Annotated in this window: 63 protein-coding genes; 33 read left to right on the top strand and 30 right to left on the bottom strand. The window is 64.4% G+C overall.

Annotated features, from left to right (window positions below; all coding sequences use genetic code 11):
• Positions 1 to 126 precede the first annotated feature (126 nt).
• A complete protein-coding gene (locus CT676_RS32470) occupies positions 127 to 477 on the top strand; it encodes a zinc ribbon domain-containing protein YjdM (RefSeq protein ID WP_135216146.1) in 351 nt (116 codons plus the stop codon).
• Between the two features lie 20 nt (positions 478 to 497).
• On the opposite strand, the gene CT676_RS32465 is transcribed toward CT676_RS32470, so the two are convergent.
• The 3 genes from CT676_RS32465 to CT676_RS32455 all read right to left on the bottom strand — a co-directional run bounded on the left by CT676_RS32465 (position 498) and on the right by CT676_RS32455 (position 2386).
• The gene (locus CT676_RS32465; protein ID WP_028161191.1) at positions 498 to 899 is read right to left on the bottom strand and encodes a VOC family protein; all 402 of its coding nucleotides are present in this window, start codon (positions 897 to 899) and stop codon (positions 498 to 500) included.
• 73 nt (positions 900 to 972) lie between these two features.
• On the bottom strand, positions 973 to 1893 hold the full coding sequence (locus CT676_RS32460; RefSeq protein WP_135216145.1) for a DMT family transporter: 921 nt from the start codon (positions 1891 to 1893) through the stop codon (positions 973 to 975).
• Between the two features lie 76 nt (positions 1894 to 1969).
• Positions 1970 to 2386 carry a nuclear transport factor 2 family protein gene (locus tag CT676_RS32455; protein WP_244623324.1) on the bottom strand — a complete coding sequence of 139 codons (417 nt, stop codon included), beginning with the start codon at positions 2384 to 2386 and terminating at the stop codon, positions 1970 to 1972.
• Between the two features lie 122 nt (positions 2387 to 2508).
• Here CT676_RS32455 and CT676_RS32450 point away from each other — a divergent pair, with 122 nt between their 5' ends.
• A complete protein-coding gene (locus CT676_RS32450) occupies positions 2509 to 3090 on the top strand; it encodes an Ada metal-binding domain-containing protein (RefSeq protein ID WP_028151760.1) in 582 nt (193 codons plus the stop codon).
• A 25-nt stretch (positions 3091 to 3115) separates the two neighbouring features.
• Here CT676_RS32450 and CT676_RS44415 read toward each other — a convergent pair whose 3' ends face one another.
• The 3 genes from CT676_RS44415 to CT676_RS32440 all read right to left on the bottom strand — a co-directional run bounded on the left by CT676_RS44415 (position 3116) and on the right by CT676_RS32440 (position 4172).
• Positions 3116 to 3262, bottom strand: coding sequence for a hypothetical protein (locus CT676_RS44415; RefSeq protein ID WP_166096368.1), 147 nt, complete (start codon positions 3260 to 3262; stop codon positions 3116 to 3118).
• A gap of 283 nt (positions 3263 to 3545) precedes the next feature.
• Positions 3546 to 3800, bottom strand: coding sequence for a hypothetical protein (locus CT676_RS32445; protein WP_028161188.1), 255 nt, complete (start codon positions 3798 to 3800; stop codon positions 3546 to 3548).
• A 207-nt stretch (positions 3801 to 4007) separates the two neighbouring features.
• The gene (locus tag CT676_RS32440; RefSeq protein ID WP_166105775.1) at positions 4008 to 4172 is read right to left on the bottom strand and encodes a Flp family type IVb pilin; all 165 of its coding nucleotides are present in this window, start codon (positions 4170 to 4172) and stop codon (positions 4008 to 4010) included.
• A gap of 307 nt (positions 4173 to 4479) precedes the next feature.
• Here CT676_RS32440 and CT676_RS32435 point away from each other — a divergent pair, with 307 nt between their 5' ends.
• Positions 4480 to 5802, top strand: coding sequence for a hypothetical protein (locus tag CT676_RS32435; RefSeq protein ID WP_135216143.1), 1323 nt, complete (start codon positions 4480 to 4482; stop codon positions 5800 to 5802).
• A 5-nt stretch (positions 5803 to 5807) separates the two neighbouring features.
• Here CT676_RS32435 and pdxY read toward each other — a convergent pair whose 3' ends face one another.
• From pdxY to CT676_RS32420, 3 genes are all read right to left on the bottom strand, one after another.
• Complete coding sequence (gene pdxY / locus CT676_RS32430; RefSeq protein ID WP_135216142.1) at positions 5808 to 6626, bottom strand: pyridoxal kinase; 819 nt, start codon at positions 6624 to 6626, stop codon at positions 5808 to 5810.
• A gap of 153 nt (positions 6627 to 6779) precedes the next feature.
• Positions 6780 to 7424, bottom strand: a complete 645-nt coding sequence (locus CT676_RS32425) for an FMN-binding negative transcriptional regulator (RefSeq protein ID WP_135216141.1) — start codon at positions 7422 to 7424, stop codon at positions 6780 to 6782.
• A 107-nt stretch (positions 7425 to 7531) separates the two neighbouring features.
• A complete protein-coding gene (locus CT676_RS32420) occupies positions 7532 to 8164 on the bottom strand; it encodes a TetR family transcriptional regulator (protein WP_135216173.1) in 633 nt (210 codons plus the stop codon).
• A 97-nt stretch (positions 8165 to 8261) separates the two neighbouring features.
• Between CT676_RS32420 and CT676_RS32415 the strand changes: the two genes are divergently transcribed.
• The 3 genes from CT676_RS32415 to CT676_RS32405 all read left to right on the top strand — a co-directional run bounded on the left by CT676_RS32415 (position 8262) and on the right by CT676_RS32405 (position 10063).
• Complete coding sequence (locus CT676_RS32415; protein ID WP_135216140.1) at positions 8262 to 8927, top strand: O-methyltransferase; 666 nt, start codon at positions 8262 to 8264, stop codon at positions 8925 to 8927.
• Between the two features lie 222 nt (positions 8928 to 9149).
• Positions 9150 to 9494: a multidrug efflux SMR transporter gene (locus CT676_RS32410; RefSeq protein WP_014495640.1), complete on the top strand. Its 345-nt coding sequence runs from the start codon at positions 9150 to 9152 to the stop codon at positions 9492 to 9494.
• Positions 9494 to 10063, top strand: coding sequence for a TetR family transcriptional regulator (locus CT676_RS32405; protein ID WP_135216139.1), 570 nt, complete (start codon positions 9494 to 9496; stop codon positions 10061 to 10063). Before CT676_RS32410 ends, CT676_RS32405 begins: the two co-directional genes overlap by 1 nt.
• 12 nt (positions 10064 to 10075) lie before the next feature.
• On the opposite strand, the gene CT676_RS32400 is transcribed toward CT676_RS32405, so the two are convergent.
• Both CT676_RS32400 and CT676_RS32395 read right to left on the bottom strand, forming a co-directional pair.
• Positions 10076 to 10408 (bottom strand): hypothetical protein, encoded by a 333-nt coding sequence (locus CT676_RS32400; protein WP_244623323.1) that lies wholly within the window; start codon positions 10406 to 10408, stop codon positions 10076 to 10078.
• A 118-nt stretch (positions 10409 to 10526) separates the two neighbouring features.
• Complete coding sequence (locus CT676_RS32395) at positions 10527 to 10808, bottom strand: hypothetical protein (protein WP_244623322.1); 282 nt, start codon at positions 10806 to 10808, stop codon at positions 10527 to 10529.
• A 36-nt stretch (positions 10809 to 10844) separates the two neighbouring features.
• Here CT676_RS32395 and CT676_RS32390 point away from each other — a divergent pair, with 36 nt between their 5' ends.
• Positions 10845 to 11123: a DUF3551 domain-containing protein gene (locus tag CT676_RS32390; protein ID WP_193560920.1), complete on the top strand. Its 279-nt coding sequence runs from the start codon at positions 10845 to 10847 to the stop codon at positions 11121 to 11123.
• A gap of 15 nt (positions 11124 to 11138) precedes the next feature.
• Here the strand turns inward: CT676_RS32390 and CT676_RS32385 are convergent, their stop codons facing one another.
• Positions 11139 to 11366: a hypothetical protein gene (locus CT676_RS32385; RefSeq protein WP_224580733.1), complete on the bottom strand. Its 228-nt coding sequence runs from the start codon at positions 11364 to 11366 to the stop codon at positions 11139 to 11141.
• Positions 11367 to 11605: 239 nt separating this feature from the next.
• Positions 11606 to 13528, bottom strand: a complete 1923-nt coding sequence (locus CT676_RS32380; protein WP_167768226.1) for an FAD-binding monooxygenase — start codon at positions 13526 to 13528, stop codon at positions 11606 to 11608.
• Between the two features lie 102 nt (positions 13529 to 13630).
• Here CT676_RS32380 and CT676_RS32375 point away from each other — a divergent pair, with 102 nt between their 5' ends.
• Together CT676_RS32375 and CT676_RS32370 are read left to right on the top strand one after the other, a co-directional pair.
• Positions 13631 to 14095, top strand: a complete 465-nt coding sequence (locus tag CT676_RS32375) for a MarR family winged helix-turn-helix transcriptional regulator (RefSeq protein ID WP_135216137.1) — start codon at positions 13631 to 13633, stop codon at positions 14093 to 14095.
• Positions 14096 to 14216: 121 nt separating this feature from the next.
• Positions 14217 to 14648, top strand: coding sequence for a hypothetical protein (locus tag CT676_RS32370; protein WP_085399034.1), 432 nt, complete (start codon positions 14217 to 14219; stop codon positions 14646 to 14648).
• 67 nt (positions 14649 to 14715) lie between these two features.
• On the opposite strand, the gene CT676_RS32365 is transcribed toward CT676_RS32370, so the two are convergent.
• Complete coding sequence (locus tag CT676_RS32365; RefSeq protein ID WP_166105773.1) at positions 14716 to 15333, bottom strand: L,D-transpeptidase; 618 nt, start codon at positions 15331 to 15333, stop codon at positions 14716 to 14718.
• A gap of 335 nt (positions 15334 to 15668) precedes the next feature.
• Between CT676_RS32365 and CT676_RS32360 the strand changes: the two genes are divergently transcribed.
• The gene (locus tag CT676_RS32360) at positions 15669 to 16694 is read left to right on the top strand and encodes a hypothetical protein (RefSeq protein ID WP_135216136.1); all 1026 of its coding nucleotides are present in this window, start codon (positions 15669 to 15671) and stop codon (positions 16692 to 16694) included.
• Positions 16695 to 17054: 360 nt separating this feature from the next.
• The gene (locus tag CT676_RS32355) at positions 17055 to 17285 is read left to right on the top strand and encodes a hypothetical protein (protein ID WP_027530842.1); all 231 of its coding nucleotides are present in this window, start codon (positions 17055 to 17057) and stop codon (positions 17283 to 17285) included.
• A gap of 96 nt (positions 17286 to 17381) precedes the next feature.
• On the opposite strand, the gene CT676_RS32350 is transcribed toward CT676_RS32355, so the two are convergent.
• Positions 17382 to 18164, bottom strand: a complete 783-nt coding sequence (locus CT676_RS32350) for an SDR family oxidoreductase (RefSeq protein WP_135216135.1) — start codon at positions 18162 to 18164, stop codon at positions 17382 to 17384.
• A 127-nt stretch (positions 18165 to 18291) separates the two neighbouring features.
• Between CT676_RS32350 and CT676_RS32345 the strand changes: the two genes are divergently transcribed.
• Positions 18292 to 18681 carry a hypothetical protein gene (locus tag CT676_RS32345; protein ID WP_135216134.1) on the top strand — a complete coding sequence of 130 codons (390 nt, stop codon included), beginning with the start codon at positions 18292 to 18294 and terminating at the stop codon, positions 18679 to 18681.
• Between the two features lie 111 nt (positions 18682 to 18792).
• Entirely contained in the window at positions 18793 to 19041 is a 249-nt protein-coding gene (locus CT676_RS32340; protein WP_071914451.1) for a hypothetical protein, read from the top strand.
• 16 nt (positions 19042 to 19057) lie between these two features.
• Here CT676_RS32340 and CT676_RS32335 read toward each other — a convergent pair whose 3' ends face one another.
• From CT676_RS32335 to minC, 4 genes are all read right to left on the bottom strand, one after another.
• Positions 19058 to 19243, bottom strand: coding sequence for a hypothetical protein (locus CT676_RS32335; RefSeq protein ID WP_014495656.1), 186 nt, complete (start codon positions 19241 to 19243; stop codon positions 19058 to 19060).
• A 212-nt stretch (positions 19244 to 19455) separates the two neighbouring features.
• A complete protein-coding gene (minE, locus tag CT676_RS32330; protein ID WP_071914453.1) occupies positions 19456 to 19737 on the bottom strand; it encodes a cell division topological specificity factor MinE in 282 nt (93 codons plus the stop codon).
• Complete coding sequence (minD, locus tag CT676_RS32325) at positions 19734 to 20549, bottom strand: septum site-determining protein MinD (RefSeq protein ID WP_063983591.1); 816 nt, start codon at positions 20547 to 20549, stop codon at positions 19734 to 19736. Before minD ends, minE begins: the two co-directional genes overlap by 4 nt.
• A 21-nt stretch (positions 20550 to 20570) precedes the next feature.
• Positions 20571 to 21269 carry a septum site-determining protein MinC gene (gene minC / locus CT676_RS32320; RefSeq protein WP_063983592.1) on the bottom strand — a complete coding sequence of 233 codons (699 nt, stop codon included), beginning with the start codon at positions 21267 to 21269 and terminating at the stop codon, positions 20571 to 20573.
• A 371-nt stretch (positions 21270 to 21640) separates the two neighbouring features.
• On the opposite strand from minC, the gene panB reads away from it, so the two are divergent.
• On the top strand, positions 21641 to 22462 hold the full coding sequence (gene panB, locus CT676_RS32315) for a 3-methyl-2-oxobutanoate hydroxymethyltransferase (protein ID WP_135216169.1): 822 nt from the start codon (positions 21641 to 21643) through the stop codon (positions 22460 to 22462).
• Between the two features lie 119 nt (positions 22463 to 22581).
• Here panB and CT676_RS32310 read toward each other — a convergent pair whose 3' ends face one another.
• Positions 22582 to 23598, bottom strand: a complete 1017-nt coding sequence (locus CT676_RS32310; RefSeq protein WP_167768225.1) for an ABC transporter substrate-binding protein — start codon at positions 23596 to 23598, stop codon at positions 22582 to 22584.
• 99 nt (positions 23599 to 23697) lie between these two features.
• Here CT676_RS32310 and CT676_RS32305 point away from each other — a divergent pair, with 99 nt between their 5' ends.
• The 6 genes from CT676_RS32305 (at position 23698) to CT676_RS32280 (ending at position 28908) form a co-directional block, all read left to right on the top strand.
• On the top strand, positions 23698 to 24345 hold the full coding sequence (locus tag CT676_RS32305) for a TetR/AcrR family transcriptional regulator (RefSeq protein ID WP_063983595.1): 648 nt from the start codon (positions 23698 to 23700) through the stop codon (positions 24343 to 24345).
• An 84-nt stretch (positions 24346 to 24429) separates the two neighbouring features.
• A complete protein-coding gene (locus tag CT676_RS32300) occupies positions 24430 to 25200 on the top strand; it encodes an ABC transporter permease (RefSeq protein ID WP_135216132.1) in 771 nt (256 codons plus the stop codon).
• A gap of 30 nt (positions 25201 to 25230) precedes the next feature.
• Positions 25231 to 26268, top strand: a complete 1038-nt coding sequence (locus CT676_RS32295) for an NAD(P)-dependent oxidoreductase (RefSeq protein WP_135216131.1) — start codon at positions 25231 to 25233, stop codon at positions 26266 to 26268.
• Positions 26255 to 27076, top strand: a complete 822-nt coding sequence (locus CT676_RS32290; protein WP_135216130.1) for a GNAT family N-acetyltransferase — start codon at positions 26255 to 26257, stop codon at positions 27074 to 27076. The genes CT676_RS32295 and CT676_RS32290 overlap by 14 nt, the downstream gene beginning before the upstream one ends.
• 6 nt (positions 27077 to 27082) lie before the next feature.
• Positions 27083 to 28138 (top strand): dihydrodipicolinate synthase family protein, encoded by a 1056-nt coding sequence (locus CT676_RS32285; RefSeq protein WP_135216129.1) that lies wholly within the window; start codon positions 27083 to 27085, stop codon positions 28136 to 28138.
• Entirely contained in the window at positions 28126 to 28908 is a 783-nt protein-coding gene (locus CT676_RS32280) for an ABC transporter ATP-binding protein (protein ID WP_135216128.1), read from the top strand. Before CT676_RS32285 ends, CT676_RS32280 begins: the two co-directional genes overlap by 13 nt.
• Positions 28909 to 29037: 129 nt before the next feature.
• Here the strand turns inward: CT676_RS32280 and CT676_RS32275 are convergent, their stop codons facing one another.
• From CT676_RS32275 to CT676_RS32265, 3 genes are all read right to left on the bottom strand, one after another.
• A complete protein-coding gene (locus tag CT676_RS32275; protein ID WP_135216127.1) occupies positions 29038 to 30129 on the bottom strand; it encodes a substrate-binding domain-containing protein in 1092 nt (363 codons plus the stop codon).
• Positions 30130 to 30306: 177 nt separating this feature from the next.
• A complete protein-coding gene (locus CT676_RS32270) occupies positions 30307 to 30564 on the bottom strand; it encodes a hypothetical protein (RefSeq protein WP_135216126.1) in 258 nt (85 codons plus the stop codon).
• 64 nt (positions 30565 to 30628) lie between these two features.
• The gene (locus CT676_RS32265) at positions 30629 to 31612 is read right to left on the bottom strand and encodes a DUF2778 domain-containing protein (RefSeq protein WP_135216168.1); all 984 of its coding nucleotides are present in this window, start codon (positions 31610 to 31612) and stop codon (positions 30629 to 30631) included.
• Between the two features lie 191 nt (positions 31613 to 31803).
• Here CT676_RS32265 and CT676_RS32260 point away from each other — a divergent pair, with 191 nt between their 5' ends.
• Positions 31804 to 32244 (top strand): DUF1810 domain-containing protein, encoded by a 441-nt coding sequence (locus CT676_RS32260; RefSeq protein ID WP_135216125.1) that lies wholly within the window; start codon positions 31804 to 31806, stop codon positions 32242 to 32244.
• 134 nt (positions 32245 to 32378) lie between these two features.
• Positions 32379 to 34460, top strand: a complete 2082-nt coding sequence (locus CT676_RS32255; protein ID WP_135216124.1) for a methyl-accepting chemotaxis protein — start codon at positions 32379 to 32381, stop codon at positions 34458 to 34460.
• A 15-nt stretch (positions 34461 to 34475) separates the two neighbouring features.
• Here CT676_RS32255 and CT676_RS32250 read toward each other — a convergent pair whose 3' ends face one another.
• From CT676_RS32250 to CT676_RS32240, 3 genes are read right to left on the bottom strand one after another with little or no spacing between them, the layout of a single operon-like run.
• Positions 34476 to 35606, bottom strand: a complete 1131-nt coding sequence (locus CT676_RS32250; protein WP_135216123.1) for an acyltransferase — start codon at positions 35604 to 35606, stop codon at positions 34476 to 34478.
• Positions 35555 to 36145, bottom strand: coding sequence for an NAD(P)H-dependent oxidoreductase (locus CT676_RS32245; RefSeq protein WP_135216122.1), 591 nt, complete (start codon positions 36143 to 36145; stop codon positions 35555 to 35557). Before CT676_RS32245 ends, CT676_RS32250 begins: the two co-directional genes overlap by 52 nt.
• Positions 36146 to 36196: 51 nt before the next feature.
• A complete protein-coding gene (locus CT676_RS32240; RefSeq protein WP_135216121.1) occupies positions 36197 to 37126 on the bottom strand; it encodes an AraC family transcriptional regulator in 930 nt (309 codons plus the stop codon).
• 296 nt (positions 37127 to 37422) lie between these two features.
• Here CT676_RS32240 and CT676_RS32235 point away from each other — a divergent pair, with 296 nt between their 5' ends.
• The 3 genes from CT676_RS32235 to CT676_RS32225 are packed head-to-tail and all read left to right on the top strand — an operon-like array spanning position 37423 to position 40029.
• A complete protein-coding gene (locus CT676_RS32235; protein WP_135216120.1) occupies positions 37423 to 38529 on the top strand; it encodes a DUF2336 domain-containing protein in 1107 nt (368 codons plus the stop codon).
• Entirely contained in the window at positions 38526 to 38858 is a 333-nt protein-coding gene (locus CT676_RS32230) for a PilZ domain-containing protein (protein WP_028152715.1), read from the top strand. Before CT676_RS32235 ends, CT676_RS32230 begins: the two co-directional genes overlap by 4 nt.
• 49 nt (positions 38859 to 38907) lie before the next feature.
• A complete protein-coding gene (locus CT676_RS32225) occupies positions 38908 to 40029 on the top strand; it encodes an HD domain-containing phosphohydrolase (protein WP_135216119.1) in 1122 nt (373 codons plus the stop codon).
• A 452-nt stretch (positions 40030 to 40481) separates the two neighbouring features.
• Here the strand turns inward: CT676_RS32225 and CT676_RS32215 are convergent, their stop codons facing one another.
• Positions 40482 to 41159, bottom strand: coding sequence for a nitroreductase (locus tag CT676_RS32215; protein WP_135216118.1), 678 nt, complete (start codon positions 41157 to 41159; stop codon positions 40482 to 40484).
• Between the two features lie 125 nt (positions 41160 to 41284).
• Here CT676_RS32215 and CT676_RS32210 point away from each other — a divergent pair, with 125 nt between their 5' ends.
• The 4 genes from CT676_RS32210 to CT676_RS32195 all read left to right on the top strand — a co-directional run bounded on the left by CT676_RS32210 (position 41285) and on the right by CT676_RS32195 (position 44320).
• Positions 41285 to 42247, top strand: coding sequence for an alpha/beta hydrolase (locus CT676_RS32210; protein WP_135216117.1), 963 nt, complete (start codon positions 41285 to 41287; stop codon positions 42245 to 42247).
• Between the two features lie 116 nt (positions 42248 to 42363).
• Positions 42364 to 42612, top strand: a complete 249-nt coding sequence (locus CT676_RS32205; protein WP_135216116.1) for a hypothetical protein — start codon at positions 42364 to 42366, stop codon at positions 42610 to 42612.
• Positions 42613 to 42934: 322 nt separating this feature from the next.
• Complete coding sequence (locus CT676_RS32200) at positions 42935 to 43291, top strand: PilZ domain-containing protein (RefSeq protein WP_135216115.1); 357 nt, start codon at positions 42935 to 42937, stop codon at positions 43289 to 43291.
• Positions 43292 to 43345: 54 nt separating this feature from the next.
• Positions 43346 to 44320, top strand: a complete 975-nt coding sequence (locus CT676_RS32195) for an ABC transporter substrate-binding protein (RefSeq protein ID WP_135216114.1) — start codon at positions 43346 to 43348, stop codon at positions 44318 to 44320.
• A gap of 53 nt (positions 44321 to 44373) precedes the next feature.
• On the opposite strand, the gene CT676_RS32190 is transcribed toward CT676_RS32195, so the two are convergent.
• Positions 44374 to 44637, bottom strand: coding sequence for a DUF3551 domain-containing protein (locus CT676_RS32190; RefSeq protein WP_343287553.1), 264 nt, complete (start codon positions 44635 to 44637; stop codon positions 44374 to 44376).
• Positions 44638 to 45517: 880 nt separating this feature from the next.
• Here CT676_RS32190 and CT676_RS32185 point away from each other — a divergent pair.
• The 3 genes from CT676_RS32185 to CT676_RS45445 all read left to right on the top strand — a co-directional run bounded on the left by CT676_RS32185 (position 45518) and on the right by CT676_RS45445 (position 48099).
• A complete protein-coding gene (locus CT676_RS32185) occupies positions 45518 to 46627 on the top strand; it encodes a DUF937 domain-containing protein (RefSeq protein WP_135216113.1) in 1110 nt (369 codons plus the stop codon).
• 94 nt (positions 46628 to 46721) lie between these two features.
• The gene (locus tag CT676_RS32180; protein WP_063983612.1) at positions 46722 to 47216 is read left to right on the top strand and encodes a hypothetical protein; all 495 of its coding nucleotides are present in this window, start codon (positions 46722 to 46724) and stop codon (positions 47214 to 47216) included.
• Between the two features lie 259 nt (positions 47217 to 47475).
• Positions 47476 to 48099: a septal ring lytic transglycosylase RlpA family protein gene (locus CT676_RS45445; RefSeq protein ID WP_244623321.1), complete on the top strand. Its 624-nt coding sequence runs from the start codon at positions 47476 to 47478 to the stop codon at positions 48097 to 48099.
• 78 nt (positions 48100 to 48177) lie between these two features.
• Here CT676_RS45445 and CT676_RS32170 read toward each other — a convergent pair whose 3' ends face one another.
• Positions 48178 to 49053, bottom strand: a complete 876-nt coding sequence (locus CT676_RS32170) for an MBL fold metallo-hydrolase (protein ID WP_135216112.1) — start codon at positions 49051 to 49053, stop codon at positions 48178 to 48180.
• A gap of 146 nt (positions 49054 to 49199) precedes the next feature.
• On the opposite strand from CT676_RS32170, the gene CT676_RS32165 reads away from it, so the two are divergent.
• Positions 49200 to 50183, top strand: a complete 984-nt coding sequence (locus CT676_RS32165) for a glycerophosphodiester phosphodiesterase family protein (RefSeq protein WP_135216111.1) — start codon at positions 49200 to 49202, stop codon at positions 50181 to 50183.
• Here the strand turns inward: CT676_RS32165 and CT676_RS32160 are convergent.
• Positions 50180 to 51802: an ABC-F family ATP-binding cassette domain-containing protein gene (locus tag CT676_RS32160; RefSeq protein ID WP_063983614.1), complete on the bottom strand. Its 1623-nt coding sequence runs from the start codon at positions 51800 to 51802 to the stop codon at positions 50180 to 50182. The two genes, CT676_RS32165 and CT676_RS32160, sit on opposite strands and share 4 nt — an antisense overlap.
• Positions 51803 to 52158 lie beyond the last annotated feature (356 nt).

Here is a 52158-nt window from a genome sequence, read left to right as displayed (position 1 = left end):
AGAGCGTTTTCGAGCGAAGTGGATACCGGTTCGCGTAAAGAAAACGCGCCAAAACAAAAACCTGGAGCCTTTCCCGTTCCGATTCCATCGGAACGGGAAAGGCTCTAGGGGGTGACGAGGCAAGCAATGACCGAATCGATGAAATGCCCGAACTGTAAGTCGGAGCACGCCTATCAGGACCGCGATCTCTGGGTCTGTCCGGAATGCGCCCATGAATGGCGCGCTGGGGGCGATGCGGCCGCGCCGGCTCCGCAGGAGGCCGGGGTGCGCGATGCGCATGGCAATGCGCTCGCCGATGGCGACAGCGTCATCGTGATGAAGGACCTCAAGGTCAAGGGGTCGTCGTCGGTCGTCAAGGGCGGCACGAAGGTCAGGAACATCCGCCTCCAGGACGCCACCGACGGCCACAACATCGCCTGCAAGATCGACGGCATCGGCGCGATGAATTTGAAATCGGAGTTCGTGAAGAAGGCCTGAGCCGCCCGCGTCCGCTCGCGCTATTCCTCCAGCAGCGCGTCATACCCCTTCGCGCTGAACGCCAGAAGACAAAACCCGTGCCCGAACGGATCGGCCAGCATGGCGATCCGGCCATAGGGCGCATCGCACGCGGGCGCCTCGAGGATCGCACCGGCGGCAAGTGCGCGCGCGACGGCGGCATCGACGTCGTCAACGACGACGTCGATATGCAGCGGCGTCCAGTGCCGCTCGTAGCGGCGGCGGTCGCTGCCCGCGCCCGGTGTGCCGGCCTGCTTGGTCAGAAGATACAGCGGCGCGGGCCAGCCCAGCAGCTCGACGAAGTCGGTGCCGAAGCGGCGGCCGACCGTGAGGCCGAAGGCGGCGGTGTAGAAGGTGGTCGCTTGCGCTGCGTCGGGAACGTCGATGTTGAGCAGGATGGTCATGACGGGCAGCGTAACCCGGACGGAGCGGACGCATAATCCGGAATCTTGCCGCACCTCCGGTCGCGCTATGCGATCACCGCTGCCGCTGCGCCAGATAGAACCCGCACAGCACCGTGACCAGACCCGCCACCTGCAACATCGTCGGCGGCTCGCCGAGCAGCAGCCAACCGACCAGGAGCGTCAGCGCCGGCACGCAGGCCGGGATCACGGCGGCGCGGGCGACGCCGAGGCGCTGGACCGAGACGGCGAACAGATAAAGCGCGGCGGGGCCGGCGAGCACGCCCTGCGCCAGCGCCTGAATGGCATTCTCGGTCACACCGATCGCCGCGACATGGGCGAGACCGACGGTGGCGAGATAGATCGGCAACAGCAGCAGCGACAGCACGTTGATGACGAGCGCGGCCGACACGGCGGAGACGCGCCAGTGCCGCAGCAGCGCGCCAAAACCGGCGAACATGAATCCGGTGAGCACGAAGGTCAGATCGCCGAGCACACCATCAGACCCGATATGGCCGATCGATTCCGCGCCGATCACGCAGAGGCCGCCGACGATGACCAGGGCGCCGGCAAGGCGCGACGCGGAGATGTGCTCCTTCAGCACGACTGCCGCGAGCAGGAGGCCGCCGAGCGTCGCGCAGGAGGGCTGGATCACGCTGCCGTGGCCGAGCGGCACGAACAGGAATCCAGTGTAGGAGATCAGCGACATCACGGGACCGCCGAGCACCATCAGCACAAGGCCCCTGCCCCAGCCGATGCCGCAGAGATCACCGATGCCGGCGCGCGCGACCAGCGGCAGGAACGCGATGCCCGACCAGACATAGCGATGCACGAGCAGATCGACCGGGGTGAAACCGACCTTGAGGCCGTGCCGCGTGCCGGCAAAGCCCAGCGCCCAGAACAGCGCAGCCGACAGGCCGCAGATGACGCCGAGTAACGCCGGCGCCGCATCGTTCTTCTGAATGAGAGCGTCAGCGCCGCTCGTTCGCTGATCCATCGACAAGCCTTATGTCAGCGCGTGAGCCGCCTCAACCCACGCCGTTGCAGGTCTGGCACGCAGCGTCGCCCAACCATCATGCCTCCTCGCCGAACACCATCTGCCATCCGTTGCGCGTGTCCATGTATTCCCGCACTTCGCGAATACGGTCCCCGGCCACCGTGAACACGAAGCAATAGTCGTTCTCGTAGGGCTTGCCGCCCGCAAGCGTGGCACGCATCCGCTCCTCCACGATCACGACATCGCCGTCGGCGTAGACGCCGCGGAAGGCGATATCGATCTCGGAAAACATCCTGTGCATCTCCTGCGCGATGAAGCGCGCGATCGCTTTCGCGCCCACCATGTGATCGGTGTGATCGAGCGCGACGGCGGTGGCGTTGCCCTTCGGCGCGATCCATTCGGCATCGTCGGTGAACAGTGCGGCGATGCGGCCGGCATCGCGCGACGAGAAGGTCTTCCAGGCGTTGAGAACGATGTCTTTCGGGCTGGTCACGGCGCGCTCCAGAACTGGCATTGAGGGGGCTTGCATCGAGGGCCGCCTTCTAGGCCACCATGCGCGTTGCGGCTCGCCACAATCGGACTCGGTCATCCCGCGGCCCTTCCGCCCGCGCGGGCATGCGCTATCATCCGGCCATGCTGAGTTTTGACGACTGCAACGCCGCGCGCCTGCGCAGGGATCCCCGCTATGACGGCCGCTTCTTCACCGCAGTGAAGACCACGGGCATCTATTGCCGCCCGGTCTGTCCGGCCAAGCAGCCGCTGACGCGCAACGTCGTCTATTACCCCACGGCGGCCGCGGCCGAAGCCTCGGGATTCCGGCCCTGCCTGCGCTGCCGTCCCGAAACCGCGCCGTTCTGCCCGGCCTGGAACGGCACGCGTTCGACGGTCGCGCGCGCGGTGAAGCTGATCAACGAGGGCGCGCTCGATGAAGATTCGGTGGTGACGCTCGCGATGCGGCTCGGCATCTCCTCGCGTCACCTGGCGCGCTTGTTCGAGCGCCATGTCGGCGCGACGCCGCAGCAGCTTGCCAAGACGCTGCGCGTCCAGCGCGCAAAACGCCTGCTCGATGCTGGTGAACACACCATGACCGACATCGCGTTTCAGGCCGGCTTCGGCAGCTTGCGCAGATTCAACGCCGCGTTCGCCGAGCTCTATGGAAGATCGCCGTCCAGCCTGCGCTCATCGAAGCATGCGTAGCCCGCATCGAGCTGCGCAAGTTCGCTCAGAAAAATCCGGGGCTGAGATCGAGCCCATAGGTCAGGCTCAGCACGAACACGAACAGCGCGGCGGCTGCGAACAATGCAATATGTCTGAGAATAAACGCGCGCGGCGAGGTGGTGGCAATAACTGCTTTTTGCGCAACGGGCATGACGGCTCCATTATGAAAACGGTTTTTGGCCGCCACTAAGCGGCGCCCGCATCAGGCGCCGCGATCTGCAAAGCAACTATTAAAGAGATCACACTCGTCTTGAACGGCCGTCCACAATCGGCGCGCGACGGCGGTTTTTCTTGCCGCGACTTTCTCAACCCGCGCACGGCCGCGCCAGAACGTGGCTCGCTTCTCAAAAAAAAGACCGCGCTCCTGAAAGGGAACGCGGTCCATGCAGGCTCGGGAGGAGACGAGCCTGTTTCATGTCTTCAAGCGATTGAGATCAGCGGGCCGTGCCCGTCGTGACGTCCGCGGTCTTGACCTTGCGCGGCGTCAGCACGCGGGCCTGGTGGACCGAAGCGACCGTGGTCGGCACGGTTGCCTGCTGCTCGACATGCGCGGCACCAAGCACGCGCACCTGCAGGGGGGAGACCGGGAAACCGTTGGCCTCATAGGTCGGCAGCTCGGCGGCGAAGGCCGCAGTGCTGCCCGCGATCGTCAGGATGGCGGCGGCGATCGACAGAGTCTTCTTGTTCATTGGTGATGCTCCTGAGTGGAAGGTTCGGAGCACATTTAAGCGCGTTTTGCTGCATTGCGACATGCTCTGTTGCATTGCAACAGCGCGCCCTCTGCATGGCAATATGTTTAATGCGCACAAGCGCTTGGTCGAATCCCCGCCGGACGCGACATGACGCTTTTATGGGCGGCGGTCAGGCACCGAGCACATGCCCCGCGTCCACGCGGCTTATTTCAACGCCGTCGCCAGCGATTGCAGCTTTGCGACGAGATTGGTGCCGAGCGCATAGATGATCTCGATGATCGCCAGCGCGATACCGGCTGCAATCAGACCGTATTCGATCGCGGTGGCGCCGGATTCATCGGCGGCAAATTCGATCAACAGGCATTTCAATTTCACAACTCGCATCCTTCCAACTCTACCGCACGTTGCCGGTACGGGAGAGATACCAAGTCGCAATCCAAGATTGAGTAAATTCAATCCCTTCAATTTGATGACAATGAATGGCTGCCGCTTTTCAGCCACTTGCCGCCCCTGAAACCGCAGGGAATTCGCGTTGCGCCTCTGCAACACCCGCCCGAAAAGACCCATTTCGCCCATTTGCGCCATTGCGCCGCCACACCATCCTCCGAACAATTGACGCGTCGCGTGCCTGGCTGTGCAAGATTGGTTCGAACAGAACCGTTTGGAGGCAGGGATCATGAATGATCGGCGGTCTCTTCTGGTGGCGGTCTCGTGCCCCTCGGCCGTTCTCGCCGGCTGGCTGGTGCTCTCCCTGTCCGCCTGCGCTCCGGCCCTCATCGAGAAAAGCAGCGCCAATGCTGCCGCCGTGTCGCGCGCGAAAGATCTTGGCCGGCTCGAGCTCGCCGACGTCCCGCATGCCGCGGCCATCGAGGATGGCATCGCCCTGACCGCCGATATCGCGGCCGCTGTCGCTGCGACGCCGAATCCGGATCCGGCCCCCGAGGCCGCAACAGCCGAGACGCCCGCCGCCGTCATCAAGCTCGCCTCGGCCGATCCGGCCCTGATCTTGCCGGCGGAAGCGCCGCCGGCGCTACAGATTTCGCCTGGACCGGCGCCCGTCCTCAGCGAGGCTGCACCAGCAGAGGCCGCACCGGCGCCGGAGCCCGTGGTCAAACTCGCCTCCGCCGATCCCACCGAGATCGTGACGACAGATGAGCTGTCGCCCGCGGCGATCGCGACCGGCCCAGCGCCTGCCGCGAGCAAGCCGTCGCCGCCGGCCGACACCGTCGCCGTGCTCGATGAGTGCTTTGTAATGGACGCCTGCATCGACCGCTATCTGTGGACGCTCTATCAGCGCACCGCGAAGGAGGATTCGATCAAGGTCGAGGACCGCCGCCCCGTCACCATCAAGCGCAGGGGCAAGATGGTCACGGTGATGCGCAGCTTCACAAAGCTGGTCGATCAGGATTTTGGCTGGAAGGATCCGAAAGCGGCCGATCGCGCCAGCATGCCGATGATGGATTACGTCATCGGCGGCATGGACAAGAGCTTCAAGCGAAAGCTGTTTCGCATGCTGCTCGCAGCCGAGGCCGCCGGCCTGTCGCCGGGCATCACCAGCGCGTTCCGCGACGACTACCGCCAGTCGATCGCGAGCGGCCTGAAGGCCGCCTCCGACCGCTCCTATCATGGCGGCAGCACGCGCGGTGGCTACGGCCATGGCATGGCGGCCGACATCGTCAGCACCCAGGGCAACAACCGCGCGCAGCGCTGGGTCTCGACCGAAATCCTGTGGAAGTGGGTTGACGCCAACGGCAAGGCATTCGGCATTGGCCGGCCCTATCTCGGCCGCGATCCGCCGCATGTCGGCCCGGTCGACGGCCAGGAATACATCTCGAAGCGTGGCACGGGAGATCGCAAGGAAGCGACCAACGTGAGGTCCAAGAAGGTGATGCGGGCCGCGGCCCACGCAAAGCTGCGAAAGACACACGCCGCGCGCGAGCAGAAGAGTTTGGCCAAGCCGCAGAAGTCGGCGCAATCGGCCGGCAAGCGCGCGACCTGACCCTGTTACGGCTTCCGCCCGGGGATCGGCAGCGGTACGAGGCGCATCTCGGCGGTGCCTGCGTCTTGCGTGCGCACCAGCACCGCAAAGATGGTTTCGACCGCAAGCCGCACCGCCGCCTGCATCGCCTTGCCCTTGGCCAGATGCGCCGCAATCAGGCCGGTAAGGAGATCGCCGGTGCCTGAGGGGCGGATCGGCAACCGCGGCGTCGCAAAGCGCGACAGCTGGCCGTCGGCGCACAGGATCGTCTCCACCTGCCCTTCTGCCGTGTCGGCGAGCGTGCAGCCAGTAGCGACGACATCGATGCGACGTTGCCCCGCCAGCGCCGCGCAGGCCGTGCGCAGGCTCTGAGTGTCCGCGATCGTGACGCCCGACAGCAGCTCGAGCTCGAACTGGTTCGGCGTGGTCAGGTTGGCGGCCGGCAGCAGCCGGTGCTGCACCACGTCCAGAATGCCGTCGGCAACATAGACGCGGCCGTCATCGCCGATCACGGGATCGCAGAGATAGACCAGCTTCGAATTCCGCGTCAGCGCCCGCTCGACGAAGTCGGCGGTCACAGCCGCGTTGCCAGGCGAGCCGAGATAGCCGGTGACGAGCACCGCGGCCTCATCGACGAGGTCGCGCTCCTCGACGCCTTTGAGGAGATCGGCGACGAGCTCGGTCTCCAGCACCCGCCCGCGCAACGTCGGATAACGCGGATGGTTCGACAGCAGCGTCGTCGGCACCGCCGCGACGTTCACGCCCTCCGCCTGCATGGCAAAGGCCGCCGCGCTGTTGCCGACATGGCCGTGAACCACCTGGCTTTGAATGGAGATGACGAGCATTGAGAGGTCCGTAGGGTCAAATACTGGATGACGCAAGGTAGCCCGGATCGAGCGAAGCGTAAGCCGGGGTCTGAGATTCCAGCATGATTCCCGGATTGCGCGGAGCCTGTCATCGGGCGGCCGCTTCGCGCCGACCCGTTGGCTCCATCCGGGCTACGGGACAACGCCATACCCCAGCCCCGGCCGCAGCGCCTGCATCTTCCGCGCCAGCCGCCGGTGCCCCGTCTCCTCCGACCGCGCCAGCCGGTCGGCGACCGCGATATGGTCCGCATCGCTCTTGTGCTGATTGAGCTTGGCCTGCCCCTCGACGGTGTCGACCACGAGATCGACGACCCGGATCGCAGCCAGCATGCTCTCGCGCTTGCCCGGCTCCATTTGCGCGAGGTCCCAGGGCTGCTTCGGCAACCGTGCCTCGGACACCGCAAGCAGCGCATCGCCATGCCCGCGGTTCTCGTCCAGTTCGCGCAGATGCGCCACGCCCGACAGGTGCACGGCCTCGTAGAGCCAGGTCGAGACATTGTCGCGCGAAGAGTACCAGTCGTTGGAGATGTAGGCGTCGTCGCCGGCAACGATCAGCAGGAAGCGCCGCGTGCCGTCTGCGAGCGACACGAGCGGATTCTTGGCGGTGAAATGGATCTGCACGATCACCTGCCCGTTGCGCTCGACCAGCACGAACGGCACATGCGAGGCCCGCGGACCGTGCTCGTCCGCCGCGACGATCATGCCGAAGCCGCGTTGCCCGGCAAATTCCAGCGCACGCTGCTCCTCGATGCGAAACTGGGGGCGAAGCACATGCATGGCACGGGTCTCAATGGCTCGAATAGGGAATGGCGAGCGAAGGCTAACCCACCAGCCGGCAAGATCTGAAGAATAATCGGCCCGCAAACGCCGATGTCAGCAATGCCTCAGCGCCGCGCCAGCGTCGCAAGATAGGCGCAGAACATGTCGGCCATGGCATCGGCATAGGCTGCGATCTCCGTCTCGCTCCGCGTCTCTTCCGAAAAACTCTTGCCGACCTCGCTCAGCGTCGCCGTGATCAGCTCGCCGGCAAGGATACGCGTCGTATCCGAGGCTTTCGGCAGCGCCTCCCGCATGAACGCGGCGACGATCCCCTCGCCGGCTGCCCGGGCGTCCTGCGCCTCGGGCGCGTCGCGATACAGCAGTGCAGCGTCACTGAGCGCGACGCGAATGGCGGCCTCCTCGCACTCGGAACGAATAAAGGCATGGACCAGCGCGCGCAGCCGCGTCGGCGGCGGCTTCGTCGGGTCCGCCAAAATGCCGCGCAGAAGCTCGCTTGTGCTCCGCCACTCATCGCTCTGGAGACGGAACAGAATCGCCGCCTTGTTCGGAAAGTATTGGTAGAGCGATCCGACGCTCACACCGGCCCGCTCGGCCACCCGTGCCGTGGTGAAACGCTGCGCCCCTTCCTTTGCCAGGACCTGAACAGCGGCATCCAGAATGGCGGCCACCAGCCCGCTCGATCGGGCCTGTTGCGGCTGTTTTCGTGAGGAAATTGAACGGCTTCGGCGATCGGCCATGGCGTGCTCGGGCAATGCGAATAGGAAATGCGACGAATTAGTCGTATCTCAATCCCTGCGCAAGCACGCGCTTCTTCGCGAACTCCGGAGACATCAAATGACCACCCCGACCATCACAACGCTTGCGCCGCTGCTGGATCGCCTGTTTGACGAAGCTGAAGCGGCCAGGGGCGCAACACATGCCGCCGTCGCCGATTTGTCCGACGCAGACCGGGCGCGGATGATGCGGAGCAAGACCGATTACCGCGACCTCTACGGACGCTTGAAGGACGCACCGCTCGCGGTCTCGCGCGAGACAGGTCACCTGCTCTACATGCTGGCGCGCAGTTCGCGCGCCAAGGCGATCGTCGAGTTCGGGACCTCGTTCGGCATCTCGACCCTGCACCTTGCCGCAGGCTTGCGCGACAATGGCGGCGGCCGCCTCATCACCAGCGAGTTCGAGCCGTCCAAGGCGGCGCGGGCGCGGGACAATCTTTCGGCTGGTGGGCTGATCGATCTCGTCGAAATCCGCGAGGGCGATGCGCTGAAGACGCTCAGCGCCGATCTGCCCGACACGATCGACCTCGTGCTGCTCGACGGCGCCAAGGCGCTCTACCCGGAGATCCTCGATCTGGTCGAAGGCCATCTCAAGCCGGGCGCGATCATCGTCGCCGACAATGCCGACGACAGCCCTGACTACCTCGCGCGCGTACGCGGGCCCGCAAGCGGCTACATGTCCACGCCCTTCGCCGAAGACGTCGAGCTCTCCGTGCGGATCAGCTGACGTTGCATAAAATCGACACTCTGAGCCGTCGTGCGATCTGTCGCGCGGCGACTTCGTCTTCTCGGCGAAACAGCCAAAACTCCGGCAAACCGCCGCCAACAGGCTCCGCCCTGTCGCAGGCTCGTCACTCACACGTGATACCTCCACCCGCCAAAAGCCATGTTTCGCGTGCTAAACATACCTACCGCGCGGTATCTTTCGCGTCCCCATCCCGAGCCGGCCATGACCTCCGCCTTCAATGCCTACGCAGCGCTTGCCCTCGCCATCGTCTTCGAGGTGACCGCGTCCGCCTTCCTGCAGCAGTCCGCGCAGTTCACGCGGCCATGGCCGACGCTGGCCATGGTGCTGTTCTACGTCGCCTCGTTCTACGCGCTGTCGGTGGCGATCCGGGTCATTCCGCTCAGCATCGCCTATGCGATCTGGGGCGGCGTCGGCATCATCCTGACCGCCACCGTCTCCTTCGTGCTGTTCCGCCAGATGCTGGACGCCGCGGCCTTCGTCGGCATCGGGCTGATCGTGTCAGGGGTCGTGGTCATCAACCTGTTCTCGCAAACGACGGCGCATTGATGCCGGCCAGCGCCTACTCCCGCGCCAAGCAGCCCGAGCAGGTCCGGCGCGCCCTGCTCGACCATGCCGCGGCGATCGCCATGGATCACGGCGTATCGGGGATCACGGTGCAGGCGGTGGCGGCGGCGGCCGGCGTCACCAAGGGCGGGCTGTTTCATCATTTCGGCAGCAAGCAGGCGCTGATCGAGGGCCTGTTCGCCGATCTCCTCGGCCGCGTCGATGCCGAGATCGACGCCGCTATCGAAGCCGACCCGAAGCCGCGCGGCAGCTTTACGCGGGCCTATGTCAATGCGGTCTTCACCGGCAAGGCCTTCGGCTTTGCGACGCCCTGGGCGGCGCTGAGCATGGTCGTGGTCACAGATCCGTCCCTGCGCCGGCTCTGGAACGACTGGATGAAGGCGCGCCTGAAGCGTCACGGTACGACCGACACAGCGCCCGAACTCCACGTCGTACGCCTCGCCGCCGACGGCGCCTGGCTGTCCTACATCACGACGGGACAGACGCGCATGGGCGCGGACTTGCGTGCCGTGCACGACCGCCTGATCGCACAGACCTATCGGCGCGGATAACCGGAACGACGGCTATTGGCTCTGCACTGCCTTGGGCGGACGCGGCGCGGATTTGGCCGGCTTTGCACCGGACTTGGCCGCCGCGCGCGGCGGCGGTTCGTCGACGGACACCAGATAGGCGGCGAGCGCCTTGGCGGAGTCGGCGCTGGTTACGTAATGGTCCTTCAGGAACCAGGCGAGCGTCAGGCTAAAGCGCCCTTTCGCCAGTCCCCGCGGGCTGCGATGGCAGGTCGCGCAGCCGTCCGCGAAGAGCTTTGCGGCCGGCTTGCCGGCATCGAGGTTTTGCGCGGACGCGACCGTCACCGTCAGCGCCGCGGCTGCGAGAGTCACCAAAGGCGCGATCACGTCGCGCCCCGGTCGAAACAGCGAAATCAATGTCGTCCCCTAGAGCGTTTTCGAGCGAAGTGGATTCCGGTTCGCGTAAAGAAAACGCGTCAAAAGAAGAATCGGCCCCGTCGCGCGCTCACGCCGCCAACAGCTGATCGAATTCGGGCGGAGTGTAGGCCTTGCCGTCCGGGTCGGTGATGACGACCTTCCATCCCTCGCTCGCCCATACTTTTGCCTTCGCCACGATGAGCAACCGGCTCTCGCGGGCGAAACTGCACTTCTCATTGTCGCGTTCTGCGACCATCTTATAGGCCAATGCGCATCCCCTTGCGTCGTCCTGCACCCGCTCCCTCGTGGCAGCGGGCTTTGGCGGCAATTCGCCGGGAGCGTGGCAATTTGGTGCCATCGACGGCAGCATTGTGCCCTGGTTCCAACTGAGCGACGGAGATTGATCGTGCGCAGCATCAGAAATGCGATTCTGCTTGTCGCGGGCTTGCCTGGCGTGGCGCTGCTTGCCACCGCACCTGCGCGGGCGCAGACCTACGATCCGCGCTATCCCGTCTGCATCGAGATCTACACCATCGACGGCAGCAGCATCGATTGCAGCTTCACGTCGATCACGCAGTGCGCCGCGACTGCTTCCGGGCAGTCCGCCCAGTGCTACGCCAACCCTTATGCCCTGCGGAGCCGGCCACCGGGCCCGGGTCCATCGCCGCCGCGACGGAACCGTTAAGGTATCGCGATCCGCTTAGTGGACGCGAATGATATGGGGACGGCCGAGATCGATCAGCCCCTGCACCGCCGAGAGACGGTCGTCCAGCGCTGCGATGGTCAGCAGCAGGTTGTTGCGGCGCTCGTCGAGCATGCCCATCTCGGCACCGGTGAGCTTCGTGCTCGTCCGCTCCTTGTGAATCCCGTCGAGGGATTTGCGCAGCCCGGCGATCAGGCTGGACAGCTGTTTGGCCTCCTTGGTCATCGACCGCTTCGCGACATTTTGGCGGCGCGTCTCCGCCTGGCTCTGTCTCATCGTCATCCTCCCGTTGCCCCGCTGCCCCGAGTGGATGCTTACAGCTTTGAGTACACATATTACGATCGATGAAATCTGCCCGCGAAGAACTTTCTTAAATTGGACAAGCCGGGAACCTGACTCGAACCAAACGGAAAGCCCGGCGCGAGGACCGGGCTTTCGTTGGCAACGCCAGGGCTGTTTGAGCGTCAGCTCGCTTGCAGCATGAACGCGTCGAAGTACGCCGCGAGCGCAGAAAAAGCGTCGATCGGAAGAACCTGCGCGACATATTGGTCGGGGCGCACCACGACGATGCAGCCAGCCCTCCGATCGATACCGCGCATGGTGAAAACGTCCTGGCCGCTCTTGAGGTCCGGACAGAACATCTTCTCGTAGTCGATCAAGCCGTGTCGCCCCTTGCGCGGCAGCAGCAGCGCCGGCATCGCCTCCACGGCGAGCGCGCGATGATCCTGCTGGAAGACGGCACGCAGGTCGATCACGCTGTCGATGTCGGCTCCAGCGGGCGTATGGCGACGGACCGGCGATTCACGGGCCTCTGCGAGAAAATCACACAGCGCGCGGATCGCCGATCCCGCGGCGGCGGGATCCTCCGCGGGCGAGAACGCGTAGATGCGGAAGCGGCCATCAGCCTGCGATGCGTGGCCGAGATGGACAGGCTTGGCATCCCCGAGCCGGATCACCGGCGCGGAATGAAAGCGTGTGCCGATGACGAGGCCCTGCGCGAGTTGCTGATGGGATGATGCACCGGTGAGGAGCGACGGCCGGTAATGCGTCGCGGTGCCCGCGGTGTAGCGCCCGTGCCTGACGAAATAGTCCTGCGTCCTGGCGGCATCGGCACCACCGGCCTTGGCGGCGGAGGCGAGAATTCCTGCCCATTCGCGATCGAAATCGATCAACTCCTTCGCCACCGCCTGGCGCTCGGCCGAATAGGAATGCAAGAGGCTCGGCGCACTCTGCCTCCGGAGGACGGCCGCGAGCTTCCAGCCGAGATTGAAAGCGTCCTGCATCGAGACGTTCATGCCCTGCCCCGCCTTCGGGCTGTGGGTATGGCAGGCATCGCCGGCGATGAAGATGCGCGGCAGGCGCGAGGCGATCTCGGCCTCCGGCACGTCGTCGAACTTGTCGGTCAGGCGCTGGCCGATCTCGTAGACCGACCACCACGCGATCTCCTTCACGTCAAGCGTGTGCGGCTTCAGGATCCGCTGCGCTTTCGCAATCACGTCATCGGCCGTGATGTTGCGATTGGCGACGCGCTCGCCGACATCGAGTTTTGCGAGCTCGACATAGAGGCGGACCATGTAGCCGCCTTCGCGCGGAATGATCAGCAGGCTGCCATCCTTCGCCGACTGGATCAGGGCCTTGAAGCGGATGTCGGGAAAATCGGTCACCGCCAGCACGTCCATCACGCCCCAGGCGTGGTTGGCGGAATCGCCATGCAGTTCGCGGCCGATCGATTTGCGCACCGTGCTGCGCGCGCCGTCGCAGCCGACGACGTAGCGCGCCCTGATCGTCTCCACCTTCCCCTCATTGCCGGCATCGGCACGTTCGAGGCGCACCGTCACGGCATGGTTGGCGGGACCTGCCGCCGGATCGACCTCGAGGTCGAGCAGGCGCCGGTTGTAATGCGGTTCGAGCTTGGCCGGCGATTTGCGCATGAGATCGAGAAAGCCGTCATGGATGCGCGCCTGGTTGAGGATGACATGCGGGAATTCAGACAGCCCGTCCTCGACATCCTGCACACGCCCGCTGCGGACGATCGTCTCGGGCTTCCGTTCGTCCGGCTTCCAGAACGTGGTCTCGTTAACCCAATAGGCTTCCTTCAGCACGCGCTCGCTAAACCCATAGGCGTGGAACATCTCCATGGTGCGGCAGGCGATGCCGTCGGCCTGCCCGACCAGCAAACGGCCCGGCTTCTGCTCGACGATGCAGGTCTTGATGTCGCCGAATTGCGCAAGCTGGGCCGCGAGCGTCAGGCCCGCAGGGCCGCAGCCGACGATGAGGACATCGACCTCTTCAGGCACGGCCCCGGCTGCGCCCGAAGCCTGAATACGTTCGGCGGGATCGGCGATTTCAGGATCGCCCGGCTGAAATCCATTGAGATGGAATTGCATGAGCACCTCTCCCGTCAACGTCTTCTTCGATATTGCTCAGTATGCTGACTATCAGTATACTTGTCAACGATCCGCGCATTCCCTGCCGCAACGGAGAATTCGGTGAAAGACAACAACGACATACCCGGGCACCTGGCGCGCCGGTTCCAGCAGATCGCGGTGGCGGTGTTTCTGGCCGAAGTCGGCGAAGCCGGCTTCGACCTCACGCCGGTGCAATACGCGGCCCTTGCGACCATCAAGGCCAATCCGGGGCTCGACCAGGTGACGCTCGCAGGATTGATCGCCTACGACCGCACCACCATCACCGGGGTCATCGACCGCCTCGTCCAGAAAGGCCTTGCCGAGCGCCGCGCCTCCAGCCGCGACCGCCGCGCCCGCGAGCTCGAAATCACCGACGAGGGCCGACGCACGCTGCGCAAGATCACTCCGGCGGTGGAGTCCGCCCAGCGCGTCATGCTGCGCGGCCTCAGCGCGAAGGAAGGTGAAGAGCTGATGCGGCTGCTGCGCAAGGCCATTGCCGCCGGCAATGAGCTCAGTCGCGCCCCGCTGCGCGAGCTGGAGGCATGAACCCCGTATTTCCATCCGTAATTGTCGCAGTGCCGCGAAACCTGGAACTAACCTTCGGCTGCTAGGGTCGGCAACATTCGGCGTTTAACGCGCGATTTACTTTGCCGCTCGGGAGTTTCGGATGTTCAGGTTCCTCATTGCGGCGACGGCCATCGCGCTCTCGGCCGGCCCAGCGCTTGCTAACGGCCATGGCGGCGGCGACCCTGCTCCGCCGAAGCCCGAGGCCACGACCGCACCGGCAAAGGTGGTCCTGACCAAGCAGGGCCCCACGCTCGTCGACCTCAAGGGCATGACGCTCTACACTTACGAGCGCGACACCACCGGCAAGACGTCGAACTGCAACGGCAAGTGTACCGAAAGCTGGGTCCCGCTATCCGCTACGGTCGACGCCAAGGCCATCGGCGACTTCACCGTGATCAGCCGCAACGACGGCAGCAAGATGTGGGCGTACCGCTATCGTCCGCTCTACACCTCGCCGGCCGACAAGGCGCCAGGCGATGCCAACGGCAATGCTACGACGCTGCAATGGCGCGTCGCCCGGCCTGAGAACTAGGTCTCAACCGGCAGCCCTGCCCACGACGAAAGCCTCGTGAGCAGTGGAATAACCGATCGCACCGCGCTTAGCCGCGCCAGCTAGACCCCGCGTCGACCCGTGCATTCTGCCCGGGCGGCAGCACCACCACCGTGGCATTCAGCTTCACCCGGTCGAACAGATCGATCACGTCCTCGTTGCGCATCCGGATGCAGCCGGACGAGATCGCCTGCCCGATATATTCCGGCTGGTTGGTGCCGTGGATACGGTAGAGCGTGTCCTTGTTGCCGAGGTAGAGGTAGATGCCCCGCGCGCCCAGCGGATTGGCGGGGCCACCGGCGACGCGCGCCGGATACGGTCCGAGCCGCGCCTGGATCTCCGCTGTCGGAACCCAGTCGGGCCATTCCGCCAGACGGCCAACGCGCGCGACGCCGGAGAAGGCCATGGCTTCCTCGCCGACCGCGACGCCGTAGCGGATCGCCTTGCCTTCGGGCAGCACGAAATAGAGGTAGCGCGCATCAGTATCGACCAGGATCGTGCCCGGCTGCTCCTTGCGCGGGTAGTCGACGATATGACGGAGATATTGCTCCGGCACGTTCGCCTGCGCGTAGGGCGTGTGCGCAAGCAACTGCCGGTCGCGCGGCGTCATGCTCGCATCCGTCGATGGAGAAAGCGTCGTCTGCATGCAGCCGGCGAGCGGAAGCATGGCCATGACGAACAATACGATTAGAGATTTTGGCACCACCGGCCCCCCGATAGCGGATAGCAGCGCCCCCAGCCCCACTAGATGCTGCCCAAATCGTGCTGAAAAAAAGGCAGTGCGGAACACGTGCGCGTGTTCCACTGGCCTGGTTCCATCACCACAAACGGCGGAGAAGCGTCGCACAGTCTCCATCCCCTCGCCTTGCTTTGGTCAAACCCGGCTGGACTCGTGGGTCATCGTGCTGACTCATCGGATTTGGGATGGGTTCACCTCGACAGATCGGCTCGCGCCAATGCGGACGCCCATACTTTAAACACTCGGACTTCAAAGGAGCTGCGATGCTCGCGACGCTGAACTCTAGGCAAATCGTCGATGAGATCGTGAAGGACACGGTCAAGGACAACGATCCGCACGACGCCGTTGAGATTTCACCCGACATGGTGCTGGCTTCGCGCCCCATCAGTGGTGCGCCCGCGTTGGCCCCTGAGATCGCAACCCGTCCAGAGCCGAAAATAGATCCGAAATTCGCGCCGGAGCGCACCATCAATCCGGAGCCGAAATTCAGTTCCGTCCTGGAGCCGCAGGCGGCAACGCCCTCGGTCGACACCGCCGTGCGCGTCGCCGCCAGCGATGGTCGCAACCGGCAGAAGCGATCCTCCGCCGGCAAATGGCTGCGCGGCGCGTTCGTCATGATCTTGTTTGCGGGCGGAAGCGCGGCCGCCACTGTCGCCTGGGAGAAACATGGCGACACGGCCAGGCAGATGCTCGCCGAATGGACACCTGCGTTGACTTCGCTGTTGCCTTCGACATCGCGAACGGCGGCACCGGTGACCGCCGCGCCGGTCACCGCCGCGCAGGCCGCGCCGCCCGCGGAGCCGGTCGCAACGGATCAAGCGGCGGATCAAGCTGCTCAACCTGCGGCGCCGCCTCCGGTTCAGGTTGCAGCAGCAGCACCTGTCGCAACACAGCCCGATCCCGCGCAATCGGTCCAATCGATGACGCGCGATCTCGCAGCGATGGCGCAGCAGATCGAAGCGCTCAAGGCCAACATCGCCGAGCTGAAGGCCGGGCAGGAGCAGATGGCGCGCGAGATGGCAAAACCACCCGCGCCAAAGCCGGTGGCTGAGGCCAAGCCGGTCGATCCGCGCGCGCGCGTGTCCACGCTCCCGCCGCGATCTCCGGCGCCTCCGGTTCGCAAGCCGAAGCCGGTCGTGTCGCAAACCTACATGCCGGCCTATTCGCCCGCGCCGCCTGCACCTTCGCAGGCTGCCGCGGCCGCGCCGACAGCAGCACCGGTCGCCACGACGCAAGCCGTTGCCGATGACGACGGACCTGTCGTGCGTCCGCCGATGCCGCTGCGCTAAACCAGGCGCCGGCGCAGCGTCGCTGTCGCGACGTCGCCCAAGCTGTCCGAGTCGATGCGACGCGTTGAGTCCGGGCAATCGATCGTCTTCCGTCAAGAGAAAAGGCCGTCGGGATTTATGCCGCCGGCCTTCTCTTGCAGCTGCCGGTTCCCGGAGCCCGGTTCTGCTGCAATTCCATGCCTTATGATCACGTCGACATATTTAATAAAATCTTAACGCACCTGAATGCTGCACATGATTTCTGCGCCATAAGCACAGAGATTGCGCGACCCGTTCATTCGAAAATATCGACTCAGTGGTATCATCCGAGATGTGTTGAGACTTCCACTGAAGCTCACGTCGTCACACCGGGGAAATCGAATGCCCTACTATTCCTTCGATCTCGTGGTTGGTGAAGAGTTCAAGAACCAGGGTGGAATCATCCTCGAAGACATCGAGGTCGCTTCCGATCGCGCCGTTCAATTGGCTACCGAGCTGTCGCAGGTGAAGCCGGAGCTGCAACGGAAGGGTTGCGCGGTGCGCGTCACCGATCGCGATCACAACGAGGTCTATCGCACGCCGCTCGATCCCGTGCCGGCCTGGCGACGCTAGGCCACAGCATTTTCGAGCGATTTGGAAACCGGTTCGCGCAAAAAGCGCGTCGATCCGGGACTCAAAAGTACCGTTCCGGGTCATCGGAACGTGGCCTTAGCCGTCCAGCTCCGGCGGCTCGAACCAGTTCGTCAGCGACAATCCGCCGTCGACGACGAAGGCTGCCCCGGTGACGTAACCCGAGAGCTTGTTCGACAGCACCGCAAGCGCCATCGGCGCGAGGTCCTTGGCCTCGCCGAGGCGCCCGAGCGGAATGTGCTTCGCCAGCGAGGCGTCGGCAACGAACCCGCCCGCCGCGATCGCGCCGGGCACCAGCGCGTTGACGCGGATGTCGTGACGCCCGAGCGTCTTCGCGAGCTCCTTCACCAGCATCGCCATTCCCGCCTTCGCCGTCGAATAATGCGGCAGGTTGCGCGGCGTGCCCGCGTGCAGCGAGGTGAGAAACAGGAACGAGCCCGGCCGTTTCGCAGCGATCAGCCGTTTTGCCAGCCCGCGCGCCAGATGGAATCCGGCATCGAGATTGACGGCATGCATCTCCTGCCAGGTCTTGCGGTCGACCGCGAGCGCATGATCGGCCTCACGCCGCGGCGGCGATGCGCTGTGCACGAAATGCGTCACCCCACCGATCCCCTCTGCGGCGGCCAGCAGGGCATCGCAAGCGTCTGACCTGGCGAGATCGCCGACCCACGGCACCGCCAGTTCAGGCCTGCCGCTCGCGCTGATCGCCGCACTCACCCGCTCCAGCCTCATATCGGCGAACATGGTCCGAACGCCCTCGCCGACCAGCGCCTGCGCAATCGCGCGGCCGATGCCGTTGCCTGCGCCGGTGACGAGAGCCGTGTCGCGTGCGGGGTCGAACGGCGTGCTCAACAGGCTCATGTCGCTCTCCGTGGCCAGGACGGGGTGACGATAGCGCACCGCACCGGGGAGCGACAAATACGTCCCGGCACCATTGCGGAGTGGCTTGCCGGACGCTAGCCTCCAAAAAACGGAGGAGATACCAAGGATGCGCACCGGTTTCCTGATCGCAGGTCTGTTACTGCTCGCCGCGCCGGCCCAAGCGGCGGACCGTGTACGCTCGACCTATGTGACGATGGTCTTGCAGGCCTTCGCCGCCAAGGTGGAATGTCCGAACACCGATCTCGTCTATCAGGACCTCGTGCAGAAGGCGCAGCAGATGCAGCTGCCGGACGGCACCACCGAGAAGGTGCGCAAGGCGATCGCCTGGATGCACACCGGCGGCAAGATGGGCGAGAAGCAGGACGACGATTTGATGGCCGAGGTCGCGGTCGCGACGCAGGCGACCGACATGGACCAGCGCCGCCTCGGCATGCCCGGCTGGTGCGAGGCCCAGAAGACCAACCTCGCCGGCCTGATCCGCAGCAAGGGCGGCTAGGCGCTCTCTCGCGGGCATTAAGCACGCCGCGGCGGAACCGTCGCGGCGGCTAACTATCGTCATAATCCTCGACACCATGCGGCCTCTTCGAATTCGAACAGGAGAGCCCACATGCGGAGTATCCATTTCGTTTTCGCCGGCGCATTTGCGGCCGCCGCGGTGCTGACCGCGCCCGCCCTGGCGAAGAATTCCGATGCCCAGAAAGGCGAGGAAAAATCCACCTCGTCATCCTGTAGTGCCTACCAGCAGGCGCCCGACGGCTCGTGGGAACCGCTGCCCTGCAAAGAGACAGGCGAGCGTCCCCAGCCGCAGACACAAAATCGCACTCCGCAGCCGGGCGCCGACCGCGGGGAGCGCTGAGCGCGCTGGCCGCGGATCAGCTCTGGTGCGGGCCGCGGATGATCTTCATGGCGTCCTCGATGTGACGCCACTCCTTGGCCTCATCGGCCTCGCCGCGGCCCTCACAGGCCTGGGCCTGCTCGGCGGCCTTCGCAATCGCAGCGAAACCATGTTTTTCCAGCATCTGGCGCGCGATGGTGTGGACCTGGACCTCGGATATCATGGGCGCTCTCCTGTTCAGGAAACCGCAGCGCCTGGCTTGGCGCTCCGCGGCCTCTGACAACGATTTCGCCGCAGGTCCCGTTCCGCCCACGACCGATCACATCGGCAGGCCCGGAATTCGAACTGACGAGCAAGCAAGACAAAGGCGGTCCGCTATGCCCAGCGGACCGCCTTCTCACCCACCCCAAATTTGCAGTGTACCGGCCGGATCCCCTACCCGACCGCCGCGCGCTTGCGCTCGATATCGTTCGGCACCTCGATATCGACCTCCAGGGTCGATACCTCGTCGCCGCGATCGAGCCGGACGATGACCTTGGTCGGGTCCAGCGTGACGTGCCTGGACACGACAGCAAGAATTTCCTCGCGCAGCACGCCGAGCAGATCGGGCTGGCCGCGCAATCCGCGTTCATGGGCAAGCAGGATCTGCAATCGCTCGCGAGCGACCGGGGCAGAGGCCTTCTTGCCGCGGAGAAGCCGAAGCAGACCCATGCTCATGCAGCCCTCCGTCGCAGCAGACGATCCATGAAGCGCCTGCGCTCGGCCGGAACCTGCATCGCCACGGTGTCGCCGCACAGCCGCCGCGCCGCGTCGATATAGGCCCGTGCGGGTGCGCCGTCCACGTTCGACAGCGTCACCGGCGTGCCGACATTGGAGGCCTTCAACACGTCCTGGCTCTCGGGGATGATGCCGAGCAAGGGCGTTGCGAGGATTTCGAGGATGTCGTCGATGGTCAGCATCTCGCCGCGCGCGGCGCGCGAGGCATCGTAGCGGGTGATGAGAATGTGCTTCTGGACGTGCTCGCCCTTCTCGGCCCGCACCGTCTTGGAATCGAGCATGCCGATGATGCGGTCGGAATCGCGCACCGAGGAGACTTCCGGATTGGTGACGATCACGGCTTCGTCCGCAAAGCGCATCGCCATGGAGGCGCCGCGCTCGATGCCGGCCGGGCTGTCGCAGATCACCCAGTCGAAGCGGTCGCGCAAATCGTCGATGACCTTGCCGACGCCCTCTTCCGTCAACGCGTCCTTGTCGCGGGTTTGCGAGGCCGGCAGCAGCCAGAGATTCTCCAGCCGCTTGTCGCGGATCAGCGCCTGCGGCAGCTTTGCGACGCCCTGCACCACGTTGATGAGATCGAACACGACGCGGCGTTCGGCGCCCATGACGAGGTCGAGGTTGCGCAGGCCGACATCGAAATCGACGACGACGACCTTGTCGCCGCGCTGCGCCAGCGCAGCCCCCAGTGCGGCGGTCGTCGTGGTCTTGCCGACCCCACCCTTGCCTGATGTCACGACCAGTACCTTACTCATCTGAAATGTCTCCTTTGCTGGTCAGTTCAGTGCTGTAATTCGCATGGTATTCCCCTGCAGCCAGGCCTGCGCCGGCTTGCCGCGCAAAGCGGCGTCGATGTCGTCCGCAGTCTGGTAAAATCCATCAATTGCAAGCAGTTCAGCCTCGATCTTCTGACAATAGATGCGGGCGCTCGTGTGCCCATTGACCCCCGCCATGGCACGGCCGCGGAGCGCGCCGTAGATGTGGATGGAACCGCCGGCGACGACTTCGGCGCCGGAGCCGACCGATCCGAGAATGGTGACGTCGCCTTCCGGGAAGATCACGGTCTGGCCCGAGCGCACCGGGCTATCGAGCAGGAGCGAGGTCGGCTTGGTTACGGCCTTCGCCTCGGCCTTCTTCGGCGCGCTCGGCTCGACCACGCAGCTGCGCCCTCCCGAGAGCAGCGGCGGCATCGTCGGCGTCAGCCGGCCCTCCTCCACCCCCTCGATCCCGAGCACCCGGATGTTGCGATCCTGGAGGCTCGTGAGCAGATGGGCGATGCCGGACTGGCTGAGATCGACCGAGGACAGATCGATCACCACGGGCCGGCCGGCGAAGAAACCCGGCGAGCGCGCAATCGTGGCGTCGATCTCCTGCAGCCAGTCCTGGATCGGAACCGTCGGCACGAACACGAAGGCCACGTAGGAGCGCCCGCGCAGGCGAACCATTTGGCGTTGGACTTTTGCTGCAGCCTCCATAGCGGCCGACTCGATCCCTGTTATTGAATGGTTAACGATGCGGCGGATTTGGTTAACGGCGGGTTAATTTATCCGTGGGTCACGTGGGGGTGTGGACGGGCTGGGCCTGCGGAAGGGCTTGGGCGAGCGCTTCCGCGCAACACACCGCTGTCATGCCCCGGCTTGACCGGGGCATCCAGTACGCCGCGGCTTATCCGCATCATGGCACGGCCTCTGGAATACTGGATCGCCCGCCTACGCGGGCGATGACACTGAGAATGTCGAGACAGTGGGCCCTCACGCCGTCCATTGTGATCGCAGGCCCGACCATCCGGATTGACATGCTCATGGCATCTGGTTTCGATCCGCCTCCCCCGTGGACGGAGCCGATTATGTCAATTCAGTCTTCCATCAGGCGCAAGACCGCGCCGGACATCCGTGCACGCAAGCGGGGCGAACCGATCGTGATGCTGACCTCCTATCACGCGCATACGGCCGCACTGGTGGATCGGCATTGCGACGTCATTCTGGTCGGCGATTCCCTTGGTAACGTCATGCACGGCTTCGAGACGACGGTGCCTGTTACGCTCGACATGATGATCCTTCAGGGCGCCGCGGTGATGCGGGGCTCGAAGCAGGCGCTGGTCGTCGTCGACATGCCGTTCGGCTCGTATGAAGCTTCCAGGGAGCAGGCGTTCAACTCCGCGGTGCGGATCATGAAGGAAACGCAATGCGGCGCGGTGAAGCTCGAAGGCGGCGTTCGCATGGCGGAGACGATTGCATTCCTGTCCGGGCGCGGCATCCCGGTGATGGGCCACATTGGTCTGACACCGCAATCCATCAACACGCTCGGTTCGTTTCGTGCCCAGGGGCGCAACGAGGTGGACTGGGGCCCGATCGAGGACGATGCGAAGGCCGTCGCCGATGCCGGTGCATTCTCGGTCGTCGTCGAAGCCGTGGCCGAACCGTTGGCGCGCAGGATTACGGAGACGATTGCGATCCCCACCATAGGCATCGGCGCGAGCGCTGCCTGCGACGGTCAGGTGCTCGTGCTCGAGGACATGCTCGGGCTGTCGCCGCGAACCCCGAAATTCGTCCGGCGGTACGGCAATCTTGGTCCGGCCATCGAAGCGGCGATCGAAGGCTATGCCGCCGACGTGCGGTCACGCACCTTTCCCGGGCCCGAACACGTCTACGAGATGAAAAAGAGCTGAGGGTGGCACCGTAGCCCGGATGGAGCGCAGCGAATTCCGGGACAGCGCATCCTCAGCGGCAGGTTTCCCGGATTGCGCTTCGCTCCATCCGGGCTACAAGCGGAAGCGTACCGCTCCCCCTACTTCTTCACCTTGCTCGCATCCATCTTGACGGCGGGATCCAGCATCTTCGTCGTGAACGCCGTCGTCACGTCGAACGGCTTCTCCATACCGAGATAGGTCTGGACCAGCTCATAGTCCTTCTTCATCCGCTCGCCGTCGATCCAGCCGAGACCCTTGGTGGTCGTGAACTCGTCGGTCATCAAATACTTGATGCGCTCCCACTGCCGCTCCTGGTTCTCCCTGTCGTGGCCGGAGACCTGGTCGAGCAGCGCCTTCAGGCACGGCGTGACGTCGGCGACACAGGCCGCAAAGGCCTTCTGCGAGATGCGGACGAACTCCTCGACCAGCTTCGGGTTCTTCTGCAGATAGGCGCCGTTGACGATCAGCGAATTGCCGTAGGGGTTGAGCCCGATGTCCTTCCAGTTGACGAAGCCGAGATCGCTTCCGAACTCCGTCACCTTCAGATCGTGCTCGTTGTAGAAATCGCTGATGATGTCGACGGTATGGCTCTTCAGCGCGGCGATCTTCGCGGTCGGGCCGATATTGACGAAGCTGACGGCATCAGGCGCGATGCCTGCGGCCTTGGCAAAGGCCGGCCACATCACGCGCGAGGCGTCGCCGGGCGGGTTGCCGATCTTGTGGCTCGGAAAATCCTTGACGCCATTCACGCCGTAGCTCTTCAGCCAATAAAACGTCTGGCCGGTGTTGGCGTAGATGCTCATCAGCGCGACATCGTCCGCGCCCTTGCTTTTCGCGACCAGCATCGTGGCGAGATCGGCGACGCCGAAGGCTGAGCCGCCCGAGCCGACCTTGGCGGCGGAGACGCCGGAGCCCTTGCCGACCTCGATGGTGAGGTCGATGCCGGCCTTCTCGAACCAGCCCTGCGCCTTGGCGTAATAGAACGGCGAATGGTCGGCCGTCGGCGTCCAGTTCAGGATCAGATTGACCGCCTCGCCCGCGCTCGCCGGCACCGCCGGCACACCGAGCATCAGGGCCAAAGCCAAAGCCGAGCCCGCAGCCTGCAAACGCTTCATCGCATCCCTCCTCATTGCCGCGACCCGGCTTGTCGCTCTCCCCATGTGAGGATACCAATGCAACAAGCCGCCCTCGACTTGTCAACTGTCTGGTTGGAAATGCCCGCAAAACGTTCAGGCGACACCGTGCCGCAGCGGCGCGATCCCGTCGCCACCCGCAAGAAGCTGCTCACCGCGGCGCGCCTGGAGTTCGCCCGGCACGGCTTTGCCGGCGCCCGCGTCGACGAGATCGCGGAGCGCGCCGGCGTCAACAAGCAGCTCGTCTACCACTACTTCGGCGACAAGGACGCGCTCTATCTCGCTGTGCTCGAATGGGTCTACGCCGACATCCGCGAGCAGGAGCGCCAGCTCAACCTCGAAGGCCTGCCGCCGGAAAAGGCGATCCGGAAGCTGATCGAGGCCTCGTTCGATTACCTCGCAACAAACCCCGATTTTATCGTGCTCCTGAACGACGAGAACCGCGGTGGCGCCCGCCACGTCCGGGGCTCGACCCGGCTGGAGGCGATGCATTCGCCGCTGGTGAAGAGCGTCTCCCACATCCTCCACGAGGGCGTTCGCACCGGCGTGTTCCGCAAGGGGATCGATCCGATCCAGCTCTATATCTCCATCGCCGGCCTCAGCTATTTCTATCTCTCCAACACGCCGACGCTGTCGGCGATCTTCGGCAAGGACCTGTCGAGCCGGGCGGCAAGGCGCGCCCGCCGCAGGCATGTCGTGGACCTCTTGCTGCATTCGCTCCGGCCCTAATCAACCAACTGGTTGAAACTTTCCGAAAGGCCGGCTAGGCTTAACTTCCAGCGGCATCGTCGCCGCAGTGACAGGGAGCAACCGGTGACCGGAGACGGCGCACGCACCTCGCGCAGCTTTGCGATCATCCTGGTCGTGCATCTCGCCGTGCTCGTGCTCTGGCAGGTCGCGGTCGATGCCTTCCACGTGCCGAAATTCATCCTGCCCTCCCCGCTCGCGACGGTGCAGACGCTGGGCACCGCGAGCTATGCCTGGGGCGCCAACACGCTGGTCACGGCGATCGAAATCCTCGGCGGCTTCGCCCTCGGCGCGTTCGTCGGCGTCGCGCTGGCCGTGATCTTCAGCTGGGCACCGCTGCTGAGCCTCGTGCTGCTGCCGCTGTTCGTGACGATGAACATGATCCCGAAGGTCGCGCTCGGCCCGCTCCTCATCGTCTGGTTCTCCTACGGCATCGTGCCGAACATCTTGATCGCCTTCAGCATCTGCTTCTTCCCGATCCTGCTGACCACCGCGCGCGGCCTGCGCGAGGTCGAGCCTGACCTGCTCGACCTCGTCAAATCGCTGCGGGGTTCGCGCTGGACGCTGTTCCGCAAGATCCAGTTGCCGGGATCGCTGCCTTACGTGTTCTCCGGCATGAAGGTCGGCGCGATCCTCGCGGTGGCCGGCGCCATCGTCGGCGAGTTCATCGCCTCCGAGCGCGGGCTCGGCTATCTCATGATCCAGGTGCAGTCGTCGCTCGACACGCCCGCGATGGTGATGGCCGTCGTGCTGCTGACCCTGCTCGGCGTCGCTCTCTACGGCCTGGTCCTCGCCCTCGAGCGCATGTTCGTGGTCGGCGATGCGAGGCAAACTTGAAACGGCAGAACTAACGACAAGGACCGATCCATGCTGCTCACCCGCCAGACGCTGCCGAAGACGATCCCGGATATCGCGGCCCTCGACGATCTCCTGTGCCGGCCGACCCAGGCGCTGATCGACGACCTCAAGAAGGTCGAGGGCGACATCATGATCCTCGGCGTCGCCGGCAAGATGGGACCGACGCTGGCGGGGCTCGCGAAAGCCGCCGCACCTGATCGCCGCGTCATCGGCGTCGCCCGCTTCAGCGACGCGAGCGTCAAGGACTGGCTGCACGCGCGCGGCGTCGAGACGATCAGTTGCGACCTGATGGACGAGAGCGCGATTCAGGCCCTGCCGAAGGCATCCAACATAGTCTTCATGGCCGGCCGCAAGTTCGGCGCCGAGGGTGACCTGTCGCTGACCTGGGCGATGAACGCGCATGTGCCGGCCCTCGTCGCGCAGGCCTTCCCGACGTCGCGCATGGTGGCGTTCTCGACTGGCTGCATCTATCCCTTCGTCCCCGTCGACGGCAAAGGCGCGACCGAGGACATGGCACCGAACCCGCCCGGCGAATACGCCCAGTCCTGCGTCGGCCGCGAGCGCATGTTCGAGTATTTTTCGCGCAAGTTTGAAACGCCGGGCCGCCTGTTCCGGCTCAATTACGCGATCGACATGCGCTATGGCGTGCTGCACGACATCGCCACAAAGGTGCTCACGGGAACGCCGATCGATGTCAGTCTCGGCCACGTCAATTTCATCTGGCAGGGCGATGCATCCGCGCAGGCGCTGCGGTGCCTTTCGCATTGCACCGCGCCGACCTCGCCGATCAACGTCAGCGGCCACGAGATTTTGGCGGTGCGAGATCTCGCAGCAAAATTCGGCGCGCGCTTCGGCCGCGCGCCGGTGCTGACAGGCAAGGAAGAGCCGACGGCCTGGCTGACCGACACGTCGAAAGCCGTGGAGCTGTTCGGCCTGCCGGTGGTCGACACCGAGCAGTTGATCGCCTGGACCGCGGACTGGGTGTCCCGCGCCATGCCAAGCCTCGGCAAGCCCACCAAATACGAGGTGCGCGATGGACGCTACTGACGGTTCGCCCATCCTCAAGCTCGGCGTCGACGACGCGATCGCCGGGCTGGTGCTGTCGACGGAAGCGCACTGGAACCAGACCGAGGAGGACTGGCGAATCTTCCTGCACGAGGGCGTGGTGTTCGGTATTCGCGACGGCCTACGGCTGGTCGCGACCGCGGCGCTGCTGCCCTATTCCGGCAACAACGCCTGGATCAGCATGGTGCTGGTATCGGGCACGCATCGCCGCCGCGGCCTCGCCACCCGTCTCGTCGATGCCTGCCTGGAAACCGCGCGCAAGAACGGGCTGACGAGTTGGCTCGACGCGACGCCCGACGGCGCCGCCGTCTACGGCCCGCTCGGCTTCACGCCGACGCTGCAATTGCGTCGGCTGAAGCTGGTGAAATCCGGGCGAGCCGAAGCCCCACCGCCTTCATCGGCGACCATCGATGCGCTGCGAGCGCGGGACCGGCGCGCCACCGGTTTCGACCGCACCGCACTCCTCGCCGCCATCGCCCTGCGCTCCGGCTCGCGCATCGTCGCCGCGCATGGCGCCATCGCGCTGGTTCGCGACGGCCGAACCGCGCGCCATATCGGACCGTTGCTTGCCAACAATGCCGCGCCAGCGCTGGCCCTGGTTCATGCGATCGTGCGCTCCGAGACCGGCCCGATTCTGATCGATGCCGTTGCGCCGCAAGCCGCGTTCCTGGACGGATTGACCGCCTCGGGCTGGACCATCGAGCGGCCGTTCCAGCGCATGCGGTTCGGCCCCGCCACCACCGCTGCCAAGGATACGCCGTTCGCCGTCGCCGGCCCTGAATTCGGATAGGACATCATGCACCACAGCCAGATCAACAGCGACGTCCGCAAGCTGATCGCCGACGGCACCGTGCTGCCGGCGCACCCCCTCGCGCTCACGGCGGAGCGCCAGCTCGACAAAACGCATCAGCGCGCGCTGACGCGCTACTACATCGACGCCGGCTCGGGCGGCCTTGCGGTCGGCGTCCACACCACGCAATTCGCGATCCGCGACGTCGGTCTCTATCGCCCGGTGCTCGAGCTCGCCGCCGAGACCGCTGCGAACTGGACCAAGCGTCCGCTGGCGATGGTCGCGGGCCTCGCCGGCCCGACCCGGCAGGCAACGGCTGAGGCCCGCACCGCGCGCGATATCGGCTATCACGCAGGGCTCCTCAGCCTCGCCGCGATGAAGAGCGCCTCCGAGGATGAGATCATTGCACATTGCACGGCGGTCGCCGCCGAGATCCCGCTGGTCGGCTTCTATCTCCAGCCGGCCGTCGGCGGGCTCGTCCTGTCGAGCCGGTTCTGGCAACGCTTCGCCGCGATCGACAATGTAATCGCGATCAAGATCGCGCCGTTCAACCGCTATCGCACACTCGACGTGCTGCGCGGCGTCGCGGCGGCCGGTGCGCTCGACCGCGTCGCGCTCTACACCGGCAACGACGACCACATCCTGCTCGACCTGATGCTGCCGTTCGATCTGCGCGACAACGGCATCACCACGCGCACCTACTTCAAAGGCGGCCTGCTCGGCCATTGGTCGGTGTGGACCGCGAGCGCCATCAAACAGTTCGAGCGCTGCAAGGCGGCGCGGCACAAGGAGACCGTGCCGGCCGATCTGCTCGCCCTCGATGCCCGCGTCACCGACTGCAACAGCGCCTTCTTCGACGTCGCCAACAATTTTCACGGCTGCATCGCCGGTTGCCACGAAGTGCTGCGGCGTCAGGGCCTGATGCAGGGCCTGTGGTGCCTCGACCCGAACGAGGGCCTCAGCCCCGGCCAGAAAGAGGAGATCGACCGCGTCTATCGCGAGCACGCCGACCTCGGCGACGATGCGTTCGTCGCCGCCAATCTGAGCAAATGGCTGGCATGAGCGCCGAGCCCTTCATCAGCCTGAGCGGCGTCCGAAAGGTCTATCGCAGCGGCGGCGCCGAGTTCCTGGCGGTGTCCGACGTCACGATGGACGTGCAGGAAGGTGAGCTCGTCTCGCTGGTCGGCCCCTCCGGCTGCGGCAAGACCACGGTGATGAAGATTTTGGCCGGCCTGCACGGCGCCGACGGCGGCACCGTCAGAATTGGCAATGCCAAGAGCCCGTTCGATCCGACCCGCGACATCGGCATGGTGTTCCAGCAGGCGCTGCTGCTGAAGTGGCGCACCATCCTGGACAACGTGCTGTTGCCGGCCGAGATCGTTGGCCTGCCGATCAAGGCCGCGCGCGATCGGGCGCGCGATCTGCTCAACCTGGTCGGGCTTGCCGGCTACGAGCAGAAATATCCGCGAGAGCTCTCGGGCGGCATGCAGCAGCGCACCGCAATCGCGCGGGCCTTCATTCACGATCCAAAACTGATCCTGATGGACGAGCCGTTCGGGGCGCTGGACGCCTTGACGCGCGAGCAGATGAATTTGGAGATGCTGCGGATCTGGCGCGAGAGCGGCAAGACCATCATCTTCGTCACGCACTCGATCCAGGAAGCCGTGTTCCTGTCCTCGCACTGCGCCGTGCTGACGGCGGGACCGGCGAAGATGGCCGACTACTTCCCGATCGACCTGCCCTTCCCGCGCGACCTGCCGTTGAAGACGACCGACGCGTTCGGCGCCTATGCAAGGCGGATCTATGCGAAGCTGGGGCTGGGCGCGGCTTGAGTCCGTAGCCCGGATGGAGCGAAGCGTAATCCGGGGCGGTGCCGTTGACGTGCGAGATCCCGGATTTCGCTCCGCTCCATCCGGGCTACGGAAGCGGGGCGCGGCGTAACCACCGCGCCCCCTTCACACTCAGGTCTTGTTCCGCATCTTGCTGAGCAGATAGTTGTCGTAGAAGTTTTCCGCGATCTGCGTGTAGAACAGCAGCTCCTTCATATAGGCGTCGTGGCTCTCCTTGGTGCGCTTGAACAGGTCGCTCTTGGCGGCGAGCTCGTTCAGGTGCTCCTGGGTGGCGTTGTAGCAGGCCTCCAGCACCGGCTGCGGGAACGCCTTCAGCTCCGCGCCGTTGGCGATCAGGCGCTTCAGCGCCGCCGGATTCACGCTGTCGTATTTCTCCAGCATCCAGGCGCCGGCCGCCGAGGCGGCCTGATTGACGATCGCCTGGTACTGCTTCGGCAAGCTCGCCCACTTCTCGTCATTGACGATCATGTGCAGCATCGCACCGCCTTCCCACCAGCCGGGGAAGTAATAGTACTTGGCGACCTTCTGGAAACCGAGCTTCTCGTCGTCATAGGGACCGACGAATTCAGCGGCGTCGATCGAGCCCTTCTCCAGCGCCGCATAGACGTCGCCGCCGGCGAGCTGCTGCGGCACGATGCCGAGCCTGGCCAGCACGTGGCCGCCCATGCCGGCGATGCGGAATTTGAGGCCCTTGAGATCGTCGACGGCCTTGATCTCCTTGCGGAACCAGCCGCCCATCTGGGTGCCGGAATTGCCGCAGAGGATGGCGTGCGTCTTGAACGGCTTCAGCGCCTCGTTGGTGAGGTCGGCGCCGCCGCCGAAATACCACCAGGATTCCTGGTGGCGATGGTTCATGCCGAACGGCGCGCCGGTGGCGTAGGCCAGCGCCGGCTCCTTGCCGATGTAGAAATACAGCGGCGTCTGCGCCATCTCGACGGACGCGACGCTGACGGCATCGAGCGCCTGGAGGCCGGGGACGAGCTCGCCGGCCGCAAAGGTCTGGATCTGGAATTTGTTGTCGGTGGCTTCCGCAACGTATTTCGCAAAGGTCTGCGCCGTGCCGTAGATGGTGTCGAGCGACTTCGGGAAGCTCGAGGTCAGGCGCCATTTGATCTCCGGCGCGCCTTGCGCAATCGCAGGTGCAGCAACCAGCGTCGTCGCGCCGGCGACTGCGCCGCCCTTGAGGAATGTACGGCGTTTCATGTTGGGGTCTCTCCCTGGAAGTAAGTTTCAAACATATCGGCGTCTGGCCACGGTCTTCGCGGACCGTTTGCCCGTTCCTATAGCGGAGTTCAAGCTGGGAGCGGAAGGCCTGCCGGCGTCCGTAGCCCGGATGGAGCGCAGCGCAATCCGGGCGACGAGAGCGCGTTGAAAGGCCGCTCAGAGCAGCTTCGCGCTCACGAACAGCGCGCGCACGGCGTTGGTCGCCTGCACCGCGAGCATGGCGTTGCTGGCGGCGCCTTCGAGCGCCGCGACCGCCTCTTCATGGAGCGAGCGGAATTCCATCCACTCGACCGATTTGAAGTTGGTGAGGAATTGATAGGCCTGGCCGACGGTCGCAATCGCCAGCGTGTCGCCGTTCAGCTTGATCTTGAACGTCGTACGCAGCGGGGTCTCGGAACTTTGGGGATCACTCATGGGCTGCTTCTGGACGAGGTCGGCTTAACGAAGGGGAAACGGCAGCCCCGCCGTCCAGCAAATATCAGGAGTCGGTGCTCGCGCGCTGCGAGGCGGTCGCCGATCCGCGCAGGTTAGGCACGACGACCAGGCGGTTGAACTCGCCATTGTCCCAGGCCTTCAGGAAGCGATCATAGTCCTTGATCGAGACGCAGCCATTGGAGTCGCCGCGCGGCCCGAGCATGTAGTTGTGGGTGAGCAGGCCGACGCGGCCGAGCGCACTGGTGCCGTCAGTGGGCGTCAAGCGCAGGGCACGGACGCCGTGGAACAGCTTTTCGCGCGGCTTCAAATCGTAAGTCGCCGGCGGGGTCGCGCCAACCATGCGCTGGTCGACATGGTCGGGGTCGTCCATCAGCGCGCCCATGCCCGAATGCGCTTCCAGCGCGATGCCGCTCGGCAGGTAAAGGGCCTTGGCCTTGATGTCATACACCGCCGTGCGCGAATCGTAGCCGAGCGCGGCGAGATCAGGCGCCCTGCTGAGCAGGCCGTCGCCGGGAGTCAGTGACGCCAGCTTGATCTTGTCGGTGAATTTTTCGAAGAAATTGCGGTTGTCGACCCTGGGGTTGGTCTCGGCATAGGCTTGGCTTGATGCGATCTGGGACGCGAGGTCTGCCTGGGCCGGGCGCGAGCGCGGCACCGGGATGGCGTCGGCGCGCTGCGACGGCCTCGTCTCGTCAACCACGTGCCGGTCATCATCGGTCAGGGTCGAGCCGGTCAGGGTCGAGCGCCAGTCGTCGCCCTGGAGTTTTTGGGCCAGCATCGCCTTGGCGTCGCGCAGCTTGAGCTGGACCACGCTCACCGCGGAGCGCTCCAGCGTCCGCAGGCCGAAGTCACGGGCCGGCGGGCTGCTGGATACCGAAGCGAAACGGTCGTCAAACGAAGGGCCATTGGCCGGAGGCAGTGCGGTGGCCGGAGGCAGTGAGGCAGTGACCAGCGGCGCCGAATCGCCCATGTCCGCGACCCAGGCGGCCGCTCCCAGTGCCAGCGCGACGGCTGCCAAGGACAGCAGTATCGTCTCCGCTCGCCCAATACGGCGGCGCGACAACAGCCTTTCGGCGCTTGCGCGGTCGGAAACCATCAGATCCCCAAATCAACCCCCGGAGGGGCCCAACCCCCGTCCGGAGACTCTATACCAGCTATCGCATTGGGAGCCAAAACTTAGGCATAATCGCGGCCGGCAAGCCCCCTTTGAGGTATCCAATGACCGATCCTTTCGACCTAGAGCGCTTTGTCAGGGCCCAGGACCCGGTTTTTCGCGACGTCCAGGGGGAGCTGGCCCGGGGCCGGAAACAGACTCACTGGATGTGGTTCGTCTTCCCGCAGATCGCCGGCCTCGGCTTCAGCACCATGTCGCGGCGCTACGCCATCGGCTCGCGCGCGGAGGCCAGAGCCTACCTCGCCCACCCCGTACTCGGTCCGCGACTCGTTGAATGCACCACGCTCGTGCTTGCCGTCGAGGGACGAACCATCAACGCGATCCTCGGCGCGCCCGATGACGCCAAATTCCGCTCGTCGATGACGTTGTTCGGCGCGGTCTCCGACGAACCCGTCTTCGACCAGGCGCTCGCCCGATATTTCGCAGGCGAGCGCGACGGCGCGACGCTGGAGATGCTCGCCAGGCTCGATCGGCCGGCGCGCTAGCGCGACCTACGCCTAGACGAATGGACGCATGCAGGCGGGGCATGGCGGCCGGCAGCGTAAACTCCGGATTAACACCGGCTGCCTATCGTTTGCGCAGAATAATTTTCTTCCCCGCGCCAATTGCCGGACAGATCATGAAAATCGGTACGCTGCTGACCACCGCCATCGTCTCGCTCTCGACAGTCGGCGGCGGCCTCGCCGTCTACGTCGCCGTGACGAAGTACCAGACGATGGACAGGATCGCCGAAGCGCAGGGACGCCTCGCGATCGTCCGCGCCGCCAGCGACATCCCGCGCTACCTCAACCCCGAGCGCGGCTTCGCCACCAACATCCTCTACGGGCCAGCGACGGTCGATCCGGCGCAGCTGACCGAGCACGACAAGCTGCGCAAGCAGACCGACGGCGCCCGCGACAGGATGAACGCGCTGCGCAAGGAGCTGCCCGGCCCGTTCGACGACGGTGCCACCATCGGCAGCAACATCGACGCGATCAATTCGAAATTCACCGCGCTCCGCGAGGCCATCGACAAGGCGATCGCAGGACCTGCGGATGCCCGCAAGGACGCGGCCAAAAAGGTCGTCGCCGACAATGCCGTGCTCAACGCGGGAGTCACCGCGCTGCTCAACGAGCAGGTCCGACGCATGGCGATCCTGAACGGCGACGCCTATCGCCAGTCCAACTACGCCAACATCGCCATGACGCTGCGCGACGTCGGCGGCCTCAATTCCAGCGTGCACAAGAACCTCGTCGGCGCGAAGAAAGTGGCCAACGACGGCGAGAAGGCCGACATGGCCCGCATGCAGGGCCGCAACGACCAGATCGTGATGTCGCTGATGGAATTGCGTGGCAATGCGGCAACTTCGGCCAACGTCGCCGCGGCGCTGGAGACGATGAACGCGAACTATGTCGAGGAATTCGGCCGCGAGATGAAGCTCGTCAAGGACGGCGCCGTCAGCGGCAAATACGAACACGATGTCGAGACCTTCTACGTGGCGTCCCAGAAGGGCCTCGGGTCCATCATCGGCGTCCGCGACGCCTTCTACGACAACGCCGAGCAGATCCTCGCCGGCGCTTCCTCCGCCGCGCGCACCAGCTTCACCATTGCGCTGGCCGGCCTCCTCGCCGTGCTGATCGCCAGCGCCGGCCTGATCGTGATGGTCCGCCGCCGCGTCTGCGCTCCGATCGTCAGCCTGACGACGCGGATGTCGCGCCTTGCCGACGGCGACGTTGCGGACGAGATCCCCGGCGCCGAGCGTTCCGACGAGATCGGTGCGATGGCCTCCGCCGTCCAGGTGTTCAAGGACAACATGATCCGGGCCGACCGGCTCGCAGCCGAGAAGCAGGCCGAGAACGACGGCAAGATGCGCCGCGCCCAGGCGCTCGACGGGCTCACCCGCGCATTCGAAGCCAAGGTCACCGAGCTCGTCGGCGGCCTCTCCCGCGCCTCCTCCACCATGGAAAGCACGGCGCAATCGATGACCTCGACGGCGGCCCAGACCAACAGCCAGGCCGCGGTCGTCGCCGCCGCCTCGCAGCAGACCTCGACCAACGTGCAGACGGTCGCGAGCGCGACCGAAGAGCTGACCTCCTCGATCTCCGAGATCGGCCGTCAGGTGGCACAAAGCACCGAGATCGCGGCCCGCGCCGTCGACAACGCCCGCCGCACCGGCGACACCGCGCGCGCGCTCGCCGAGGGTGCCCAGAAGATCGGCGACGTCGTTACGCTGATCCAGAGCATTGCCGAGCAGACCAATCTGCTGGCGCTCAACGCGACCATCGAAGCCGCCCGCGCCGGCGACGCCGGCCGCGGCTTTGCGGTCGTCGCATCCGAGGTGAAGTCGCTGGCGGGCCAGACCGCCAAGGCCACCACCGAAATCTCCGAGCAGATCACCGCGATCCAGTCCGCAAGCGACGAGACCGTGAACGCGATCCGCAACGTCGCCGACGTCATCGCCGAGATCGACCAGATCGGCACCGCGATCGCGGCTGCGATCGAAGAACAGGGCTCGGCAACCAGGGAGATCTCCCGCAGCGTGCAGGAAGCCGCGCGCGGCACCCAGGAGGTCAACACCAACATATCGGGCGTGCAGCGCGCCGCCGACGACACCGGTGCGGCCGCGAGGGAAGTGCTGGGCGCGGCTGAGCAGCTCTCGACCCAGTCGCGCGATCTCGCCGGACAGTTCGACCGTTTCCTCGGCGAGGTCAGGGCGGCCTAAGAGCGGCCGGCGGCATCAGGCCGCTCTTGTCACGATCCGCCTGCGTCCCAGGTCAATGAATGGCACTTCGACGAAGCGACACATCAGCCAGGCCGCCGGCGTCGTGATCAGCAACGCTGCCAGGAACAGGACCGCTGCGCGGATGACCGGATCCAGCTCGACCGGCAGCAGACGAGTCGCGATCGCAAGCCCGATCATGTGCAGCAGATAGAAGCTGTACGATATTCGTCCAAAGAACCGGGCGATTTCGAGATCCAGCGGCCGCAGTGCGACGAGCTTGCCGGGGCTGAAGGCGGCAAGCCAAATCAGAACGGACGCGCAGAGCGTTTCAAACGCGATCGTTACGGCGGTCTGCTTGCGAACCGCCACTATGACCAGGACAACAAGAGCGATGGCTGCGATCGTCGCTGCCCAAGGTGGTTGCGATCCCCTGGTCAGCGTGGTCCGGCTTGATTGTACGAGCAAGCCCACGACGAACGCGTAGAGCGGCGCAAGATTGGTGAAGCCGCCCAGCAAGTGAACATAGGGTCCCCAGAACGCAATTGCGAAGAGAAAGGCGACCAGGAGCCACACCGGGGTCGTGCCATGACGCCTCAGCAGAGCGTGGGATATCAGGATCACCGGAACTGCGACGCACTCCACGGTCAGGGACCACATCACGCCGTTGATGTCGCTCTTGATGAGGAGCGCATTGAGGACGACGTTGAATGGGTCGAACGAGGGCAGAAAGCCGATATAGAAGCCGAAGGTTTGATAGGCTAGCGTCAGCAGGAGCACCGTCGAGACAGCGGCAGGGAGCAGCCTGAACAGGCGGTGACGCACGAAGGTGACCGGATCGGGATCTCGATCCAGCGATCGCGCGAGAAGGAAGCCGCTGAGCACGAAGAAGACGACGACCGGCGCCATTCCGGTCGCGACCATGTCCCAAGACAGCATGCAGGCGTGAAACGCAAGCACCGACAGGGCCGCATAGCCACGCATGGCCTCAAGTCGCGGCAGAAACGCCGAATTCTCACGCAATTCCATTGGGCTGAATGGTTGGCGCGGCAGATCGCTGACGGCAACCGTCCCCCTGCGCGGAACAGCATACGGCATCAGTACGGCGGCGCCTTGCGCGTCCGCTGCGCCTTGGCGGCCTCGATCCACCACAGCAGGTCGTCGGCAAAGCGCGGGAACGAGCGCTCCAGTGCCTTGCCGCCCTCGCCGATCGGCTCGCTCTCGGCCGACAGCGTCTGCGCGATCGGGCCGACGCCGATGGTGCTCGACACCACGACCATGCCCATCTCCGACAGCGTGCCATGCCAGGCGGTCGAGGCGCGTGCACCGGACAGTCGGCCGGCCGAATAGCTCACGATCGCAGCCGGGCGCCAGAACCACTCTTCCAGGAAGTGATCGGTGAGGTTCTTCAGGCCGGGCTGGATGCCCCAATTGTATTCGCCGGCGACGAAGACAAAACCGTCGGCGCCGCGGATCTGCCCCGCCAGCTTCTCGAGCGCCTCGGGTGCCGCCCCCTTGGGATATTCCTTGTACATGCGATCGAGCATCGGCAGGCCGATCGCCTTGGCGTCGATGAACTCGACCTCCTCGCCGCGCTGGCGCAGGCGATCGATGACGAAATTCGCAAGGCGGACGCCCATGCGGTCGGAACGGTAGGAGCCGTAGAGGACGAGGATGCGATTGCTCATGGCCGGGACGCTAGCACGAAACGGCGGTACGGCCTCAACCGATTTGCCGCGCTACCGTTGCCGTCCGAGCTCCAGCGTTTGCGACGGCGTCTCGCCGAACTGGTCGCGATAGCTTCTGGAGAAGTCGCTGAGATGCCAGAAGCCGAACGCCAGTGCGACGGCCTTGACGCTGTCGGCACCGGCGAGCAGGCGCTGACGCACTAGCCACAACCGGCGCAGGCGCAAATAGCGATGCAGGCTCATGCCGCGATAGCGGCGGACGACGTCGTGCAGGGTGCGGACGGACAGGTTGAGCTTGCGCGCAATCTCCTCGCTGTAGATCGGCTGCGAGAGGTCGTCGGACAGAAGCGCGCGGATCTCCCGGAAGATCCTGAAGTTGCGCTCGTCATTGGGACGCAGGGTCCATCGCGCGGCAACGACGCTTTCGAATGCGTCGTCGACGGCGCCAAGCAGGGACTCCTTCATGGCCGCGGCCGTCAGCGGCACGTCCGCGGCTCCGATCGGCTCCGACGCGGCAGCCAGCACCTCCCGAACCAGGCTGCGCAGCCGGTTCAGGCTCGCGGCCGTCGTTTCAAATATCTTGAAGCTGGATGTCGCGTGCGGCCAGCCGCGATCCGTCACCTCCGGCCTGAACACCACCGAGGCAATTTGCCGCTGCACCTCCTCGATGGTGGTGTAGGCGGCGCCGCCGCTGCCGATGACGATGACCGGTCGTGCCCGCTGCGAGCCGTTGAAGCGGATGGGCACGTTGAGCTCATCCATCGTGAATCCGATGGCGGTGCAATTCTCGACGAGCTGCGCGTCGACGACGCGGGGAAACGCCCGCGTGAAATTCACGTCGCAACCGGGCAGCGACAGAATGGTCTGCTCGGCCGAAATCCTCCGTACGAAGGGCGTGAACTCGAAATTCAGGCCTCGTATGGCATTCCGAAATTCGTCGACGTCGGAGAAGCGAAATACCCTGGGCGCAATACTGTTCATGGCAATGTGAAACGTCGCGTCGTAACCAACGCGCGTCCGGCGGCGATGCCGGCTTCCCCCTTTCGGTTGTCCCGTTCGACCGAAAGAATCATCCTAATTCGTCTCGTTCAGTTGGCGAGGGTCCCGTTCAAAGGACAAGTCGCCGCATCGAGTCTCGCCGAATTTCGATAGCGTTTCCAGCGCCGCCAACGGTGCGCTGATACCCCGTCGATCAAGCTCTAAATTTCAAATTAACGCATGTCAGGCGGAATGAAGGTCATTGGATAGTCGCGATTTTTTTGAGTCAGGCCCCTGCCATGATGGCAAATTTGCCTGCTGATATTCTGGTTGAGCTGGAACAGGCGGTCGCTACGTGCCCGCCGGACCGCTGTGCACGCATCCTATCCGGCATTGTGCAGTTGCTCACCGGTAGCCGCGACCGGCCTCAGGAATTGCTCGCCGGCGTGGTTGACGGCGTTCTGCTGCGATTGACGGAACGCGTCGAGGCCAAGTCGCTCGTCCAACTCAGCACGGCGCTTGCCGAGCTCAAGGTGGCCCCGCCCGAGACATTGCAGCGCCTTGCCTCACACGACGACCCGGACGTGGCCTGTCCAGTCCTCCTCAAATCGCAGGCAGTCTCCGCCACCGATCTCGCGACGATCGCGGCCTCGTGCGGCGAGCGGCATCAACGCGCGATCGCCGCGCGCAACTCGATCGAGCCTGAAGTGGCCGAGGCGCTGATCAAGCGCGGCGGCCCGATCTGCCTTGCGCTGATCAAGAACCCTGGAACCCAATTCTCCGAGGCAACTTACGCCGCGCTGATCGCCAGGGCCGATCCGGACGGCGAGATTGCAAAGGCGCTGGTGCTGCGGCCCGGCACGCCCGACCTGGTCGTCCGGAAACTGCTCTCCGTGTCACCTGCCCCGAAGGCGCCGGCCAAGGCCAACGCATCCGCCATTCCACCCGCACGACAAGCCGCGCCGGTTCCGCCCAAGCTGCCCTGCCCGGCCGACTATGCGAGCGCGAGGCCGGAGATCGTCGCCCTCAGCCGAGTCGGCAAGCTCAACGATTCCACCGTCAACCGCTTCACGATCCGCGGCGAGACGGCCAATCTGTTCACGGCGCTCTCGGTGCTCTCCGGCGCGCCGATCGAGATCGTGGAGCATGTCATGACCGATGACGATTGCGAGGGCCTCGTCATGGCCTGCCGGGCCGCACGGCTGAACTGGGCCACCACGCTTGCGATCCTGAGCAACCGCAGCGGCTCACGGCTCTCCTTCGTCGAACGCGAACGGGCGCAGCAGATTTTCGAAACGCTTCTCTTGTCGACCAGCCAATGGACAGTGCGCTGGGGGGAAATTGCAGCGAGTGCCAACCCAAGCGATGCGGGACATCGCGGCACAAAAATGGGGGTTAGCCGATGAGGTTCGACGGTCGAAAGGCGCTTCGCGTACGGATGGATCACAAGCAGGCCGTCAATCTGATGGGCTCCGACGGCACCTGGCGACGCAGTTGCTTCCTGCTCGACGTGTCGCAAAGTGGCGCCAAGATCGAGGTCGAAGGGACGCTCGACGTGCTCCAGGCCAAGGAATTCTTCATGCTGCTGTCGTCGACGGGGCTTGCCTACCGGCGGTGCGAACTGGTGTGGATCGACGGCACCATGGCCGGCGTGCACTTCATCACCGCAGACGGCAAGAAGAAGCCGGCGAGCGCAAAGGCGGCCGCCGCGCCAAACTCCACGCCGAGCAAATAGGCTCCAGAATTCATCGAGCTCATTCAATGTCATCATAGTCCGGTCCGCCGTGCAGAGTGCCCGAACCATATCCAGCCCCGTCAAAAGCGACGGCGCCGTCCGAACGACGGAAGCGGTTCGCCCGTTTGTGCATGTGCTGGCCGATTCGTCCGACAAGCTGGCGGGGGTCTGCTCGGCCCTCGAACGGCAATTTACCGTCGCCGGCGAACGACTCGATGCGGAAGCCAGGCTGTCACAAGTGCCATTCGCGGTCGTCGTTCGCGCGGAGCTGCGTGACGTCGGCACCATCGCGGCCATCAAGAAGCGCGCCGGCAAGCTGGCGAAAGCCACGAAGCGCATCTTCCTCGTCGAGCACTCGTCCCACGTCGGCATCTCGCAGGCCTACGCACTCGGCGCCACCCTCGTTCTTCCCGGGGCGCTCAACAAGAGCAAGCTGCTGGCAGCGCTGGCTGACCCGGCCGAGCTGGCCTCTGCTGGCTCAAGTGACGCACCGCAACCGGACAACGCCGTCGAAGCCGCGGCAACCGCCATCGCTTCGATGTTCACGGCCGTCACGCTCGGCGAGCCCCTCGACGTCGACGGCACGAAGGAAGCGGGCCGCAGGATCGCCGACCGCATCACCGAGCACGGCCTATCCGAATGGCTTGCCACGGTGCGGCGTCACCATGAGGGAACCTACCAGCATTGCCTGCTCGTGACCGGCGTGGCGATCGACTTCGGACTGAGCCTCGGCGTCGGGCGAACCGATCTCGAGCGGCTGTATTCCGCAGCCATGTTCCACGACATCGGCAAGGCGCAGATTCCGCTTGCGATCCTCGACAAGCCCGGCCGCCTCGACACCGACGAACGCGCCATGATCGAGAAGCATCCGGCGGCGGGTTACGAGTTTCTGAAGGATCACGAGAAAATCTCGCCCGAGATTCTCGACGCCGTGCGGCATCATCACGAATATCTCGACGGAAGCGGTTATCCCGACGCGCTGTGCGGCGAGAGCATCAACGACATCGTCCGCATTCTGACGATCTCGGACATCTTCGCCGCGCTGATCGAACACCGGCACTACAAGCCGACGATGCCGCGCACCGAGGCCTACAACATTCTTTGCGGGATGACCGGAAAACTCGAGAAGGCCCTCGTAACCTCGTTCAAGGAGGTTGCGCTCACGCGATGACCGCGCAGGCTAGGCGCTCCCGCAGCGAGGACCTCGTCACGAACCGCGCTTAGTGCGTGGCCCGGTATTTGGCGCGGTGCGGAATCGACCGGGAGGCCAGTCCTTCCGCAAGCAGCTTCATGTCCTCGCGTCTGCCACTCCGGATCAGCTTGCCGAGCTCATCGGGTGTGAAGGGAAGATTTGGATCATCATCAATCGGATACCGCGGTCGCGGACCGAAGAACCGTCGAACCAGGCTAGCCAGCCGCCGCATGTCGATTCCCTCGCGCCAGCAACAAACCTTTCACTCCGCGTATTGTTCCTCCCGCGCGATCGAGATTGCAAGAGGCCACCAACGGCTCAGCATCAAAAAAATTGACGAGAGAATAATCTCCTCTCCTCCACCTCAGCCGGCTCTCCGCGTTAGTCGGCTCGCAGCGTCAGCCGGCTCTGCGCATCAGTGACTTCCCGCACTAGTCGGCAAAGCCGACATAACGCACGAAATCGTCGTTACCCTCGCGATCGGAGCGAACGGCGTTCGCGGCGAAGCTGTCGTCGGGATATCCCATCGCGACACATGTCATGATGACCTCGTCTTCCGGAATCTTCGCGACCTCGCGCACGATGTCGGAGCGCATGATGCCCTGCCCGTTGATCACCGAACCGAGACCGCGGTCCCAGGCCGCGAGCACGATGCCGTAGCAGAGCGCGCCGAGATCGAAATGGCAGACCGCGCCGGGATCCAGCACGCGGTCATAGGTCAGCACCAGCGAGACCGGCGCGTCGAACTGGCGGAAGCCGCGCAGCACCCAGTCCTGCCGCATCGGCTTGTCGTCGCGCGCGATCCCCATCGCGCCGAACAGCTTCTTGGCGATGTCGACCTGCCGGGTGCGATGAATGCCCTGGTATTCGCCGTGGCTGATGATGTCGCGCTTGACCTTGGCGCCGCCGACCATCTCCTCCATGTTGCGGCGGCGCAGCTCTTCAAGCGGAGGGCCTGTGAGCACATGGACATGCCAGGGCTGGGTGTTCATCGACGACGGCGCACGCTTGGCGCTCCCGATGATCGCCTCGATCACCGCGCGGGATACCTGCTGCTGCTTGAAACCGCGCACGCTGCGGCGCGACTGGACCAGCGTTTCGAATTCCAACTCTTGACCTCCCTGACCGTTCATTCCGCGGCATTGCAATTGTAACGCGTAACCGGTTGCCGATGCGGTACGCCAAATCTATGCTACCCCGCAAGCAAGACCAAGAACCCAGCGAGGACCTGCAAATGCCCGCACCGCTCGATCCCGTCATCGCCCAGATCATCCCGCTGCTGCCGCTGCGCGATCCCACCACGATGACGCCACAGAGCGCCCGCGATGCCTTGCGCGCACTGGCTGCCTCGCGTGCGGATGTGCCGCCGCCCCCCGTCGAAACGGTGCAGGATATCAAGGTGAAAGGCGGCGCCGGGCCGCTCGATGCACGTGTCTATCGCGTCGGCCCCAATCCTGCGCCAACCGTGGTCTTCTTCCACGGCGGCGGCTGGGTCGCGGGCGATCTCGAAACCCACGACCGGCAGGCGCGCAATCTCGCGATCGAGACCGGTGCGGTCGTCGTCTCCGTCGATTATCGGCGCCCGCCGGAAACGCGTTTTCCCGGCGCCTTCGAGGACGCGTTCGCCGCCGCAAGTGACATCTTCAACCGCGTCGCGGAATTTGGCGGCAACGCAAAGCGTCTCGGCGTTGCCGGCGACAGCGCCGGCGGAAATCTCGCAGCCGCCACGGCAATCGCCTGCCGCGATGCCGGCATCAAGCTGGCCGCACAATTGCTGGTCTATCCCGTGACCGACGTCGTCGGGGGCTACGCGGATGCGCGCGAGAACGCGCCCTATCCGTCACGCACCGAGAATGCCGACGGCTATTTTCTGACACGCGCGACGATGGAATGGTTTTGCGGCCACTATCTCGCCGATCCCAAGGATGCCGCCGACTGGCGGGTCTCGCCGCTCCGCGCCGCTTCGCTCAAAGGGCTCGCGCCCGCGATCGTGACCACCGCATGGTTCGATCCGTTGCGCGACGAAGGCGCGGCCTATGCACGGGCGCTGGAGGCCGCCGGCGTCCGCGTCAAGCACCATGAGGGCCCCGGCCTGATCCACGGCTATTTCGGCCTTGGCGATGCTTCCGCGGCCGCGAAGGCCGAGGCGCAACGCGCACGGGCCGATTTCAAGACACTGCTCGCGCGCGGAATCTGAACCGCAGATGAATGGAAAAATCCCCGACATCGGTCGTGGCGCGCATCGATCCTGCTTGATTGCGCCACGATTCGCGGTTCCAATCCGCTTGGTAATTTTGTCCTAGGGAGACACCCATGATGAAGCGGATTTTTCTCGCAGCGATTGTCGCCACCTTTGCAGCGGGCTCGGCCCTCGCGGACGACACCTGCGAGAGCAAGGCGGTCGGCAAGGACGGCAAGGCGCTCGCCGGCGCCGCCAAGACCTCGTTCATGAAGAAGTGCAAGGCCGACGCTTGCACGCCCAAGGCCGTCAGCGCCGACGGCAAGCCGCTTGCCGGTGCCGCCAAGAACAGCTTCATGAAGAAGTGCGAGGTCGGCGCCTGATCGCTGCTGGTTCGCCACTGCTGCACGGACACTCTGCAACTCCGTCGTGCCCGGGCCTGTCCCGGGCATCCACGTATGTGTGTCCGTGCGGCACAGATCAGATGGCCGGGCCAAGTCGAAAGCACGACCATCCTCTAGTAACGTCGTCGTCAAGCCGTTCGAATTAACCACCAATTCGATCCAATTTTAATAAGACAACAACGCTGCTTGTTAGCGTGAGCCGCACAGATCAACGTGCGGGAATTGCCGTTTTCCGGATATCGGCGGGACCGGGAAAGTGACTTCGTCGAGTGCGATCGTCTTTCATTGGGAGCATCTCGCCATGATCGAACGTCGTGCAATGAAGCGCATACCGATCAACCGGGCCGCGCGGCTATCGTTTGGTGAAATTCACGGGACTCATCCGTGCCTGGTGCGCGATATCAACGCCTTGGGTGCCCGCATTTCCACGCCGTACTACATATTTGCCGACGAGTTTGTGTTGTCGTTCGACGGCCATTCCGGAATTTTCTACTGCCGCGTCGTATGGAAAAAGGAGACGCTCTGCGGCGTTTTATTCCTCCTGCGTCGTCGCTCGCCAAAAGCAGCGAACGATTCCGGCGCGCGCGCAAATGTGGTGCGACTTGATCGCCGGCTCGTGTGCCGCGGCGGGGTCTTTAGCCCGGAAGTATCGACCTGACTCCTCGCCCGCGCGGGTGCATATTGCAGCGGTAGGGCGTCGCGAGGTGACCGAATGAAACGCCGCAATCTTGTCGCGCTTCTCGGCGCTGCGGTGACCGTCATGCCCCTCGCGGCCCACGCGCAGCAACCCGCGGTGCCGCGGGTTGGCTATGTCTGGGGTGGCGTTCGCGGGACGGACTTGTACTACCAGACCGGCTTCCGTCGGGGACTTGCGGACCTGGGATATGTCGTGGGGCGCAACCTGCTGCTCGAAGAACGCTACGCCGACGGAGAGCCGGAGCGCGTTCCCGCATTGATCGCTGAACTTCTCACGCTCAACGTTGATGTTCTCGTGACTCCAGGCACACCAATTTCGCAGGCTGCGCAACGTGCAACGTCCACGGTGCCGATCGTCTGCATGAGCGGAGATCCGGTCAGAGCCGGTCTTGTGGCAAGCCTTGCCCGACCAGGCGGCAATATCACCGGGCTGTCGCAGCTCTCGGGCGAATACGGTGTCAAGTGGGTGGAACTGCTGAAGGAGGCGGCACCGAAAGTGCACCGTGTCGCAGTGTTGTGGAATCCTGACAATCCGACGACCGCCAACCAAGTCGAACTCATGCAGAAAGCGGCGCCCGGTCTCGGTATCGAGCTGACGGCTCTCTCGATACGGCGCGCGGACATCGACAACAGCTTCGCCGCGCTTGGGGAGAGAGGCTTCGATGGTCTCGTCGTCACCGACGATCCATCGCTGATACCCCTCGTTCCCCGCCTGATCGAGTTCACTGCAGAGCGGCGCTTGCCGGCGATCTATCCATTCCGCGACTCGGCTCAGAGAGGAGGACTGATGTCGTACTCGGCCAACCTTTTCAAACTATGGCAACGCGCTGCAAGCTATGTTGATCGCATTCTGAAAGGGGCCCGTCCGGCGGAGCTTCCCGTCCAGCAGACGACGGATGTGATCCTGAATATCAACCTCAAGACCGCCAAGGCTCTTGGTCTCGACATTCCCATGACGCTGTCCGCCCGAGCCGACGAGGTGATCGAATAGCAACGGAAATGCTGCGCGCGAAAATTGCGCTTGGCAGACTGTCGCCGGGCGTATCAGTATGGGATTGATGAACGCAAGCGGCCGCCTGATAGCCTCGCCTGCGGTCGCTGCCAATACGGGTTCTCCACGCACATCGCGGAAAGTCCGATCGCCGACGCTCGGCACTGATCCCATGACGTATAAGCGCATTCGAAATAGGTGCTGCCACCCCACTCCCATCTCTGAAGGCAGACGGGGTGGCTGGGATCGTAAGTTTGGGCTGTAGCCGAGGCGATCGCCAGGATCGCCGCACTGCCCAGGATTAGCCAACGGAGCATCCACATCGCCGCCTCCTCCAAATGGATCATCCAAGCTTTCCGGCTCGACCGCCGCTCATGTGGAGACAGAAGACGCTTTGCGACGCTATAGCTCCTGCGTCGTCGCTCGACGAAAGCGGCGAACGAGTCCCTCGCGCCCACATCGGCACCTCTGCGCTCGCCCCAGGCCGGCGGACATAACTCATCCGATAAGTGGCCCTGAGCCTTGCTCGGAAAGACCCTGCAGCCGCCATCCTGCAATATCACTGGTCTTTCCGCATTGCTCGCAAATCAGGTGAGAGCATCCCCTAGCTCGTCCCCGCTGAACGTTCTCGCGGGAGGCTTCACATCCGCAGCGCGGGCAAGCTAGCGCCGCGCGCCCGCATCCAGGGCTTGCGAGCAAGAAACTGGCGAAGTTCGATACGCGGTCGACGATCCTTCTGATCAATTTGGATTATCCAAACGACGGCCCCGGACTTGGGTTGAGTGTGAGGTTCCGGGACCGTCATCGAGGCGCGGACCGCAGCCCACCCGCGCACTGCCAGTAACGTGGATGTCCGCGCGACGAACAATTGTCTTCTGGTACAATCCCACTGCGCGTCATCATGCCCGCTAGCGGGCATTGCGGTGCTCGGAGCCGATAGCCAATCCTGGCCCGTCAGCGAAACATCGATGCCTCTCAACCAGGTCCGCCTGATGGGCCGCAGCGCACTGGATATCTCGCGCCGAACTCTTCGCATTTGCCCTGTACCGAAGACCTTTGATCTGGATCAAGGAGTCGAACTATCGATGCAATCTCAACTTGGGCGATAGGCGCCGTTCGGAACCATCGACGCCTGTCACATCAAATTCGCGAATTAGGGGGCAACCAACAGACCTGCAACGTAGTGGAGAGACCGCCATGGCCGTCAATCTCATTTCAGCTGCACAACAGCTCCTGACCCCTGAAGTCATTGCGCAGATTTCCTCCTTTCTTGGGATGGACCGAAGCGCGACGCAGAAGGCCGCAATAGCGGCCATCCCGACCATACTGGCCAGCCTGTCGGATCTGGTCGGAACCCCGGCCGGCGCCAATCAACTGTCAAAGCTGCTGTCACAACAGCAAGGCAGCAATCCCATGGATATGTTGCGCAACGCCGGCGCCCCGGACCTGGCTCAGACGGGTTCGAGCATGTTGTCCGGACTGCTTGGAGGCCGAACCATGGATACCATGGCCCAGGCGATCGGGAGTTTCGCGGGAATGGGCGATGGCGGCGGCAAGTCGTTACTCGCCGTGGTCGGGCCGCTGGTCCTGGGTATGCTCGGCAAGCAGCAGCATGACGCCGGGATGGATGCAAACGGACTGGCATCGCTTCTGCGCTCGCAGAAAGATCAGATCATGGCGGCGATTCCATCGGGCCTCAGTGATCAACTCGGCGCCGCGGGCCTGATCGACAAGGCACGCAGTGGAATGGCCACTGCCGCCGCCACAGGGAGCCGGATCGCCGGCGTTTCCGGCGCTACTGGCGCGAGCCAGGCCGCCATGGCCGCCGGCCGGTCGCAATGGCCATATTGGCTCGCCGCGCTCGTTATCGTTGCCGGGCTTGCCATATATGCGCTTCAGCGTCCGACCGAGCCGACGGTCGCTCAGAGTACAAACATTACGCGGCCCTCAACCGGAACTGTGGGCATGGCGCCCGCGGATCTGACCGTTGACGGCGTGAATCTGGCGAACCAGGTCAATTCGTCCCTTGGTACGCTGCAGGCTCAACTGCCGACCATCACCGATGAAGCTAGCGCGCAGGCGGCCCTGCCGAAGATCAACGACGCCATCTCACAGCTGGATGGCGTCACGGCACGAGCTGCCAAGCTTTCTCCGGAAGCGCGACGCGCGCTTGCCAAGCTGATCGTCGCGGCGGCGCCGGCCATCAATCAGATGTGCGACAAGGTCTCGGCGACACCGGCCGGCACGATCGCAAAGCCAGTGATCGACAATCTTCGTGCCAAGCTCGACCAGTTGGCGAAAGCCTGAAAGCCAGAGACGTCACACGCAATAAACTCGCCACACTTCAGGACGGGACGTGTTTCCCACCCTCCCGTCCTGCAAGATGAAAGGAGAAGACTCCATGGCCGACAAGACCAGTTTCACCAAGGATGAATGGGCGCTCCTCCTGAGAAGCCCGATGAATGCTGGAATGGCCATTACGGCTGCCGAACCGAGCGGATTGTTTGGCCTTCTGAAGGAATCATTTGCTGGCGGCACCGCGCTCGCCCAGGCGGCCACCGATCCCAATGCCAACCCCTTGGTAAAGGCTGTGGTCGCCGACTTCCAGACGAGCGACGGCCGGGCCGCGGCTCATGACGGGTTGAAGGCAGAGCTCGGCAAGAGCACGCCGGCCGAGATCAAGACCAAGACAATCGCATCGTTGCATGAAGTCACGGCGCTGCTTGCTGCGAAAGCTCCGGATGATGCCGCGGCTTTCAAGGGCTGGCTGCGTCAGATTAGTCAAAAGACGGCTGAGGCTGCATCGGAAGGCGGAGGGTGGTTCGGTGGGGGCGTTCAGGTCAGCGACGCCGAGAAAGCAACCCTCGGCGAAATCTCCAGCGCGCTTGGCATCTGATCTCGGTGGGCCGCACGGCCCACCTCTACGCGCCCTGCACCATTGGTTTGCGGGATGCCAGAGCCGCTGGCTTCCCCAAGGCCAGCGGCTGTTCTTTGCGGCGATGTGCGGGCAGTTGGGCAAATTCTCGTTGCGCGTCGGCTGGGCGCTGACCGAAATGGCAACTCCGCTGCCTTCCACGGCAACGTTGACATATGTCAAAGCCGGCAATTCCTGGAACCGAACTACTCCAACCAGCTGAGGCGCTGGGGGGGCCATCATGAAACGATGGAGCGGTCAACCTGCACTGCTCGCTGCTACCGCGATTGCTGCGTCATGCATCGCATTCGATGGTGGAATTGACTCTGCGCATGCGAAGTTCGGTCGAATAACGAAGTCGGCGATTGTCCCTGGCGCAACGCCGCTGGAAGTGCATGACCATACCCGCGACGCAAACGGTTCGCCAAACGCCAACGACCTCCCCTCGCTTGCCACGAAATCACCCCGACGGCGTCAGCGCGCAGCAGGGCAAGGCCCGAAAGCTCACGGCGACATTCGGCGCGCAACGCATCGGAAGAGCAACCATCAGCATGCATTTCATAAGAAACATCCTAGAAGGGAAACCCCACTGTTCGGGCTTGCGAGTTTCTACTCGGAAGACCAGATGACCGCGAGTGGCGAGAGGTTCAACAAGCATGCGCTGCATGCGGCGCATCCGTCCTTGCCTTTCGGAACGCGCCTGCGCGTGACTAATGTCTTGAACAAAAAGTCCGTGATCGTGAGAGTCAACGACCGTGGTCCATTTGTTCATGGACGCATCATCGACGTTACATCGGGTGCGGCCCAGGCCCTTGGAATGATCAAGATCGGCGTGGTCAATGTCACGCTTGAAATCGTTCGATAATGGCCGCCTATTTCATATATCGACGGCGGCCGGGCCGTGATCAATACGGCGGGAAAGGACTGATTTGGGCGTACAGGCCTAGTCCCGCTTGAACCGATAGTCGAACGCCCCATCCAGCGGCTTGATCAGCCCGACCGTCGGCGCCGGAAAATGGATCGGCAGGATCAGCGTGTCGGTATCCGCAACGGAGGCGAAGAACTTTCGCCGCGAGACCGCCGACTGCCTGGCATCCCAATCCGGCTTCGCCGACCAGTCCGGCTCGCGGCACTGGATCTGGTGATGCATGAGATCGCCCGCGACCACCGCGCGGCTCCCCTTCGAAAAGATATTCACGCAGCAATGACACGGTGAATGCCCCGGCGTCGGCGTCAGCGTGACGGTGTCATCGAGCGCGTAGTCATCGTCGACCAGCAGCGCCTGCCCGGCCTCGACGATCGGCAAGCAGTTGTCGCGGAAGACGGTGCCGGGCGGGTTGTTGCCTTTGGCATTCTCGGCCTCCCAGGCCGCGTACTCGCCCTTGTGAAAGACGTACTTTGCATTCGGAAACGTCGGCACCCAGCGCCCGTCGCGCAAGGTCGTGTTCCAGCCGGTGTGGTCGATGTGCAGATGCGTGCAGAAGACGTAGTCGATCTGCTCGAAAGAGATGCCGAGCGCGAACAATTCGTTGCGCCAGCGCTCCTTGCCCGGAAAATCGAACGGCGGCGGATGGCCCTTGTCCTCGCCGGTGCAGGTGTCGACGAGGATGGTGTAGCGCGGCGTGCGCACGACAAACGTCTGATAGGTGATCACCATCATGCCGCGCGCGGCATCGAACACCTCCGGCTCCATCGTCGGCAGATGACGGGCGAACACGCCCTCGTCATAGGCCGGGAAGAAATCCTGCGGCCGCCGCCACGGCCCTTCCCGCTCGATCACCGCATCGATGGTGATGTCGCCGATCCGCAGTTGCTTCATGGTTGTTCGCTCCCTTTTTGGGAGGAAACGTAGCGGGCGACATAGGACCGTTCAAGCCGCGAGGCGTACAGGCCTCCCATGCACCCCGATTGCCGCAAATCAACCTCAAACGCCGCCGACGATAACCCTGGAATGGGGAATATCTGTTGGGCAGGAAACTCAGAGTCGTCACGGCAGTCCTGATTGCCGTGGCCGCGGGCGTCTACATCAACAACACCGATCTGCTGGCGCCGCATCGCGACGGCAAACCGGTGCTGCTCGCGCATCGCGGTATGGCACAACGGTTTGACGAGCGCGATGTGAGGAACGACACCTGCACCGCCGCGCGAATGTTGCCGCCGGCGCATGACTACCTCGAGAACACCCTCCGTTCGATGCATGCGAGCTTCGACGCCGGCGCCGATGCGGTCGAGCTCGACGTGCACCCGACGACCGACGGCGAATTCGCCGTTTTCCATGACTGGACTCTCGACTGCCGTACCGACCGCCAAGGCGTCACGCGCGAACAGAGCATGGCGAAACTGAAAATGCTTGACATCGGCTACGGCTACACGGCCGACGGCGGCAAGACATTCCCGTTTCGCGGTAAAGGCATCGGGATGATGCCGACATTGTCGGAGGTGTTCGCCGCCTTCCCTGACAAGAAACTCCTGATCAACGTGAAGAGCCGAGACCCAAACGAAGGCGAGAAACTTGCCGCCGTGCTGAACGCGCTCCCGGCCGAGCGGCGCCGGACGATCATGGTCTATGGCGGCGACGAGCCCATAGACGTGATCCGTGGCCTCACCCCTGATGTCCGCACCATTTCGCGCGGGGCCATCCGGAGCTGCCTGATCCGCTATATCGGCTATGGCTGGACCGGCCTGATGCCAGCCGCCTGCCGCAACGCGATGGTGCTGGTACCGATCAACGCCGCGCCCTGGCTATGGGGCTGGCCCGATCGCTTCCTCAATCGCATGACCGACGCCAACAGCGCGGTCTTCGTGCTCGGCCCCTACAGCGGCGGCGAGTTCTCCACCGGCATCGATACGCCCGAATTGTTCGCCCGGCTGCCGCAAGCCTATTCCGGCGGGATCTGGACCAACGAGATCGAGGCGATCGCCACGATCTCGCGCAAGAGCAAAAACTAGCTCCGCAACCCCGGCGCTTCCTGCCCGGTGCGCGCGACATATTCCGTGTAGCCGCCACCGAACTGGTGGATGCCTTCCGGCGTCAGTTCCAGCACGCGGTTCGACAGCGTCGCCAGGAAGTGGCGGTCATGCGAGACGAACAGCATGGTGCCCTCAAAATCCGCCAGCGCCGTGATCAGCATCTCCTTGGTGGCGAGGTCGAGATGGTTGGTCGGCTCGTCCAGCACCAGGAAGTTCGGCGGATCGAACAGCATCTTGGCCATCACGAGGCGCGCCTTCTCGCCGCCCGACAGCACGCGGCAGCGCTTCTCGACGTCGTCGCCGGAGAAGCCGAAGCAGCCGGCGAGCGCGCGCAACGAGCCCTGCCCCGCGGTCGGAAACTGGTCTTCGAGCGACTGAAACACGGTGCGCTCACCGTCGAGCAGATCCATCGCGTGCTGAGCGAAATAGCCCATCTTGACGCTGCCGCCGACTGCCACCGTGCCCTCGTCCGGCTCGCTCGCACCGGCGATGAGCTTGAGCAGCGTCGACTTGCCGGCGCCGTTGACGCCCATCACGCACCAGCGCTCCCTGCGGCGGATCATGAAATCGAGGCCGTCATAGATGCGCTTGCTGCCGTAACCCTTGTAGACGTTCTTGAGCGCCACGACGTCCTCGCCCGAGCGCGGCGCCGGCGGAAAATCGAACGCCACGGTCTGGCGGCGGCGCGGCGGCTCAACCCGCTCGATCTTGTCGAGCTTCTTCACCCGGCTCTGCACCTGGGCCGCATGAGACGCGCGCGCCTTGAAACGCTCGATGAACTTGATCTCCTTGGCGAGCATGGCCTGCTGGCGCTCGAATTGCGCCTGCTGCTGCTTCTCGTTCTGCGCCCGCTGCTGCTCGTAGAACTCGTAATCGCCGGTATAGGTCGTGAGCGATCCGGAATCGATCTCGATCACCTTGGAGATCACGCGGTTGATGAACTCGCGATCATGCGAGGTCATCAGCAGCGTGCCTTCGAAATCGTGCAGGAATTTTTCCAGCCAGATCAGGCTTTCGAGATCGAGATGGTTGCTCGGCTCGTCGAGCAGCATGACGTCGGGGCGCATCAAAAGAATACGCGCCAGCGCCACGCGCATCTTCCAGCCGCCGGAAAGCTTGCCGACGTCGCCGTCCATCATCTCCTGGCTGAAGCCGAGGCCGGACAGCGCCTCGCGCGCGCGGCCGTCGAGCGCATAGCCGTCGAGTTCCTCGAACGCGTGCTGCACCTCGCCATAGCGCGCGATGATCTCGTCCATCTGGTCGGCCTTGTCGGGGTCGGCCATCGCGGCCTCGAGCTCGCGCAACTCGGCTGCGACCTCGCTCACGGGACCTGCGCCATCCATCACCTCGGCCACGGCGCTGCGGCCGCTCATCTCGCCGACGTCCTGGTTGAAATAGCCGATGGTAATGCCACGATCGGTCGAAACCTGCCCTTCATCGGGCAGTTCCTCACCGGCGATCATCCGGAACAGCGTGGTCTTTCCCGCGCCGTTCGGGCCGACGAGGCCGATCTTCTCGCCCTTGTTGAGGGCGGCGGAGGCTTCGATGAACAGGATCTGGTGGCCGGCTTGCTTGCTGACGTTGTCGAGGCGGATCATGGGGTCTTTTTGGGGGGAATGTTGCGTTGCAGCGTCATAGGCCATACGGGCCGCCAGGGGAAGCCCGGCCGGGCCCGGATTCCACCCCGCCAGACGCCAGCTTCCTGTAATTCATCCCGACGCGACGCTTCGCGCCCGCTGTCTGCCGTCTCGCTGTCCGCTTCCAGCCGAAGCGCGCTGTCCGAGCGGCAAGGCGTGACGTCCGCCAATGTCCCATATAGCGGACTTGCCGCTACCGCCCGTCAGGCGTCGGCTTGTGACCCTGGCTGTGTGAAAAGCCACGAGTCGGTTACGATTCCTCCGTTTCCTGATGGGGGATATGGATGGGACGCTTCGTTGAAGGCGCGGACAGATCC

This window comes from Bradyrhizobium sp. MOS001, assembly GCF_004634465.1.
GTDB lineage: Bacteria > Pseudomonadota > Alphaproteobacteria > Rhizobiales > Xanthobacteraceae > Bradyrhizobium > Bradyrhizobium barranii.
The sequence above is the reverse complement of the archived record's forward strand: the minus strand, read 5'-3'. Positions and strand labels throughout refer to the sequence as shown.

What these genes read in the sequence shown, in the direction of transcription:
- CT676_RS32185 (WP_135216113.1), top strand. Translation starts at nt 45,518, where the DNA reads ATGGCCGTCAATCTCATTTCAGCTGCACAACAGCTCCTGACCCCTGAA.
- CT676_RS32205 (WP_135216116.1), top strand. Translation starts at nt 42,364, where the DNA reads ATGATGAAGCGGATTTTTCTCGCAGCGATTGTCGCCACCTTTGCAGCG.
- CT676_RS32340 (WP_071914451.1), top strand. Translation starts at nt 18,793, where the DNA reads ATGCGGAGTATCCATTTCGTTTTCGCCGGCGCATTTGCGGCCGCCGCG.
- CT676_RS32405 (WP_135216139.1), top strand. Translation starts at nt 9,494, where the DNA reads ATGCCGGCCAGCGCCTACTCCCGCGCCAAGCAGCCCGAGCAGGTCCGG.
- CT676_RS32230 (WP_028152715.1), top strand. Translation starts at nt 38,526, where the DNA reads ATGAGGTTCGACGGTCGAAAGGCGCTTCGCGTACGGATGGATCACAAG.
- CT676_RS32305 (WP_063983595.1), top strand. Translation starts at nt 23,698, where the DNA reads ATGCCCGCAAAACGTTCAGGCGACACCGTGCCGCAGCGGCGCGATCCC.
- CT676_RS32295 (WP_135216131.1), top strand. Translation starts at nt 25,231, where the DNA reads ATGCTGCTCACCCGCCAGACGCTGCCGAAGACGATCCCGGATATCGCG.
- CT676_RS32255 (WP_135216124.1), top strand. Translation starts at nt 32,379, where the DNA reads ATGAAAATCGGTACGCTGCTGACCACCGCCATCGTCTCGCTCTCGACA.
- CT676_RS32350 (WP_135216135.1), bottom strand. Translation starts at nt 18,164, where the DNA reads ATGAGCCTGTTGAGCACGCCGTTCGACCCCGCACGCGACACGGCTCTC.
- CT676_RS32280 (WP_135216128.1), top strand. Translation starts at nt 28,126, where the DNA reads ATGGCTGGCATGAGCGCCGAGCCCTTCATCAGCCTGAGCGGCGTCCGA.
- CT676_RS32245 (WP_135216122.1), bottom strand. Translation starts at nt 36,145, where the DNA reads ATGAGCAATCGCATCCTCGTCCTCTACGGCTCCTACCGTTCCGACCGC.
- minC (WP_063983592.1), bottom strand. Translation starts at nt 21,269, where the DNA reads ATGGAGGCTGCAGCAAAAGTCCAACGCCAAATGGTTCGCCTGCGCGGG.
- CT676_RS32365 (WP_166105773.1), bottom strand. Translation starts at nt 15,333, where the DNA reads ATGCTTCCGCTCGCCGGCTGCATGCAGACGACGCTTTCTCCATCGACG.
- CT676_RS32445 (WP_028161188.1), bottom strand. Translation starts at nt 3,800, where the DNA reads ATGAACAAGAAGACTCTGTCGATCGCCGCCGCCATCCTGACGATCGCG.
- CT676_RS32160 (WP_063983614.1), bottom strand. Translation starts at nt 51,802, where the DNA reads ATGATCCGCCTCGACAACGTCAGCAAGCAAGCCGGCCACCAGATCCTG.
- CT676_RS32360 (WP_135216136.1), top strand. Translation starts at nt 15,669, where the DNA reads ATGCTCGCGACGCTGAACTCTAGGCAAATCGTCGATGAGATCGTGAAG.
- CT676_RS32270 (WP_135216126.1), bottom strand. Translation starts at nt 30,564, where the DNA reads ATGAGTGATCCCCAAAGTTCCGAGACCCCGCTGCGTACGACGTTCAAG.
- CT676_RS32460 (WP_135216145.1), bottom strand. Translation starts at nt 1,893, where the DNA reads ATGGATCAGCGAACGAGCGGCGCTGACGCTCTCATTCAGAAGAACGAT.
- CT676_RS32425 (WP_135216141.1), bottom strand. Translation starts at nt 7,424, where the DNA reads ATGCATGTGCTTCGCCCCCAGTTTCGCATCGAGGAGCAGCGTGCGCTG.
- CT676_RS32310 (WP_167768225.1), bottom strand. Translation starts at nt 23,598, where the DNA reads ATGAAGCGTTTGCAGGCTGCGGGCTCGGCTTTGGCTTTGGCCCTGATG.
- CT676_RS32275 (WP_135216127.1), bottom strand. Translation starts at nt 30,129, where the DNA reads ATGAAACGCCGTACATTCCTCAAGGGCGGCGCAGTCGCCGGCGCGACG.
- CT676_RS32395 (WP_244623322.1), bottom strand. Translation starts at nt 10,808, where the DNA reads ATGCTGCCGTCGATGGCACCAAATTGCCACGCTCCCGGCGAATTGCCG.
- CT676_RS32420 (WP_135216173.1), bottom strand. Translation starts at nt 8,164, where the DNA reads ATGGCCGATCGCCGAAGCCGTTCAATTTCCTCACGAAAACAGCCGCAA.
- CT676_RS32235 (WP_135216120.1), top strand. Translation starts at nt 37,423, where the DNA reads ATGATGGCAAATTTGCCTGCTGATATTCTGGTTGAGCTGGAACAGGCG.
- CT676_RS32290 (WP_135216130.1), top strand. Translation starts at nt 26,255, where the DNA reads ATGGACGCTACTGACGGTTCGCCCATCCTCAAGCTCGGCGTCGACGAC.
- CT676_RS32450 (WP_028151760.1), top strand. Translation starts at nt 2,509, where the DNA reads ATGCGCTATCATCCGGCCATGCTGAGTTTTGACGACTGCAACGCCGCG.
- CT676_RS32355 (WP_027530842.1), top strand. Translation starts at nt 17,055, where the DNA reads ATGCCCTACTATTCCTTCGATCTCGTGGTTGGTGAAGAGTTCAAGAAC.
- panB (WP_135216169.1), top strand. Translation starts at nt 21,641, where the DNA reads ATGTCAATTCAGTCTTCCATCAGGCGCAAGACCGCGCCGGACATCCGT.
- CT676_RS32370 (WP_085399034.1), top strand. Translation starts at nt 14,217, where the DNA reads ATGTTCAGGTTCCTCATTGCGGCGACGGCCATCGCGCTCTCGGCCGGC.
- minD (WP_063983591.1), bottom strand. Translation starts at nt 20,549, where the DNA reads ATGAGTAAGGTACTGGTCGTGACATCAGGCAAGGGTGGGGTCGGCAAG.
- CT676_RS32240 (WP_135216121.1), bottom strand. Translation starts at nt 37,126, where the DNA reads ATGAACAGTATTGCGCCCAGGGTATTTCGCTTCTCCGACGTCGACGAA.
- CT676_RS32260 (WP_135216125.1), top strand. Translation starts at nt 31,804, where the DNA reads ATGACCGATCCTTTCGACCTAGAGCGCTTTGTCAGGGCCCAGGACCCG.
- CT676_RS32210 (WP_135216117.1), top strand. Translation starts at nt 41,285, where the DNA reads ATGCCCGCACCGCTCGATCCCGTCATCGCCCAGATCATCCCGCTGCTG.
- CT676_RS32285 (WP_135216129.1), top strand. Translation starts at nt 27,083, where the DNA reads ATGCACCACAGCCAGATCAACAGCGACGTCCGCAAGCTGATCGCCGAC.
- CT676_RS32465 (WP_028161191.1), bottom strand. Translation starts at nt 899, where the DNA reads ATGACCATCCTGCTCAACATCGACGTTCCCGACGCAGCGCAAGCGACC.
- CT676_RS32380 (WP_167768226.1), bottom strand. Translation starts at nt 13,528, where the DNA reads ATGCAATTCCATCTCAATGGATTTCAGCCGGGCGATCCTGAAATCGCC.
- CT676_RS32195 (WP_135216114.1), top strand. Translation starts at nt 43,346, where the DNA reads ATGAAACGCCGCAATCTTGTCGCGCTTCTCGGCGCTGCGGTGACCGTC.
- pdxY (WP_135216142.1), bottom strand. Translation starts at nt 6,626, where the DNA reads ATGCTCGTCATCTCCATTCAAAGCCAGGTGGTTCACGGCCATGTCGGC.
- CT676_RS32470 (WP_135216146.1), top strand. Translation starts at nt 127, where the DNA reads ATGACCGAATCGATGAAATGCCCGAACTGTAAGTCGGAGCACGCCTAT.
- CT676_RS32410 (WP_014495640.1), top strand. Translation starts at nt 9,150, where the DNA reads ATGACCTCCGCCTTCAATGCCTACGCAGCGCTTGCCCTCGCCATCGTC.
- CT676_RS32345 (WP_135216134.1), top strand. Translation starts at nt 18,292, where the DNA reads ATGCGCACCGGTTTCCTGATCGCAGGTCTGTTACTGCTCGCCGCGCCG.
- CT676_RS32170 (WP_135216112.1), bottom strand. Translation starts at nt 49,053, where the DNA reads ATGAAGCAACTGCGGATCGGCGACATCACCATCGATGCGGTGATCGAG.
- minE (WP_071914453.1), bottom strand. Translation starts at nt 19,737, where the DNA reads ATGAGCATGGGTCTGCTTCGGCTTCTCCGCGGCAAGAAGGCCTCTGCC.
- CT676_RS32415 (WP_135216140.1), top strand. Translation starts at nt 8,262, where the DNA reads ATGACCACCCCGACCATCACAACGCTTGCGCCGCTGCTGGATCGCCTG.
- CT676_RS32335 (WP_014495656.1), bottom strand. Translation starts at nt 19,243, where the DNA reads ATGATATCCGAGGTCCAGGTCCACACCATCGCGCGCCAGATGCTGGAA.
- CT676_RS32200 (WP_135216115.1), top strand. Translation starts at nt 42,935, where the DNA reads ATGATCGAACGTCGTGCAATGAAGCGCATACCGATCAACCGGGCCGCG.
- CT676_RS44415 (WP_166096368.1), bottom strand. Translation starts at nt 3,262, where the DNA reads ATGCCCGTTGCGCAAAAAGCAGTTATTGCCACCACCTCGCCGCGCGCG.
- CT676_RS32180 (WP_063983612.1), top strand. Translation starts at nt 46,722, where the DNA reads ATGGCCGACAAGACCAGTTTCACCAAGGATGAATGGGCGCTCCTCCTG.
- CT676_RS32385 (WP_224580733.1), bottom strand. Translation starts at nt 11,366, where the DNA reads ATGACCAAGGAGGCCAAACAGCTGTCCAGCCTGATCGCCGGGCTGCGC.
- CT676_RS45445 (WP_244623321.1), top strand. Translation starts at nt 47,476, where the DNA reads ATGAAACGATGGAGCGGTCAACCTGCACTGCTCGCTGCTACCGCGATT.
- CT676_RS32435 (WP_135216143.1), top strand. Translation starts at nt 4,480, where the DNA reads ATGAATGATCGGCGGTCTCTTCTGGTGGCGGTCTCGTGCCCCTCGGCC.
- CT676_RS32190 (WP_343287553.1), bottom strand. Translation starts at nt 44,637, where the DNA reads ATGCTCCGTTGGCTAATCCTGGGCAGTGCGGCGATCCTGGCGATCGCC.